At 75.0% G+C, this 56470-nt stretch carries 52 protein-coding genes and 1 riboswitch (1 of these 53 running past the window's edge); of the genes, 35 read left to right on the forward strand and 17 right to left on the reverse strand.

From position 1 onward, the window contains the following. The 9 genes from IEY96_RS15085 to thiC all read left to right on the forward strand — a co-directional run. On the forward strand, nucleotides 1–1619 hold a 1619-nt coding region (locus IEY96_RS15085; protein ID WP_189195433.1), incomplete at its 5' end, for an ABC-F family ATP-binding cassette domain-containing protein. 21 nt (nucleotides 1620–1640) lie between these two features. After that, complete coding sequence (locus IEY96_RS15090) at nucleotides 1641–2603, forward strand: aldo/keto reductase (protein ID WP_189195434.1); 963 nt, start codon at nucleotides 1641–1643, stop codon at nucleotides 2601–2603. A gap of 186 nt (nucleotides 2604–2789) precedes the next feature. Next, a riboswitch (TPP riboswitch) is annotated at nucleotides 2790–2900 on the forward strand. Beyond that, complete coding sequence (locus tag IEY96_RS15095) at nucleotides 2895–3521, forward strand: thiamine phosphate synthase (RefSeq protein WP_189195435.1); 627 nt, start codon at nucleotides 2895–2897, stop codon at nucleotides 3519–3521. (Overlaps the previous riboswitch by 6 nt.) Further along, nucleotides 3515–4603, forward strand: a complete 1089-nt coding sequence (gene thiO / locus IEY96_RS15100; protein WP_189195436.1) for a glycine oxidase ThiO — start codon at nucleotides 3515–3517, stop codon at nucleotides 4601–4603. Before IEY96_RS15095 ends, thiO begins: the two co-directional genes overlap by 7 nt. Further along, complete coding sequence (thiS, locus tag IEY96_RS15105) at nucleotides 4594–4794, forward strand: sulfur carrier protein ThiS (protein WP_189195437.1); 201 nt, start codon at nucleotides 4594–4596, stop codon at nucleotides 4792–4794. The genes thiO and thiS overlap by 10 nt, the downstream gene beginning before the upstream one ends. Next, nucleotides 4791–5570 (forward strand): thiazole synthase, encoded by a 780-nt coding sequence (locus IEY96_RS15110; protein WP_189195438.1) that lies wholly within the window; start codon nucleotides 4791–4793, stop codon nucleotides 5568–5570. The genes thiS and IEY96_RS15110 overlap by 4 nt, the downstream gene beginning before the upstream one ends. Nucleotides 5571–5677: 107 nt before the next feature. Next, nucleotides 5678–6334, forward strand: a complete 657-nt coding sequence (locus IEY96_RS15115; protein ID WP_373293573.1) for a thiamine phosphate synthase — start codon at nucleotides 5678–5680, stop codon at nucleotides 6332–6334. Further along, on the forward strand, nucleotides 6331–7119 hold the full coding sequence (gene thiD / locus IEY96_RS15120; RefSeq protein ID WP_189195439.1) for a bifunctional hydroxymethylpyrimidine kinase/phosphomethylpyrimidine kinase: 789 nt from the start codon (nucleotides 6331–6333) through the stop codon (nucleotides 7117–7119). Before IEY96_RS15115 ends, thiD begins: the two co-directional genes overlap by 4 nt. Before the next feature lie 17 nt (nucleotides 7120–7136). Further along, complete coding sequence (gene thiC, locus IEY96_RS15125) at nucleotides 7137–8729, forward strand: phosphomethylpyrimidine synthase ThiC (protein WP_189195440.1); 1593 nt, start codon at nucleotides 7137–7139, stop codon at nucleotides 8727–8729. A gap of 45 nt (nucleotides 8730–8774) precedes the next feature. Here the strand turns inward: thiC and IEY96_RS15130 are convergent, their stop codons facing one another. From IEY96_RS15130 to IEY96_RS15145, 4 genes are all read right to left on the reverse strand, one after another. Continuing rightward, on the reverse strand, nucleotides 8775–12149 hold the full coding sequence (locus IEY96_RS15130) for a hypothetical protein (RefSeq protein ID WP_189195441.1): 3375 nt from the start codon (nucleotides 12147–12149) through the stop codon (nucleotides 8775–8777). A gap of 75 nt (nucleotides 12150–12224) precedes the next feature. Continuing rightward, a complete protein-coding gene (locus IEY96_RS15135) occupies nucleotides 12225–12533 on the reverse strand; it encodes a cupin domain-containing protein (protein WP_189195442.1) in 309 nt (102 codons plus the stop codon). Beyond that, on the reverse strand, nucleotides 12530–13480 hold the full coding sequence (locus IEY96_RS15140; protein WP_189195443.1) for an LLM class F420-dependent oxidoreductase: 951 nt from the start codon (nucleotides 13478–13480) through the stop codon (nucleotides 12530–12532). The genes IEY96_RS15135 and IEY96_RS15140 overlap by 4 nt, the downstream gene beginning before the upstream one ends. A 2-nt stretch (nucleotides 13481–13482) precedes the next feature. Then, nucleotides 13483–14268, reverse strand: a complete 786-nt coding sequence (locus IEY96_RS15145) for an ABC transporter ATP-binding protein (RefSeq protein ID WP_189195444.1) — start codon at nucleotides 14266–14268, stop codon at nucleotides 13483–13485. A 287-nt stretch (nucleotides 14269–14555) separates the two neighbouring features. On the opposite strand from IEY96_RS15145, the gene IEY96_RS15150 reads away from it, so the two are divergent. Both IEY96_RS15150 and IEY96_RS15155 read left to right on the forward strand, forming a co-directional pair. Then, the gene (locus IEY96_RS15150) at nucleotides 14556–15587 is read left to right on the forward strand and encodes an ABC transporter substrate-binding protein (protein WP_189195445.1); all 1032 of its coding nucleotides are present in this window, start codon (nucleotides 14556–14558) and stop codon (nucleotides 15585–15587) included. A 100-nt stretch (nucleotides 15588–15687) separates the two neighbouring features. After that, nucleotides 15688–16536: an ABC transporter permease gene (locus tag IEY96_RS15155; RefSeq protein ID WP_373293575.1), complete on the forward strand. Its 849-nt coding sequence runs from the start codon at nucleotides 15688–15690 to the stop codon at nucleotides 16534–16536. A 52-nt stretch (nucleotides 16537–16588) separates the two neighbouring features. Here the strand turns inward: IEY96_RS15155 and IEY96_RS15160 are convergent, their stop codons facing one another. Then, nucleotides 16589–17770 (reverse strand): ABC transporter substrate-binding protein, encoded by a 1182-nt coding sequence (locus IEY96_RS15160; protein ID WP_189195447.1) that lies wholly within the window; start codon nucleotides 17768–17770, stop codon nucleotides 16589–16591. A gap of 447 nt (nucleotides 17771–18217) precedes the next feature. Between IEY96_RS15160 and IEY96_RS15165 the strand changes: the two genes are divergently transcribed. The 4 genes from IEY96_RS15165 to IEY96_RS15180 all read left to right on the forward strand — a co-directional run bounded on the left by IEY96_RS15165 (nucleotide 18218) and on the right by IEY96_RS15180 (nucleotide 22681). Next, nucleotides 18218–21253 (forward strand): sensor histidine kinase, encoded by a 3036-nt coding sequence (locus IEY96_RS15165; RefSeq protein ID WP_189195448.1) that lies wholly within the window; start codon nucleotides 18218–18220, stop codon nucleotides 21251–21253. After that, nucleotides 21250–21657, forward strand: coding sequence for a roadblock/LC7 domain-containing protein (locus IEY96_RS15170; protein WP_091262735.1), 408 nt, complete (start codon nucleotides 21250–21252; stop codon nucleotides 21655–21657). The genes IEY96_RS15165 and IEY96_RS15170 overlap by 4 nt, the downstream gene beginning before the upstream one ends. A gap of 63 nt (nucleotides 21658–21720) precedes the next feature. Continuing rightward, a complete protein-coding gene (locus tag IEY96_RS15175; RefSeq protein ID WP_091262733.1) occupies nucleotides 21721–22083 on the forward strand; it encodes a DUF742 domain-containing protein in 363 nt (120 codons plus the stop codon). Then, the gene (locus IEY96_RS15180) at nucleotides 22064–22681 is read left to right on the forward strand and encodes a GTP-binding protein (protein ID WP_189195449.1); all 618 of its coding nucleotides are present in this window, start codon (nucleotides 22064–22066) and stop codon (nucleotides 22679–22681) included. Before IEY96_RS15175 ends, IEY96_RS15180 begins: the two co-directional genes overlap by 20 nt. Nucleotides 22682–22703: 22 nt before the next feature. Here IEY96_RS15180 and IEY96_RS15185 read toward each other — a convergent pair whose 3' ends face one another. The 5 genes from IEY96_RS15185 to IEY96_RS15205 are packed head-to-tail and all read right to left on the reverse strand — an operon-like array spanning nucleotide 22704 to nucleotide 30253. Further along, nucleotides 22704–23792, reverse strand: a complete 1089-nt coding sequence (locus tag IEY96_RS15185; protein ID WP_189195450.1) for a uroporphyrinogen-III synthase — start codon at nucleotides 23790–23792, stop codon at nucleotides 22704–22706. Then, nucleotides 23792–24139 carry a nitrite reductase small subunit NirD gene (gene nirD / locus IEY96_RS15190; RefSeq protein ID WP_189195451.1) on the reverse strand — a complete coding sequence of 116 codons (348 nt, stop codon included), beginning with the start codon at nucleotides 24137–24139 and terminating at the stop codon, nucleotides 23792–23794. Before nirD ends, IEY96_RS15185 begins: the two co-directional genes overlap by 1 nt. Continuing rightward, entirely contained in the window at nucleotides 24136–26658 is a 2523-nt protein-coding gene (gene nirB, locus IEY96_RS15195) for a nitrite reductase large subunit NirB (protein WP_189195452.1), read from the reverse strand. Before nirB ends, nirD begins: the two co-directional genes overlap by 4 nt. Beyond that, the gene (locus IEY96_RS15200; RefSeq protein WP_189195453.1) at nucleotides 26655–28145 is read right to left on the reverse strand and encodes an FAD-dependent oxidoreductase; all 1491 of its coding nucleotides are present in this window, start codon (nucleotides 28143–28145) and stop codon (nucleotides 26655–26657) included. Before IEY96_RS15200 ends, nirB begins: the two co-directional genes overlap by 4 nt. Then, nucleotides 28142–30253 carry a molybdopterin oxidoreductase family protein gene (locus tag IEY96_RS15205; RefSeq protein ID WP_189195454.1) on the reverse strand — a complete coding sequence of 704 codons (2112 nt, stop codon included), beginning with the start codon at nucleotides 30251–30253 and terminating at the stop codon, nucleotides 28142–28144. The genes IEY96_RS15200 and IEY96_RS15205 overlap by 4 nt, the downstream gene beginning before the upstream one ends. A 146-nt stretch (nucleotides 30254–30399) precedes the next feature. Between IEY96_RS15205 and IEY96_RS15210 the strand changes: the two genes are divergently transcribed. The 7 genes from IEY96_RS15210 (at nucleotide 30400) to glmM (ending at nucleotide 35811) form a co-directional block, all read left to right on the forward strand. Then, nucleotides 30400–31095 carry a class I SAM-dependent methyltransferase gene (locus tag IEY96_RS15210; RefSeq protein ID WP_189195455.1) on the forward strand — a complete coding sequence of 232 codons (696 nt, stop codon included), beginning with the start codon at nucleotides 30400–30402 and terminating at the stop codon, nucleotides 31093–31095. Between the two features lie 78 nt (nucleotides 31096–31173). Then, a complete protein-coding gene (locus IEY96_RS15215) occupies nucleotides 31174–31434 on the forward strand; it encodes a DUF6364 family protein (protein WP_189195456.1) in 261 nt (86 codons plus the stop codon). After that, a complete protein-coding gene (locus tag IEY96_RS15220; protein WP_189195457.1) occupies nucleotides 31424–31717 on the forward strand; it encodes a type II toxin-antitoxin system PemK/MazF family toxin in 294 nt (97 codons plus the stop codon). Before IEY96_RS15215 ends, IEY96_RS15220 begins: the two co-directional genes overlap by 11 nt. Nucleotides 31718–31840: 123 nt before the next feature. Then, entirely contained in the window at nucleotides 31841–33214 is a 1374-nt protein-coding gene (locus tag IEY96_RS15225) for an MFS transporter (RefSeq protein ID WP_189195458.1), read from the forward strand. A 192-nt stretch (nucleotides 33215–33406) separates the two neighbouring features. Next, on the forward strand, nucleotides 33407–33850 hold the full coding sequence (rplM, locus tag IEY96_RS15230; protein ID WP_091262713.1) for a 50S ribosomal protein L13: 444 nt from the start codon (nucleotides 33407–33409) through the stop codon (nucleotides 33848–33850). Nucleotides 33851–33870: 20 nt separating this feature from the next. Continuing rightward, nucleotides 33871–34335 (forward strand): 30S ribosomal protein S9, encoded by a 465-nt coding sequence (gene rpsI, locus IEY96_RS15235; protein WP_030501567.1) that lies wholly within the window; start codon nucleotides 33871–33873, stop codon nucleotides 34333–34335. A gap of 120 nt (nucleotides 34336–34455) precedes the next feature. Next, nucleotides 34456–35811 carry a phosphoglucosamine mutase gene (gene glmM, locus IEY96_RS15240; protein WP_189195459.1) on the forward strand — a complete coding sequence of 452 codons (1356 nt, stop codon included), beginning with the start codon at nucleotides 34456–34458 and terminating at the stop codon, nucleotides 35809–35811. Between the two features lie 193 nt (nucleotides 35812–36004). Here glmM and IEY96_RS15245 read toward each other — a convergent pair whose 3' ends face one another. The 3 genes from IEY96_RS15245 to IEY96_RS33145 form a co-directional block, all read right to left on the reverse strand. Continuing rightward, nucleotides 36005–37114, reverse strand: a complete 1110-nt coding sequence (locus IEY96_RS15245; RefSeq protein WP_189195460.1) for a threonine aldolase family protein — start codon at nucleotides 37112–37114, stop codon at nucleotides 36005–36007. Further along, nucleotides 37111–38298, reverse strand: a complete 1188-nt coding sequence (locus IEY96_RS15250) for a pyridoxal phosphate-dependent aminotransferase (protein ID WP_189195461.1) — start codon at nucleotides 38296–38298, stop codon at nucleotides 37111–37113. The genes IEY96_RS15245 and IEY96_RS15250 overlap by 4 nt, the downstream gene beginning before the upstream one ends. Before the next feature lie 61 nt (nucleotides 38299–38359). Continuing rightward, entirely contained in the window at nucleotides 38360–39313 is a 954-nt protein-coding gene (locus IEY96_RS33145) for an MmpS family transport accessory protein (RefSeq protein WP_189195462.1), read from the reverse strand. Nucleotides 39314–39618: 305 nt separating this feature from the next. Between IEY96_RS33145 and glmS the strand changes: the two genes are divergently transcribed. Then, nucleotides 39619–41532: a glutamine--fructose-6-phosphate transaminase (isomerizing) gene (gene glmS / locus IEY96_RS15260; protein ID WP_189195463.1), complete on the forward strand. Its 1914-nt coding sequence runs from the start codon at nucleotides 39619–39621 to the stop codon at nucleotides 41530–41532. A 65-nt stretch (nucleotides 41533–41597) separates the two neighbouring features. Here glmS and IEY96_RS15265 read toward each other — a convergent pair whose 3' ends face one another. Continuing rightward, the gene (locus IEY96_RS15265) at nucleotides 41598–43202 is read right to left on the reverse strand and encodes an alpha/beta hydrolase (RefSeq protein ID WP_189195464.1); all 1605 of its coding nucleotides are present in this window, start codon (nucleotides 43200–43202) and stop codon (nucleotides 41598–41600) included. After that, on the reverse strand, nucleotides 43199–43495 hold the full coding sequence (locus IEY96_RS15270) for a type VII secretion target (protein WP_189195465.1): 297 nt from the start codon (nucleotides 43493–43495) through the stop codon (nucleotides 43199–43201). The genes IEY96_RS15265 and IEY96_RS15270 overlap by 4 nt, the downstream gene beginning before the upstream one ends. A 159-nt stretch (nucleotides 43496–43654) precedes the next feature. On the opposite strand from IEY96_RS15270, the gene IEY96_RS15275 reads away from it, so the two are divergent. From IEY96_RS15275 to IEY96_RS15330, 12 genes are all read left to right on the forward strand, one after another. Continuing rightward, complete coding sequence (locus IEY96_RS15275) at nucleotides 43655–44023, forward strand: holo-ACP synthase (RefSeq protein WP_189195466.1); 369 nt, start codon at nucleotides 43655–43657, stop codon at nucleotides 44021–44023. Nucleotides 44024–44088: 65 nt separating this feature from the next. Next, nucleotides 44089–45558 carry an NAD(P)H-hydrate dehydratase gene (locus IEY96_RS15280; protein ID WP_189195467.1) on the forward strand — a complete coding sequence of 490 codons (1470 nt, stop codon included), beginning with the start codon at nucleotides 44089–44091 and terminating at the stop codon, nucleotides 45556–45558. A 106-nt stretch (nucleotides 45559–45664) separates the two neighbouring features. Beyond that, on the forward strand, nucleotides 45665–46783 hold the full coding sequence (alr, locus tag IEY96_RS15285) for an alanine racemase (RefSeq protein WP_189195468.1): 1119 nt from the start codon (nucleotides 45665–45667) through the stop codon (nucleotides 46781–46783). Beyond that, a complete protein-coding gene (locus IEY96_RS15290) occupies nucleotides 46780–47871 on the forward strand; it encodes an alpha/beta fold hydrolase (protein ID WP_189195469.1) in 1092 nt (363 codons plus the stop codon). Before alr ends, IEY96_RS15290 begins: the two co-directional genes overlap by 4 nt. A gap of 114 nt (nucleotides 47872–47985) precedes the next feature. Next, nucleotides 47986–48468: a tRNA (adenosine(37)-N6)-threonylcarbamoyltransferase complex ATPase subunit type 1 TsaE gene (gene tsaE, locus IEY96_RS15295; protein ID WP_189195470.1), complete on the forward strand. Its 483-nt coding sequence runs from the start codon at nucleotides 47986–47988 to the stop codon at nucleotides 48466–48468. Between the two features lie 61 nt (nucleotides 48469–48529). Continuing rightward, entirely contained in the window at nucleotides 48530–49231 is a 702-nt protein-coding gene (gene ung, locus IEY96_RS15300) for a uracil-DNA glycosylase (RefSeq protein ID WP_189195471.1), read from the forward strand. 107 nt (nucleotides 49232–49338) lie between these two features. Then, nucleotides 49339–50016, forward strand: a complete 678-nt coding sequence (gene tsaB / locus IEY96_RS15305) for a tRNA (adenosine(37)-N6)-threonylcarbamoyltransferase complex dimerization subunit type 1 TsaB (RefSeq protein ID WP_189195472.1) — start codon at nucleotides 49339–49341, stop codon at nucleotides 50014–50016. Continuing rightward, on the forward strand, nucleotides 50013–50465 hold the full coding sequence (gene rimI, locus IEY96_RS15310) for a ribosomal protein S18-alanine N-acetyltransferase (RefSeq protein ID WP_189195473.1): 453 nt from the start codon (nucleotides 50013–50015) through the stop codon (nucleotides 50463–50465). Before tsaB ends, rimI begins: the two co-directional genes overlap by 4 nt. A gap of 5 nt (nucleotides 50466–50470) precedes the next feature. Further along, on the forward strand, nucleotides 50471–51517 hold the full coding sequence (gene tsaD, locus IEY96_RS15315; protein ID WP_091318122.1) for a tRNA (adenosine(37)-N6)-threonylcarbamoyltransferase complex transferase subunit TsaD: 1047 nt from the start codon (nucleotides 50471–50473) through the stop codon (nucleotides 51515–51517). Between the two features lie 17 nt (nucleotides 51518–51534). Continuing rightward, a complete protein-coding gene (locus IEY96_RS15320) occupies nucleotides 51535–51789 on the forward strand; it encodes a hypothetical protein (protein ID WP_091262671.1) in 255 nt (84 codons plus the stop codon). A gap of 72 nt (nucleotides 51790–51861) precedes the next feature. After that, nucleotides 51862–53568: an ABC transporter ATP-binding protein gene (locus IEY96_RS15325; RefSeq protein WP_189195474.1), complete on the forward strand. Its 1707-nt coding sequence runs from the start codon at nucleotides 51862–51864 to the stop codon at nucleotides 53566–53568. Then, a complete protein-coding gene (locus IEY96_RS15330; protein ID WP_189195475.1) occupies nucleotides 53565–55310 on the forward strand; it encodes an ABC transporter ATP-binding protein in 1746 nt (581 codons plus the stop codon). Before IEY96_RS15325 ends, IEY96_RS15330 begins: the two co-directional genes overlap by 4 nt. A gap of 50 nt (nucleotides 55311–55360) precedes the next feature. Here IEY96_RS15330 and IEY96_RS15335 read toward each other — a convergent pair whose 3' ends face one another. Together IEY96_RS15335 and IEY96_RS15340 are read right to left on the reverse strand one after the other, a co-directional pair. After that, on the reverse strand, nucleotides 55361–56098 hold the full coding sequence (locus tag IEY96_RS15335) for a DUF4142 domain-containing protein (protein ID WP_189195476.1): 738 nt from the start codon (nucleotides 56096–56098) through the stop codon (nucleotides 55361–55363). Nucleotides 56099–56222: 124 nt separating this feature from the next. After that, on the reverse strand, nucleotides 56223–56470 hold the end of the coding sequence (locus IEY96_RS15340; protein WP_189195735.1) for an ROK family protein. It continues 934 nt past the right edge of the window; 248 of the gene's 1182 nt are visible here — the last part of the coding sequence; its start codon lies off the right edge, out of view; it ends in the stop codon at nucleotides 56223–56225.

Raw genomic sequence — 56470 nt, forward strand, 5'->3', positions numbered from 1 at the left:
CCGAGGTCTCGTTCCGGGTCGGTGAGGGCGCCAAGGTGGCGCTCGTCGGCCCCAACGGCGCCGGCAAGACCACGCTGCTGCGCATGGTCGCCGGAGACCTGCCGGTGAAGACCGGCGTGGTCGCCCGCTCCGGCGGGCTCGGCGTCATGCGCCAGTTCATCGGAATGATCGGGGACGAGTCGACGCTCGCCGACCTGGCGCTGTCGCTCGCCCCGCCGGCGCTGCGCGACGCCGGCCACCGCCTGGCCGAGACCGAGGCGGCCATGCGGGCGGCCGAGGTCCGCGGCAAGTACAGCAGCGCCGCCGGCAAGGCCCAGCTCGCGTACGCCGATGCGCTGGCCGCCTGGGGCGAGGTCGGCGGGTACGACGCCGAGGTGCTCTTCGACACGGTCGCCACCATCGTCCTCGACCTGCCCTGGGACGCCGCCCGGGAACGCCCCGTGCGGACGCTGTCCGGCGGCCAGCAGAAGCGGTTCGCGCTGGAACTGCTGCTCCGCGGCCCGGACGAGGTGCTCCTCCTCGACGAGCCGGACAACTTCCTCGACGTGCCCGGCAAGCGCTGGCTGGAGGCCCGGCTGCGCGAGTCCGGCAAGTCCGTGCTCTACGTCTCGCACGACCGGGAGCTGCTGGCCCAGACCGCCGACCGGGTGGTCGCCGTGGAGGGCGGCAGCGCCTGGGTGCACCCGGGCGGCTTCGCCAGCTGGCACGAGGCCCGGGTGGCCCGGCACGCCCGCCTCGACGAGCTGCGCCGCCGCTGGGACGAGGAACACCAGAAGCTGCGCGAGCTGGTGCTCATGTACAAGCAGAAGGCCGCGTACAACGACGGGATGGCCTCCCGCTACCAGGCCGCGCAGACCCGGTTGCGCAAGTTCGAGGAGGCCGGGCCGCCGCCCGTACCCCCGAAGGACCAGGACATCCGGATGCGCCTGACCGGCGGACGGACCGGCAAGCGCGCGGTGATCGCCGAGCAGCTCGAACTGGACGGCCTGACCTACCCGTTCGACCTGGAACTCTGGTACGGCGACCGGGTGGCGGTGCTCGGCGCGAACGGCACGGGGAAGTCGCACTTCCTGCGCCTGCTCGCCCGCGGCGGCACCGACCCCGACCCGGCCAACACCCCCGTCGACGGCGCGGCGGCGCTCGCTCCCGTCACGCACGACGGCCACGTACGCCTCGGCGCCCGGGTGCGACCCGGCCACTTCTCGCAGACCCACGACCGGCCCGAGCTGATGGCCAAGACGCTGGTCGAGATCCTGTGGCGGGGCGACGAGCACCGGGCCGGCATGGACCGGCACGCGGCCATGGCGGCGCTGTCCCGCTACGAACTGGCCGGGCAGGGCGACCAGCGTTTCGGCACCCTCTCCGGCGGCCAGCAGGCGCGCTTCCTCGTGCTGCTGCTGGAGCTGTCCGGGGCCACCCTGCTGCTGCTCGACGAGCCGACCGACAACCTCGACCTGGCCTCCGCCGAGGCCCTCGAAGCGGGGCTGGCCGCGTTCGCGGGGACGGTCGTCGCGGTCACCCACGACCGGTGGTTCACCCGCTCCTTCGACCGGTTCGTGCTGTTCCGCGGCGACGGCGAGGTGGTGGAGACCCCGGAGCCGGTCTGGGACGTGCGATGAGCGCCTGGCCGGCGGCATAGAGTGGATCTCGTGACTGAGATGACCTACCGCCGGCTGGGCGACTCCGGGCTCGTGGTGTCCGTGGTCGGCATCGGCTGCAACAACTTCGGCCGCAAGCTCGACCTCGACGGCACCCGTGCGGTGGTGGACGCCGCGCTCGACGCCGGCATCAACTTCTTCGACACCGCCGACATCTACGGCGAGCCGCAGGGCGGCTCCGAGGAACTGCTCGGGCAGGCGCTCAAGGGCCGCCGGGACGACGTGGTGGTCGCCACCAAGTTCGGCATGGACATGCACGGCCTCAACGGGCCGGACCACGGCGCCCGGGGCGCCCGCCGCTACATCGCCCGGGCCGTCGAGGCGTCGCTGCGCCGGCTCGACACCGACCACATCGACCTCTACCAGATGCACGAGCCCGACCCGGGCACCCCGATCGACGAGACCCTCGCCGCGCTGGACGACCTGGTGACCGCCGGCAAGGTCCGCTACCTCGGCAACTCGAACTTCGCCGGCTGGCAGATCGCCGACGCCGACTGGACCGCCTCCTCCCAGGGCCGCACCCGCTTCATCTCCGCGCAGAACCACTACTCGCTGCTGGAGCGGAGCGTGGAGGCCGAGGTGATCCCGGCCTGCGAGCGGTTCGGCCTGGGCATGCTGCCGTTCTTCCCCCTCGCCAACGGCCTGCTCACCGGCAAGTACAAGCGGAACGAGGCCCCGCCCGCCGGCAGCCGGCTCTCCGGCGGCGGCCGGTACGCCGAGCGCCTCGCCGCCGCGGACTGGGACACCATCGAGGCGATCGAGGCGTACGCGGCCGAGCGCGGGGTCAGCATGCTCCAGGTGGCCATCGGCGGGCTCGCCGCCCGGCCAGCGGTGACCTCGGTGATCGCCGGCGCCACCACGCCCGAGCAGGTACGCGCCAACGCCGAGGCGGGCACCTGGCAGCCCACCGACGAGGACCTCGACGCCCTCGACGCCCTCCTCTGACCCACCTTCCGCTGCCCCGGCGCCTCCCTCCGGCGCCGGGGCAGCGCGCTGTCCGTCCCATGTGTCCGCGGGACGAGGCGTGTTCAGAAGATCACCGGCTGTCTTCATCCTCCATCCGGGACGGTCGGTGGGAAATTCCCCACCCGCCCCTTGGCGGATCCGCGCGCACGTCGTACGGTAGGCCCGCAAGTGACCCACGGGAGCCCGGTGCCACCGGGCTGAGAGGGGGGCTGGAAGCCCCCGACCGTCGAACCTGATCCGGGTAATGCCGGCGCAGGGAGGAGAGTTGCCGTGCCGTCCCTGGGACGACTGCATCTGATCACCGACACCCGGCCGGGGCGGGACCCCCTCGCCGTGCTGCGCGCCGCCCTGCCGGTGGCCCGCGCCGAACTCGTCGTCCAGGTCCGGGTGGAGGACGACGCCACCGACCGGGAGGCGTACGAGCTGGCCCGCCAGGTGGTCGGGCTGTGCCGGCCGTACGGGGCGACGTGCCTGGTCAACGATCGGCTGCACGTGGCGCTGGCGGTGGAGGCCGCCGGCGGCCACGTCGGCGCGGAGGACCTGCCCGTGGCGGCGGCCCGCCGGGTGCTCGGTGCCGGCGCCGTGCTCGGCGCGACCGCCCGGGAGCCGGGCGGCGCCGTCGCGGCGGTCGCCGCCGGGGCCAGTTACCTGGGCGTGGGCCCCTGCCACGTCACCACCACCAAGGCCGGCCTGCCCGACCCGATCGGCCCCGCGGGGGTACGCGTCGTGGCCGGCGCGGTGGACGTGCCGGTGATCGCCATCGGCGGGGTGACCGCCGCGTCGGTGCCGGCGCTGCGGGCCGCGGGGGCGTACGGGGTGGCGGTGGTGGGGGCGCTGTCCGGCAGCCCCGATCCCGCCCGTGCGACGGCCGAGCTGATCGAGGCCCTGACGTGCTGACCCGACCGGACGTCGCCATCGTGGGGGCGGGACCGGTCGGGCTGGCGATTGCGTGGCGGTGCGCGTCCCGTGGGCTGCGCGTGACCGTGCACGACCCGGCACCCGGCTCCGGGGCCTCGCACGTCGCCGCCGGCATGCTCTCCCCGGTGGCCGAGGCGTACTTCGGTGAGCACGAGCTGACCGGGCTGCTCGCCGAGTCCGCCGCCCGCTGGCCCCGCTTCGCCGCCGACCTGGCCGAGGCGGCCGGCGTCGACGTCGGGTACCGCGCCGACGGCACCCTGGTGGTCGGGCTCACCGCCGACGACCTGGCCGAGGCGCGGCGGCTCTGGTCGTACCAGCAGGGGTTGGGACTGCCGATCACGCCGCTGCGCCCCTCGGAGCTGCGCGACCGCGAGCCGGCGCTGGCCCCGCGGGTGCGCGGCGGCGCGGTCGCCCCCGGCGACCACCAGGTCGACCCGCGCCGGCTGGTGGCCGCGCTGCGGGTGGCGGCCGAGCGGGCCGGCGCGGTGCTGCGCCCGGCCCGGGTGGGCGCGCTGTCCGAGGTGGACGCCCGGGTCACCGTGGTCGCGGCCGGCTGCGGCGCCGCCGCGCTGACCGGGCTGCCGGTCCGTCCGGTCAAGGGCCAGGTGCTGCGGCTCCGGGCGCCCGGCCGCGGCGCGCCGGACTTCCGGCACGTGATCCGGGGGTACGCCGACGGCGAGTCGATCTACCTGGTGCCCCGGGACAGCGGGGAGGTGGTGGTCGGGGCGACCGTCGAGGAGCGCGCCGACACCGAGGTGACCGCCGGCGCGGTGCTGCGGCTGCTCCGCGCCGCCGTCGACCTGGTGCCGGAGCTGGCCGAGTACGAGCTGGTCGAGGCGACCGCCGGGCTGCGCCCCGGCACGCCGGACAACGCGCCGGTCATCGGGCCGCTGCCCGGTCGGCCCGGCGTGCTCGTGGCCACCGGGCACCACCGGCACGGCATCGTGCTCACCCCGGTCACCGCCGACCTGGTCACCGAGCTGATCGTCACCGGCGAGCCGGACCCGCTGCTCGCCCCCTTCACCCCGGACCGGTTCGGGAAGGAGCCCAGGTGGAACTGATCGTCAACGGCGCGGGACGGGACCTGCCGAGCGGCTCGACCGTCGCGGACGTGGTCCGCGCGGTCACCGCCCAGGAGCGCGGCCTGGCGGTCGCCGTGAACGGCGAGGTGGTGCCGCGGGGCGGCTGGTCGGCGGCCGTGCTGCGCGACGGCGACCGGGTCGAGGTGCTCAGCGCCGCCCAGGGCGGGTGAGCCGGGTGTCCTTCGAGATCGGTGGGGTGGGCTTCGGCTCCCGGCTCATCCTCGGCACCGGCGGCGCGGCCAACCTGCACGTGCTGGAGCAGGCGATCCGCGCCTCCGGCACCGAGCTGGTGACCCTCGCGCTGCGCCGGGTGGACACCGCGCCCGGCGCGGCCGGCGGCCTGCTCGACCTGCTGGACCGGTGCGGCGTACGGCTGCTGCCGAACACGGCCGGCTGCTACACGGCGTCCGAGGCCGTGAAGGTGGCGCGGCTGGCCCGGGAGGCGTTCGACACCGACTGGGTGAAGCTGGAGGTGATCGGCGACGAGCGCACGCTGCTGCCCGACGGGGTGGAACTGCTGCGCGCCGCCGAGGAACTGGTGGCCGACGGGTTCACGGTGCTGCCGTACACCTCGGACGATCCCGTCCTGGCCCGCCGGCTCGCCGACGTGGGCTGCGCGGCCGTGATGCCGGCGGGCGCGCCCATCGGCTCCGGGTTGGGGGTGAGCAACCCGCACCACATCCGGCTGATCCGGCAGGGCGTGGACGTGCCGGTGATCCTCGACGCCGGGATCGGCACCGCGTCCGACGCGGCGCTCGCCATGGAGCTGGGCTGCGACGCCGTGCTGCTGGCCAGCGCGGTGACCCGGGCCGCCGACCCGGTGGCGATGGCCACCGCCATGCGGCACGCCGTCGAGGCAGGGCGGCTGGCGTACGGGGCGGGCCGGATCGCCCGCCGCTTCCACGCCCTCGCCTCCACCCCGGACGAGGGAAGGCCGGACCTGTGAGGGCCGGCTCCCCGGTCGACCTCAGCGCCGGGATCGCGGTCCGGTCCGCAGATCTTGGCGGGGAGCGGCCCCTTGAGGGGCCGGAATCTTCCAGGATCTCGGGCGATGTGGTGCCGTCGGGCGTGGTGCTGCTCACCGACCGCTGGCAGGCGCGGTGGCCCCTGGTCGAGGTCGTCGAGGCGGCCGTGGTTGGGGGAGTGCGCTGGGTGGTGCTGCGGGAGAAGGACCTGTCCCGGGCCGAGCGGGCCGCCCTGGCCGCCGAGCTGCGCGCCATCCTCACCGCCGCCGCCGGCGGCAGGCTGATCGTGGCCGGCCCGGACCCGCTCGACGGCGACGCCGTCCACCTGCCCGCCGCCGGCCCGTACCCGCCGCCGGCCGCCGGACTGGTGGGCCGCTCCTGCCACGACGCCACCGAGCTGGGCCGGCTCACCACCGAGGACTACGTGACGCTGTCGCCGGTCTTCCCCACGAGGACCAAACCCGGCTACGGCCCACCCCTGCACCCCGCCGGGCTCCGCGAGCTGATCGCGGCCAGCCCGGTCCCGGTGCTCGCACTCGGCGGCATCGAGACCCCGGACCAGGTGCGGGAGTGCATGGTGGCCGGTGCCGCCGGGGTGGCCGTGCTCGGCGCGCTCATGCGTGCCGACGACCCCACCGAGGTCGCCGCCGCGCTCACCGGAGCGGCTGGTCGGGCCGGTCACGGGGCGGCCCGACCAGCCCGATCCCGGCCGCAGCCCCCACCGCAACCAAGGGAAGCAACATGACCCCGAGGACGACACTCACGATCGCCGGATCAGACTCCGGCGGCGGCGCCGGCATCCAGGCCGACCTCAAGGTCTTCGCCGCCCTCGGGGCGTACGGCACCAGCGTGATCACCGCCGTCACCGCGCAGAACACCCGCGGCGTGGACGCCGTCCTGCCGCTGCCCCCGCAGACCGTGCGCGACCAGCTCGACTGCGTGCTCGGCGACTTCGACGTGCGCGCCGTGAAGACCGGCATGCTCGGCACCCCGGCGGTCGCCGACGCGGTGGCCGAGGCGGCGCGCGCCGGCCGCCTGCCCCACCTGGTCGTCGACCCGGTGCTGGTCGCCACCAGCGGGCACCGGCTCGGCGTGGTGACGGCGGTCGAGCGGCTGCTCCCGTACGCCGAGGTAGCGACGCCGAACTGCGCGGAGGCCGCGGCCCTCACCGGGCACCCGGTGACCACGGTCGAGGAGATGGTCGCGGCGGCCGAGGCGCTGGCGGCCGGCGGCCCCGCGCACGTGGTGGTGACCGGCGGCGACGTGGACGCGGCCGGCGAGTCGGTGGACGTGCTGGCCGGCGGCGGCGCGACCACGCTGCTGCGCGCGCCCCGCGTGCCGACCCGGCACAACCACGGCACCGGCTGCTCGTTCTCGGCGGCGATCACCGTCCGGCTGGCGGCCGGCGACCCGGTGCCGGTCGCGGTGGCCTCCGCCAAGGAGTACGTGACCCGCGCGCTGACCGGCGCCCGGGACTGGGAGCTGGGCGCGGGACGCGGCCCGCTGGACCACTTCGGCTGGTCCGCTTGAGCGACAGGGAGGCTGTCATGCACGCACGTCGCAAGGTCTACGTCGAGGGGTCACGCCCGGACATCCGGGTGCCGTTCGCCGAGGTGGAGTTGACCGGGGACAACCCGCCGGTCCGGCTCTACGACACCGCCGGCCCCGGCTCGGACCCGGAGGTGGGGCTGCCGCCGCTGCGCGGTCCGTGGATCGCCGAGCGCGGGGACGTCGCTCCGGTGCGGGGCGCCGGCACGCCGCTGGCCGGCACCGAGGGCAGGCGGCCGACGCAGCTCGCGTACGCCCGGGCCGGGATCGTCACGCCGGAGATGGAGTTCGTGGCGATCCGGGAGGGAGTCGCGCCGGAGTTCGTCCGGGACGAGATCGCGGCCGGGCGGGCGGTGCTGCCGCTCAACGTCAACCACCCGGAGTGCGAGCCGGCGATCATCGGCAAGGCCTTCCTCGTCAAGGTGAACGCCAACATCGGCACCTCGGCGGTGACCTCCTCGGTCGCCGAGGAGGTGGAGAAGCTGACCTGGGCCACCCGGTGGGGTGCGGACACCGTCATGGACCTGTCCACCGGCAAGCGGATCCACGAGACCCGCGAGGCGATCGTGCGGAACTCGCCGGTGCCGATCGGCACCGTGCCGATCTACCAGGCGCTGGAGAAGGTCGGCGGCGACCCGGTGAAGCTCACCTGGGAGGTGTTCCGCGAGACGGTGGTCGAGCAGGCCGAGCAGGGCGTCGACTACATGACGGTGCACGCCGGGGTGCTGCTGCCGTACGTGCCGCTGGCCGTGGACCGGGTCACCGGGATCGTCTCCCGCGGTGGCTCGATCATGGCGGCCTGGTGCCTGGCGCACCACGAGGAGAACTTCCTCTACACCCATTTCGAGGAGCTGTGCGCGCTGCTCGCGAGGTACGACGTGACGTTCTCGCTCGGCGACGGGCTGCGGCCGGGGTCGATCGCCGACGCCAACGACGCGGCGCAGTTCGCCGAGCTGCGCACCCTGGGTGAGCTCACGAAGGTCGCCTGGGCGCACGACGTGCAGGTGATGATCGAGGGCCCCGGGCATGTGCCGATGCACAAGATCAAGGAGAACGTGGACCTCCAGCAGGAGGTGTGCCACGAGGCCCCGTTCTACACGCTCGGGCCGCTGACCACCGACATCGCGCCCGCGTACGACCACATCACCTCGGCCATCGGCGCCGCGATGATCGGCATGTTCGGCACCGCGATGCTCTGCTACGTCACCCCGAAGGAGCACCTCGGGCTGCCCGACCGGGACGACGTGAAGGCGGGCGTGATCGCCTACAAGATCGCGGCGCACGCTGCCGACCTGGCCAAGGGGCACCCGGGGGCGCAGGCGTGGGACGACGCGCTCTCCAAGGCGCGGTTCGAGTTCCGCTGGGAGGACCAGTTCAACCTGGCGCTGGACCCGGAGACCGCCCGGGCGTACCACGACGCGACGCTGCCGGCCGAGCCCGCGAAGACCGCCCACTTCTGCTCGATGTGCGGCCCGAAGTTCTGCTCCATGAAGATCACCCAGGAGCTGAAGGAGTACGCGGCGCGCGGCATGCAGGACAAGTCGGCGGAGTTCGTGGCCGGGGGCTCCCGGGTGTACCTGCCGCTGGCCTGAGCGCCGCCGGGGGCCGGGCCGCTGGTCGACCCGGCCCCCGCACGCTCAGTCGCGGTGGTGCCGGCCGGTACGCAGGGACCGGGTGTCGTCCGCGTTGTCGTCCGAGGCGAGGCCGGCGACCCAGTCGACGTACTCCTCGTCCTGCCGCGCGAGCGGCTCGGACTCGCGGTCGGCCTCGCCCGGCTCGCCGCCCTTGCCGCGGTTACGCCGGAACAGGCCGCGCCGGGCCTTGGACTTCCCGCCGGCGGCCTCGGGGGCCGCGCCGGCCCCGGACACGTCGGCGTGCCGGCCGCCGGAGGCGGTCTCGGCGGCCGGACCGTCCCAGGCGGGGAGGACCGGGCCGGTCGTCTCCGGGACGGTACCGGTGTGGCCGGCGGCCTGCGGGCCGGTGGTCTCCGAAGCGGGACTGGCGTGGCCGGTGGCCTGCGGGCCGGTGGTCTCCGGGGCCCGGTCGGTGGGCGGCGGGGTGGCCGGGCCGGCGGGGCGGGCGTTGGCGAGGGCGTCCCAGCCGGTGCTCCGGCCCAGGTCGGGCAGGGCCCGGTGCCGGGGGCACGGCGCCGGCTCGGGCCGGGTGGCGTGGGAGGTCCCGGTGCCGTCGGTTCCGGTGCCGGCGGGGTCAGCGTCCCGGCCGGCGCCCGGGCTGCCGGGTTCGGCCGACCCGGTGCCGCCGCGCGGGGTGACCGGCCAGTTCGTGGCGGGGGCGACCGGCCAGGCCGGCCGGACGTTGCCGGGGGTTTCGTCCTCGAAGATCGGGACCCGCGGCCGGGGCGACGCCGGGGGCTCGGGCAGTTCGGCCGGTGCCGGCTCCGGGGTGAAGAAGAAGTTCCGCCGCTCGCCGGCGGTCGGGGTGCTGCCGCCGGCCGGATCGCCCGCCGGTGCCGGGGTGCCCTGGTCCGGCGCTTCGGGTCGGTCCGTGGCCCGGGTGTCGCCTCGGTCCGTGGCCCGGGTATCGCCCGTCGGCTCGGCGGTCGACGGGGTGTGGGTGGTGGCGGCCGGCGTGCTTCCGGTCAGCTCGAAGGTGCTGGCCGGCTCAGCGGTGCTGCCCGCTGTGGTGGTCGTGGTCGGCTCGGCGGCGTTGTCCGGTGTGGTGGCCGGCGCGGCGGCGTTGCCCGGTGTGGTGGTGGCGGTGGTGGTCGGCTCGGCGGGGGCTTGGTTCGTGGCGGTCCGGCTGGTGCGCGGCTTTCGGGTGCGCTTGGCGCGGCCGACCGGAGCCGGTTCGGCCGGCGCGGACCCGGCGGCCTCGGCCGCGCCCTCCGCCGGGGTCGTGCCGTCCGCCGGTCGGACCGCCGAAGGCGCCGCCTGCCTCGCTGCCCGGGCGTCCGCCGGGGTCGTGCCCTCCGCCGGTCGGGCCGTCGAGAGCGTGTCATCGAGCGCCCGAGCCGTCGGGGGCGCGTCGTTCCTCACTGCCGGGGCGTCCGCCGGGGTCGTGCCGTCCGCCGGTCGGGCCGTCGAGGGTGCGTCGTCGAGCGCCCGGGCCGTCGAGGACACGTCGTTCCTCGCCGCCGGGGTGCCCGCCGCGGTCGTGCCGTCCGCCCGTCGGGCCGTCGAGGACAGGCCGTCCGCCGCACGCGCTGTCGGGGGCGCCTCGTCCGCCGGCCGGGGTGCGGGCGTGGGGGCGCCGGCCCGGCTCCGCCGCGATCGCGTCGCCCGCGCCGGGGCCACCTCGGTTGCCGGCTCGGCGGGGACCGGCCCCGGCACGTCGCGTGCGGCCGCCGGGTCCGGCGCGTCCGTCCGGTCCCGGGCGACGGACGCGGCTTCGGTCCGGTTGGCCGCCCTCGTGCTCCCGCCGGACGAGACCGCCGGGCGCGCCGGCTTCTCCGACGGTGCGGGTGATGTGGCCGGGTCCGGCTTCGCCGACGGTGCGGGCGGCGTGACCGGGTCCGGGTCGGCCGGCGGGGCCGGGCGGCCGGCGGCGAGCACGTCGATCGCGGAGGTCCGCCGTCCCGGCGGGGGTGATCCGGGCATCTGCAGGTTGCGAACGAGGTCCGCGTCGTCCCGCCCGGTGGCCGGCTCCTCCGGCACGGTGTCACCGAACACCATCGCGGGCTGCGGGCCCGGCGTTGGCCGGTCGGCGCCGGTGTCGTCGGCCGCCCGGGCCGGTCGCGTCGGGTCCGGTTCCGGCTGAGCGGCGGTGGTGTCGTGGGTCGGCCGGTCCGGCCGCGCGACGACCGGACCCTGTTCCGACGGGGTCAGCGGGTCGAACCAGTGGCGCTCCGCGGTCGCCTCGCCGGTCACACCCGGCGCGGCCTCGGCCGGGGCGGACGGGACGTCGCGGTGGGTCGCGGTGACCTCGTCCACCGTGCCGGGACCGGGCTCGGGCACCGGGGTCGGCTCCGTCCGGTCCACCGGAAGCTCGGCGGCGGGGCGGCCGATGGGCCGGCGGGTGAGCCCGGCCGGGGTGAGCCCGCCGGCCTCCGGCCAGTCCCAGTGCGCGGGGCTCGGTGCCCCGGCGGCGCGTACGGTCGCGGGGGCGGCGGAAGCCGGGTCGGCCGGGCCGGTGGTGGCCGGCGACGCCGGCAGGGGCTGGAGGATGTCGGTCGGCTCGATGGCGTCCGGCCCGTCGGCCGTGGTCAGCGGCCGGGGCAGCACCGTGGTGGCGGTCGAGCCGAGGGCGCCGGCGGCGACCGCGATCAGCGCGCCGTAGTAGGGCGCGAGCTGGTAGCGGTCGGCCGCGGTGCCGGGGCCGGCGGTCAGGTAGGCGAAGGCCAGCAGGACCGGGCCGGCCGCCCCGGCCGCGCCGCCCACCAGGGGCAGGTGCCCGGCCCGGCGGGCCAGCGCGCCGACCGCCGCGCCGGCGAGCAGGGCCAGCGTGGGCAGCAGCAGAATGGCCAGGCGCTGGGCCGCGGCGGGGTCGAGCCAGGACGGTTCGAGGACGCCGAGGCGTACGGTGGGCAGCGCGCCGGTGGACGCGACCGACGGTGCGGCGGAAACCAGGGCGAGCAGCCAGACGGCCGCGGCGGTGAGCGCGATGCTCCAGCCGAACGGCGGCTTGAGCAGCACGGCGATCGCGGCACCCGCCCCGACCACCGCGCCGAGGATCGCGCAGATGCCGACCGCCCACACCGGGTCGACGGTGCCGCCCAGCTCGGCGGCGCGGGCCGGCTGCATGCAGAGCGGGGCGACCACGGTCGCGCCCAGCGCGCTGACGCCGGCGATGGAGAGCAGTTCGGTGGTGCCGGCCGGGGAGGCGTCCCGGCGGGCGAGGCGTTCGGTGAGGACGGCTCCGGCGACCGTGGCGACCGCGGCGAACCAGCCGACCCAGGCGAGCTGGGCGGGCCACCGGTTGACCGAGCCGTCGACGAACGCGCCGTCGAGGCGTACGACGCTGAAGCCGTACGCGATGCCGAGCTGGCCGGCCCCGGCCAGCACGCTCACCCCGAGCGCCGTGAGCAGCAGCCTGCCCCACGTCCGAAAGGCCATGTCGGGCACGTTACGGCCCGGTGCACCCGATCGCCACCTTGGCGCCCGTGGCGCGGCGAGTCGGCGCCGGCGTGGCTACTTCAGCTCGACCAGCCGGGCCAGATACGTGGTGTCGCCGACGTTGGTCAGCATGTGCACGGCCCCCGGGTCGCGGTAGACCACCCCGCCGGTCGGCTCGTCCGCGTCGATGGTCGTGCCGTCGATCGTCTGCACCACGTTCTTCGCGCCCTCGATCGCCACCACGAGGTACGGGTGGTCGTGCCGGTGCAGCGGCTGCCGCTCGCCCGGCTCCAGCCGGATGTGCCAGACGCGTACCCGGTCGTTCTCGAAGACGATCTCCTGGCCCACCGGGCCGAGTTCGAGGTCGGCGGAGAGGTCGGTCATCGTGGTCCGTCCAGTTGGGGGAGCACCTCGCCGGCGATGAGCTCCACGTGGTCGAGGTCGTCGAAGTCGATCAGGCGCAGGTGCACCCGGGTGGCCCCGATCGCGGCGAACTCGCCGAGCCGGTCGACGAGCTGGGCGGGGGAGCCGACCACCGGGTCCTCCGGCGGGAGCGCGCTCTTGACGTGCAGCGGCGCGGCCCGGCGCTGTGCCTCCGCGTCGGTACGCCCGATCGCCACCACGATCCCGGCGGAGAGCACGAGCGGCGCCCGCCCCGATCCGGTGCGGCCGGTACGGTCGCACGCATCGCGGACCCGCTCGTACGCGGCGGCCGTCTCGGCGACGGTCTTGAACGGCATGTTGAACTCGTCGGCGTACCGGGCGGCCAGTTCGGGGGTGCGCTTCGGGCCCCGGCCGCCGACGATCACCGGTGGGCCGGGCTGCTGCACCGGCTTGGGCAGCGCGGGCGCGTCGACCAGCCGGTAGTGGTCGCCGGTGAAGCTGTACGTCCCGCCGGGCGGGGTGCGCCACAGCCCGGTGACGATCTCCAGCTGCTCGGCCAGCCGGTCGAACCGCTCGGTGACCGCCGGGAACGGGATGCCGTAGGCGGTGTGCTCGCGTTCGTACCAGCCGGCGCCGATGCCCAGCTCGACCCGGCCGCCGCTCATCTGGTCGACCTGGGCGACCATCACGGCCAGGGGCCCGGGCAGCCGGAAGGTGGCCGAGGTGACCAGCGTGCCGAGCCGGATCCGGGAGGTCTCCCGGGCCAGCGCGGCGAGCGTCAGCCAGGCGTCGGTGGGGCCGGGCAGGCCGGGCTCGTCGCCCATCGACCGGTAGTGGTCGGCCCGGAAGAAGCCCTCGAAGCCGGTCTCCTCGACCAGCCGGGCGAACCGGAGCTGGTCGTCGTAGCTCGCCCCGCGGTGCGGCTCGGTGAAGACGGACACCCGCATGGTCAGAGTCCTCCCGCGACGACGCCACCGGTGGTGTCGCGCTCCATCAGCAGTTCGTGCAGTTCGGCGCTGATCCGGGCGACCTCGGCCAGGTGCGCGTGGCGGCCCAGGGTGCGGGGCCGGGGCACGGCCACCTCGACCACCTCACGGATCCGGCCGGGGCGCGGGCTGAGCACGACGACCCGGTCGGCGAGCAGCACCGCCTCGTCGATCGAGTGGGTGACGAAGACGATGGTCGCCTTCGTCTCCATGTGCACCCGCTGGAGCTCGCCGGAGAGTTCCTCCCGGGTGAGCGCGTCGAGCGCGGAGAAGGGCTCGTCCATGAGCATCACCCGCGGCTCGCCGATCAGCGACCGGCAGAGCGAGACCCGCTGCTGCATGCCACCGGAAAGCTCGTGCGGGAGGCGCTTCTCGAAGCCGCCCAGCCCGGTCATCTCCAGCAGCCCGCGGGCCCGCTCGCGGTGCTTGGCCCGGCTCCAGCCGAAGATCTCCACCGGCAGCAGGACGTTGTCCAGCACCGTGCGCCAGGGCAGCAGCGCGGGCCGCTGGAACAGCATGGCGATGTCCCGGCGGGGCTTCGTGATCGGCGTGCCGGCCACGGTGATCGCGCCCTCGGTGACCGGGAGCAGACCGGCGATCATGCGGAGCAGGGTGGACTTGCCGCAGCCGGAGCGGCCGAGGACGGCGACGAACTCGCCCTCCGCGACGTCGAGGTCGATGCCGCGCAGCGCCTCGACTCGGCCCGAGCGGCCGTCGAAGGTGCGGGACACCCCGGACAGTCGGATCATCTCCCGCCGGCTCCCTTCCAACATTGCGAACGCGAGCCGGGCTAGCGTAGCGGGAGCCGATCCTTATAGCACCGTCCGGGGTGGACGTCAGTCTTCTTTCCGTCAGGCAACTTCGTTTCCGTTCCGCAACCCGGACGCCCGCCTGGCTTCATCGGCCTTCTCGTACGCTGTTGCGCGCGAAGAGTCCCCTCACGACGGTCCCGTCGGCTGTCCCCTCCTGCCGACACCGTCGGACCCACGACCCGACCGGGCGAACATGCCCTGGTCGGAAAGGACATGGTGCACTGATGAGAAGGCTGACCCGTACGGTCGCCGCCGCGGCGCTGGCCACCGCCCTCGCCCTGGTCGGCGGTTGCAGCAGCGACTCGGACAAGTCGGAGAGCGGCAAGAGCGGCAACGGTGCGGCGCTGGAGAAGGTGACCTACCTCACCTCGTTCGGCAACTTCGGCCGTGACTCCTACGCCTGGGTGGCGAAGGAGAAGGGCTTCTTCAAGGAGGCCGGCTTCGACGTCGACATCAAGCCCGGGCAGGGCACCGGCTCGGTCATCCAGACCATCACCGGTGGCCAGGCCGACTTCGGTCCGATCGACCTGACCGGCGGCATCCTTCAGCTCGGCAACGGCCAGGCCAAGGACTTCGTCGCGGTGGCGGCGATCCAGCAGCGCACCATGGCCGCCATCGTCTCGGTCGAGGGCAAGAACATCGCCACCCCGAAGGACCTCGAGGGCAAGAAGCTCGCCGACACCCCCACCTCCGTCGTGCGCAACCTCTTCCCGACGTACGCCCGTCTGGCCGGCATCGACGCCACGAAGGTGACCTGGGTCAACGGTGAGGCGCAGGGCCTGATCGGCATGCTGGGCTCCGGCGCGGTCGACGGCATCGGCCAGTTCGTGGTCGGCCAGCCGACCGTCGAGGCGGTGGCCAAGAAGAAGCCGGTCGTGCTGCCCTACAGCAACGTGATGCAGGACCTCTACGGCAACGTGCTGATCACCTCCAGCAAGATCGCCAAGGAGAAGCCGGAGATGGTCAAGCGCTTCACGACGGCCCTGCTCAAGGGCCTGGAGTACGCGCTGGCCCACCCGGACGAGGCGGGCGAGATCCTGAAGAAGAACGTGCCGGCCGCCAACCCGGCCGCGTCCGCCGCGGAGCTGCAGCTCATGGCCGCGTACGTCCGTTCCAGCAACTCGGGCACCGCGGTCGGCACGCTGGACAGCGGCCGGGTCGCCAAGAGCATCGCGCTGCTCCAGGGCGCGGGTGCGCTCAAGCAGAACCTCACCCCCGACCAGATCATCGACTTCAACCTCGCGCCGAAGGCCTGACCGGTCGGCTCGGGCAACGGGGGTGCGACCCGCCGGGACACCCGGTGGGGCGCACCCCCTTCGCGTGCCGGTCGTCGACCGGCCGAGAGAGGAGGACACGTTGACGCAGTTGACCGGGACCCGGGCCGGGGCACCGGCGCCGGAGGAGCCGGCGGGGCCCGTCGCCGCCCCGCGCCGGCTGGTCGTGCGCCCCGCGGCGGTGGGGCTGCCGGCGCTCGGCCTGGTCATCGCGGTGGCCGCCTGGTGGCTGGTCACCTCGGGGCTGCACCTGGTGCACCCGGCCGCGCTGCCGCCGCCGCGGGCGGTGTGGCGCTCGCTGGTCGGCACCACCGACGTGCTGCTTCCGGCGCTGGGCATCACCACCTGGATGACCCTGCTCGGCTTCCTGCTCTCGTCGCTCGCCGGGGTGCTGATCGGGATGGCGCTGGCCGCCTCCAGCCGGGTGGAGCGGATGTTCGCCCCGCTGCTGGTGGCGGTCAACGCGGTGCCGAAGATCGCTTTCGGTCCGCTGCTGGTGGTCGCGGTGGGCTGGGGGCAGAAGCCCATCCTGACCATGGTGTTCCTGCTCTGCTTCTTCCCGATCGTGCTCTCCACGGCGACCGGGCTGACGACCACTCCCGCGGACCTGGCCGAGCTGGGCCGCTCGCTGAACGCGTCCTGGTGGCAGGCGTTCCGGAAGGTGCGCTTCCCGGCCGCGCTGCCGCAGATCTTCGTCGGGCTGAAGGTGGCCATGCCGCTGGCCGCGATCGGCGCGGTGATCGGGGAGTTCTACTCGGACCGGCCCGGGCTGGGCTACCAGATCCTCCAGTACAACGGCGTCGGTGACACCCCGACGGCGTGGGCGGCGATCGTGCTGGTGGCGGTGATGAGCATCGTGCTCTACTCGGCCCTCAGCCTGGTCGAGCGCCTCGCCCTGCCCTGGGTCCGCGCCACCACCTCGGCGCGCTGAGCGGCCGCTCCCGGCAGGAGACGTCTCCGCTTCCTGCCGGGAGCCGGCCCGACTAGCCGGCCAGCCGCCAGCGGCCGCCGCGGGCGACGAGGGTCGTCAACGCCTGCGGCATGAGGCCGGAGTGGTTGTCCGGGGTCATCCGGATCGGCCCGGAGAGGCCGTCGAGCTGTGCGGTCTCCAGGACGTCGCGCAGGGCGTTCCGGTCCACCTTGCCCGGCTCGCCACCGGCCCGCAGTTCGGCGTCGGCGATGAGCTGGACGGCGTCCGCCGCGAACGAGGAGTAGCCGTTGTAGCCGCCGAACCGGGCGGTGTACTCCTGGAACCACTGCCGGCGGGCGGCCTTGGCCGGGGTGGTGGCGATGACGTCGTCGATCACCATGGTCTGGGTGAAGATCAGCGTGGCCCGCTCGGTGGATCGGGCCGAGGCGCCCAGGAAGAGGTCGCCGGCCGCCGAGGCGTCGAAGAAGAGCGCCCCGTTGTAGCGGCTCTGCCGGGCGGTGGTGGCCGCCAGCGACGCCTGCTCCGGCGGGGTCCAGACGATCAGCGCCTCGGGCTTCTTGTCGACCAGGCTGTCGATCTGGGTGCTGACCTCCGTGTCGGTGGTCCGCACCGACTCGGCGCGAGCCATGCGGATGCCGGCCTTGGTGAACTCGCTGTTCAACGCGGCCAGCCCCTCCTGGCCGTACTTGTCGGCGCTGTGCAGTACGGCCACCTTGCGGATGTTGCGGCGGGTCAGTTCGGTGGTGAGGGCGGCGGCGCTGTCGGCCGTATTCGGCGCCAGCTTGAAGACATAGCGGCGCTCGGCGACCGGTTCCGTGACCTCGCCGGAGGAGGCGAGTGCGACGGTGGGAATACGCTTCTCACCGATGGTGCGGACGGCACCGACCGCACATTCGTTGCAGCCACCCATGATGATGGCGGTTACCCGTGAGTCACTGCTGAAATCGTTGATGTTCCGCAAGGATTCGGCGGCGTCGGAGCGGTTGTCCTTCACCTTGAGTTCGATCTTCCGGCCACCCAGCGCGCCGGAGGAGTTCAACTGCTCGACCTTCAGTTCCAGCGCCCGTTGGTAGACCATGCCGATCGGCGCGGAGGCGCCGGACAGTTCGAGGTCCGCGGCGATCACGATCGGGCTGGTGTCCTGCGGCTCCCCGCCGATCTCGCAGCCGGTGAGGGTGGTGGCCAGCACGGCCGATGCGAGCACCGCGATGCTCGCGGAGCGGATGGGGCTCAACTCAGTCCTCCAGGTGCGGCGTGGGCCAGCGCCCGATCACCGCCGCTCGTCCGTCCTCAGTGGAGGAACGGGATTGGTGTGCCGTACGGTGTGCGCGAAGCCTGCAAAACCTTGCCAATGCCGGGCCCTGTGGTCAAGCGCGGATGTCGGGAGCGGTTTCGGGACGCTCGTCCCACATGTTGGGGACACGGAACGTTAACCGACAATTACTGCGCAGATACGACTGACCACTCTGGAGTTACATGCCCTGTTCAGGGGGCTGGAGAAAAGAAGGTATTAGGTGATCGGATCACGGGTTGAGTCCGCCCCGACCGTTTCCTGCCTCACTGCCGCTTCCCAAACAGGATCTCGTCTGATGAAATCGCGGCCGTGCCGCGCGTGGCGCTGGCCGCTGCACCAGGCACGGGTCGGCGGGTCAAGCGTGGAAGAAACGACGGAGGCGATGTCGTGAGCACCGGATCTACGACCCTGCCCGAGAGCACTGACGTCGATCAGCGGAATCGGCGACGGCGGCTGCCTCGGCTGCGTGACGCGCGGATCCGCTCCAAGCTCGCCCTGATCCTCGTCGTTCCGGTGGCGGCTGTCATGGCACTGGCAACTATCCGACTCGTCTCGGTCGGCGAGGGCGCGTACGAGGCCAACCGGATCCGGTCGCTGACCGCGCTGTCGATCGACGTCTCGGCGCTCACCCAGGACCTGCACAAGGAGCGGATGGCCGCGGCCGCCTTCCTGTACACGTCGAACCAGAAGTCGGACGCCTACAACCTGCGGGTACGCCGCACCGACGAGCGGATCGCGGCCTACCAGGACGAGCGCGGGAAGCTCGGCGACGTGCCGAAATCGGTGCGCGACCGGCTCAAGGTGATCGACGACCACCTGAAAACGCTGAACGGCACCCGCCAGAAGGTGCTGGACCGGCAGCAGATGCCGGTCGCCGAGGCGAGCCTGCGCTACGGCATCATCCTCGACGACCTGGTCGCGTACGGCGACACGCTGGCCCAGCAGCCCGGCGCGGAGAGCCTGGCCGACGCCCGTCGCGCGGTGGCCGCCTTCGCCCACGCCAAGGCTGAGGTCGCCGAGGAGGAGGCGGTCGCCTACACCGCGCTCGCCACGGGCCGGATCGACGACGAGCAGTTCTCCTCGTTCGTGGCCACCCTGACCGGCCAGCAGGAGGCCCTGCTCTCGTTCTCCCGGGCCGCCGAGCCGGACCAGCGGGCCCTGGTGGACCGCACCGTCTCCGGTGACGCCGTGCAGCTCGGCGACCGGGTCGCCACCGACGTCTCCCGCTCCGTCGGGCAGGCCCCGCTGGTCACCGCCGACGAGGCCGCCGCGGCCATCGCCGCGGTCGGCGACCTGATGCGGTGGGCCGAGATCCAGCTCCAGGACGAGCTGCTCGCCGACGCCGACGCGGTGCGTACCGACGTCATCCGGCAGGCCTTCATGGAGAGCCTGCTGGTGCTGCTCACCCTGGCCATCGCCGTGACGCTGGCCGTGGTGCTGGCCCGCTCGCTCAACGACTCGCTGCGCCGGCTGCGCGAGGGCGCCCTGGCGGTGGCGAACCACGACCTGCCCGACGCCGTGAGCCGGCTGCAGAACGTCAACGCCATCGGCGACGGCGGCGTCGACGAGATCGTCCAGCAGGTCCGGGACCCGATCAAGCTGACCAACCGCGACGAGGTCGGCCAGGTGGCCGCGGCCTTCAACGTGGTCCACCGGGAGGCGGTCCGGGTGGCGGCCGAGCAGGCCGCGCTGCGGACCAGCGTCTCGGCGATGTTCCTGAACCTGGCCCGCCGCTCGCAGAGCCTGGTCGACCGGATGATCGGCGAGCTGGACGCGATCGAGCGCGGCGAGGAGGACCCGAAGCGGCTGGCCCAGCTCTTCGAGCTGGACCACCTGGCCACCCGGATGCGCCGCAACGACGAGAACCTGCTGGTGCTGGCCGGGGCCGACTCGGCCGTGCCGCGCCGCGACGACGCGCTCCTGGTCGACGTGCTGCGCGCCGCCCAGTCCGAGGTGGAGCTCTACAACCGGATCGAGTTCGGCACGGTCGACACCGACATCTCGGTCGCCGCCCACGCGGTCAACGACGTGGTCCGCCTGGTCGCCGAGCTGCTCGACAACGCCACCCGGTTCTCGCCGCCGAACACCATCGTGGTGGCCGACGGCCGGCGGATCCGCGACTACGTGCTCATCCAGGTCGAGGACCGTGGCCTCGGCCTCAGCGACGAGCAGCTCGACTCCCTCAACCGCAGGCTGGCGGCCCCGCCCACGGTCGACGTCGCCGCGTTCCGGCTGATGGGTCTGGCCGTGGTGAGCCGGCTCGCCTCCCGCTACGGGATCCGGGTCGAGCTGCGCCGCAACGTGGAGGGCGGCACCGTCGCCCAGGTCACCCTGCCGAACGCCACCGTGGTGCTGCCGGCGAACCGGGGCCAGGCCCCGCTGACCCGCCCGCGCCAGCCGCTCGCCGTCGAGCAGTCCCCGCTCAGCCAGGTCGGTGCCGGCGACGCGCTGGCCGGCGCGGGCCGGGCCGGCACGGCCACCCTGGCCGACCAGTGGCGCAGCACGGCCACCCCGCCGCCCGCCCGCTGGCAGGCGCCCGCCGAGGCGCGGGACACCGCCCCGGCCGTGCAGTTCGGCGGCGTGACCGGCGCACTGCCCAGCGCGCCGCCGGCCGTCCCCGTCGCCTCCGCGCCGCCCGCCCCCGCCCCCGCCCCGGCCGCCCCCGCCCCGGTTCCCGGTGCCGGCTGGTCGGCGGGTGGGCCGACCACCGCGTACCCGGCGCTCGATCCGCTGCCCCAGCGGGCAGCGGCCACGGGGGCGGCGGCCCCCGCGCCGGCCGCCCCGCCGCCGGCGCCGCCGGCCTACCAGCCGGCCGCCGCGGCCCCGGCGGTCCCGGTGGTGGCCCGGCCGGACCGGCCGGCCGAGGCGCCGATCTTCCGGGAGATGGAGGCGGTCTGGTTCCGCTCGCACGGCGAGGACGAGACCACCATCTTCACCCGCCCCCGGTTCGACGAGGAGCCGGCGCAGGCCGCCGCCTCCGCGCAGCCGGCCGGCGCGTCCCCGCCGCCGCCGCTGCCGACCCGCACCCCGGGCGCCCAGGCGGCGGGGCTGACCACACCACCGCCGTACACCCCGCCGGCCGTCCCGACCCCGCCGCCCGCCGCGGCCGTGCCCCCGCCGGCGCCGAAGCCGCCGGCGATCGACCCGGAGGCGTGGCGGACGGCCGCCGACGAGGGCTGGTCGCGGGCCAGCAAGGCCGCGGAGCCCGCCAACGCCGGCACGACCCGTTCCGGCCTGCCCAAGCGGGTGCCGCAGGCCCAGCTCGTGCCCGGTGGCATCGAGCCGAAGGGCAGCCGGGCCAGCACCCGGCGCACCCCGGACGAAGTACGCGGCCTGCTGTCGGCCTACCACCGCGGTGTGCAGCGGGGTCGGACGGCCGGCGCGGACCTGAACAGCACCTCGACCAAGGAGACGAACCGATGAACAGGCCAGCGGCCATGCAGGACATGGGTTGGCTGCTCACCAACTTCGCCGACAGCGTGGCGGGCATCGCCCACGTGGTGGCGGTGTCCGCGGACGGGCTGCTGCTCGCCTCCTCCCGCGACCTGCCGGGGGATCGGGCCGACCAGCTCGCCGCGATCACCTCCGGCGTGGTGAGCCTGACCGAGGGTGCCGCCCGGATGTTCAGCGCCGGCGGAGTGCTCCAGACCGTCATCGAGATGGACAGTGGATATCTCTTCCTCATGTCCATCAGCGACGGCTCGTCGATGGCCGTGCTGGCCGCGCGGAGCTGCGACGTCGGCCAGGTGGGCTACGAGATGGCACTGCTGGTGGAACGGGTCGGCCAGGCGCTGGTTCCGCTGCCCAGGGACGCCGTCCGGCCCTGACCGGCCGTCCGGTGACGTGGCCCGGAGCCCGTCCGGCTCCGAATGAGGGGAGGTGATCGCGAGATGGAACCACGACGAGACCCGCGTGGCGCGCTGGTGCGACCGTACGCGGTCACCCGTGGCCGCACCGAGCCGTTGCAGAACATCGCGCTCGAGGCGGTGCTGTCGTGCACGCCCACCCAGTCGGCCGAGGCGCGATTCGCCGGGCACGACAAGTACCGCATCGCCTCGGTCTGCGAAGGCCGGGCACAGTCGCTGGCGGAGATCGCCGCTTACACCCGGATGCCGCTGGGCGTCACCCGGGTGCTGGTCGCCGACATGGTGGCCGAGGGCCTGCTGACGCTACACACTGCCGCTCCCGCGACGGGGTTCGCGGCGCGGATGAACCTGCTTGGAAGGGTGCTAAGTGGACTTCGCGAACTATGACCCCGCCGGGGCGAGCCGCAGCCGGGAGATCATCTCCGCGAAGATCGTCATCGCGGGCGGCTTCGGGGTGGGCAAGACCACCCTGGTGGGCGCGATCTCCGAGATCCAACCGCTGACCACCGAGGCGCTGATGACCGCGGCGGGCGTCGGCATCGACGACCCGTCGAAGGTGCCCGGCAAGGAGACCACCACGGTCGCCATGGACTTCGGCCGGATCACCATGGCCGAGGACCTGATCCTCTATCTCTTCGGCACGCCGGGCCAGACCCGCTTCTGGTTCATGTGGGACGAGATCATCCGGGGCGCGGTGGGCGCGGCCGTGCTGGTGGACACCCGCCGGATCACCGACGCCTTCGCGCCGCTGGACTACTTCGAGAACCGCAACCTGCCGTACGTGGTGGCGCTGAACCGGTTCGACGACGCGCCGCACTACGAGCTGGAGGAGGTCCGCGAGGCGCTGGCGATCTCGCCGGACGTGCCGCTGGTGATGTGCGACGCGCGGCGGCGCGAGTCGGTCAAGCAGGTGCTGGTGACCGTGGTCGAGCACGCCATGCTCCGGCTCCAGGCCGAGCACGGCTTCGCGGCGCCGGTCGGCTGACTCCTCCGCCGGCGGCGGCGGGTCAGTCGACCCGCAGCCGGTAGCCGCGCTTGACCACGGTCTGCACCACGCGGGGGGCGTCGAGCCCGACCCGCAGGCGGGCGACCGCCATCTCCACCGCGTGCTCGTCCGCGCCCCGGGGCAGGGTACGCAGCAGGGCGGTGCGGGACAGCACCTTCCCGGGCGCTACCGCGAGCGCCCGCAGCACCGCCATCGGGGCCGGCGCGAGCGGGCGCAGCTCGCCGTCCACCACCGCGGCGTGGCCGCGCAGGGTCAGCAGGTGCCCGCCGGCCTTCACGGTCACCGTCCGGCGGGGCAGCTCGTCGACGATCGTCCGGACAAGGGCGCCGAGCCGGGCCCGGTTCGGGGCGCTCACCGGCACCCCCCGCCGCACCAGGGGCTCGGCGGTGACCGCACCGACGCAGCTGGCCAGCACGTCCCCGCGCAGGGCCGCCAGCACCGTCTCGGTCCGGTCCCCGGCCGCCCGCAGCAGCGCCTCGGCCGCCGGGGCGGAGGTGAACGTGACGGCGTCGACCATCCGCCCGGCGACCAGGTCGATCAGCCGGTGCAGCGGTGCCGGGTCGGTCGGCGGCGCCCAGCGGTAGACCGGCACCTCGATCACCGTGGCCCCGGCCGACTCCAGCGCCTCGGTGCACTCCGGCTGCCGCTCGCCGTGCAGTTGCAGCGCGATGACCTGGCCGGCCACGCCGCGCCGGACCAGGTGCTCGACCACCTCGTCGCAGCTCTCCGAGGCGGGGGACCAGTGCTCCCGCAGCCCGGCCGCCCGGATCGCCCCGGTCGCCTTGGGACCGCGGGCCACCACGTACGACCGGGCCAGCACGGCACGCAGCGGCTCGGCCAGCCCCCAACCCTCGGCTGCCTCCAGCCAGCCGCGCATCCCGATGCCGGTGTTCGCCATGAGCACGTCCGGCGGGCGCTCCAGGCAGGTCCGGGTGGCCTCGCGCAGGTCGGTGTCGTCGGCCAGCGGCACGATCCGCAGCGCCGGGGCGAGCACCACCCGCGCGCCGCGCCGCTGGAGCAGCGCGGCCAGCTCGTCGCGCCGCCGGTCGGCGGTGACCCCGATGGTGAAGCCGGCCAGTTCCTCCCGCATCACTCCTCCTGTCGCAACCGCACCTCGACCAGGCCGTCCCGGCAGCGCACCTCGTGCCGCCGCAGCGCCACGCCCGGGAGGTCCAGGCACCGCCCGGTGGTCAGGTCGTAGACCTGCTTGTGCAGCGGGGAGGCGAGCGTCGGCAGGCCGCCGCGGCTGCCCACGATGCCCCGGGACATCACCTGCGCGCCGCCGACCGGGTCGAGGTTGTCGACCGCGTACAGCTCGCCGCCGGTGCGGAAGAGCGCCACCTGCACCCCGTCGACCAGGGCGGCCACGCCCCGGTCCGGGTCCAGCCGGTCCAGCGGGCAGACCGCCGTCCAGGCCAGCATCGTCGGGGCGCTCATCGCCGTACCTCCGGAAGGCCCAGCGCCACCGGCTGACGGCGACCGTCGGCGCCCGGCGGGGCGCCGCGGGCGGGCACCGGCTGGCCGCGCTCCACCGCGAAGCTGATGGACGGGTCGGGCACGTCGGGGGCGTTGACGAAGGAGGTGAAGCGGCGCAGCCGCTCCGGGTCCTCCAGCACGTCCCGCCACTCGTCGGAGTACCCGGCGACGTGCCGGGCCATGGCCGCGTCGAGTTCGGCGCAGAGCCCGAGCGAGTCGTCCACGAGCACCGACCGGAGATGGTCGAGGCCGCCGTCCATCGCCTCGATCCAGGCGGCGGTGCGCTGCAACCGGTCGGCGGTGCGGATGTAGTAGATCAGGAACCGGTCGATCAGCTGGATCAGCGCTTCCGTGGACAGGTCGGTGGCGAACAGGTCGGCGTGCCGGGGCCGGAACCCGCCGTTGCCGCCGACGTAGAGGTTCCAGCCGGTCTCGGTGGCGATGATGCCGAAGTCCTTGCTGCGGGCCTCGGCGCACTCCCGCGCGCAGCCGGAGACCGCCGACTTGAGCTTGTGCGGGGCGCGCAGCCCCCGGTAGCGCAGTTCCAGCGCGACGGCCAGCCCGACCGAGTCCTGCACCCCGTACCGGCACCAGGTCTCGCCGACGCAGGACTTCACGGTCCGCAGCGCCTTGCCGTACGCGTGGCCGGACTCGAAGCCGGCGTCCACCAGCCGGCGCCAGATCTGCGGGAGCTGCTCGACCCGGGCGCCGAACAGGTCGATCCGCTGCCCACCGGTGATCTTGGTGTAGAGCCGGAAGTCCCGGGCCACCTCGCCGATCACGATCAGCTTCTCCGGGGTGATCTCGCCGCCGGGGATCCGCGGCACCACCGAGTAGCTGCCGTCGCGTTGCAGGTTGGCCAGGAAGTGGTCGTTGGTGTCCTGGAGGGACGCCTGCTCGCCGTCGAGCACGTGCCCGGTGCCGAGCGAGGCGAGGATCGAGGCCACCACCGGCTTGCAGATGTCGCAGCCGCGCCCGCGCCCGTGCTCGGCGATGAGCTGGGAGAAGGTGCGGATGCCGCGGACCCGGACGATGTCGAACAGCTCCTGCCGGCCGGCGTCGAAGTGCTCGCACAGCGCGGTGGACTGCCGCACCCCGGCCGCGTCGAGGAGTTGCTTGAGCATCGGCACGCAGGAGCCGCAGCTCGTCCCGGCCCGGGTGCACGCCTTCAACGCCGGCACGTCGGCCGCCCCGCCGGCGATGGCCGCGTCCAGGTCGGCCCGGGTCACCGCGTTGCAGGAGCAGACCTGCGCGGCGGCCGGCAGCGCGCCGGCCCCGGCGCCCGCGCCGCCCGCCGGGGCCAGCAGCGCCAGCGGGGGAGCGGGCAGCGGCCCGCCGACACTCGCCCGCAGCGTCGGGTACGCGCTCGCGTCGCCCACCAGCACGCCGCCGAGCAGCGTCCTCGCGTCGTCGGAGAGGACCAGCTTCGCGTACGCCCGGGTGGCCGGGTCGGTGAAGGTGACGTCGAGGCAGCCCGGGGTGGCGCCGTGCGCGTCGCCGAACGAGGCCACGTCCACGCCGAGCAGCTTGAGCTTGGTGGCGGTGTCCGCGCCGGGGAAGGTGGCCGCCCCGCCGAGCAGCCGGTCGGCGACCACCTCGGCGGTCGCGTACCCGGGGGCCACCAGGCCGTGGCAGGTGCCCTCCACGGCGGCGCACTCGCCGACCGCCCAGATCCGCTCGTCCGCCGTCCGGCAGCCCGCGTCGACCAGCACCCCGCCGCGCGGGCCGAGCGGCAGCCCCGCGGCCCGGGCCAGCTCGTCCCGGGGCCGGATGCCGGCGGCCACCACGACCAGGTCCGCCTCGACCGTGCGCCCGTCGGAGAGTTCCAGCGCGCCGACCGTGCCGTCCGGGCCGGGGCGCAGCGCGCTGGTGGCCACCCCGAGGTACGTGGTGACGCCCAGTTCCTCGACGTAGCGGCGCAGCATGGCACCGCCCGCCTCGTCCACCTGCACCGGCATGAGCCGGGGCGCGAACTCGACCACGCTGGTGTCCAGGCCCAGCAGGCGCAGCGCGTTCGCCGCCTCCAGGCCGAGCAGCCCGCCGCCGATCACCGCCCCGGTGCGCCGGCCCTCGGCGTGCGCGCGGATCGCCGCCAGGTCGTCCAGCGTCCGGTAGACGAAGACACCCGGCAGGTCGGCGCCGCCGATCGGGGGTACGAACGCCGACGAGCCGGTGGCCAGCACCAGCGCGTCGTACGGGTGCTCGCCGGACGCGGTCACCACCACCCGCCGCGCCCGGTCCACGGCCAGCGCCGGCTCGCCGAGCCGCAGCTCCACCCCGTCGTCGGGGGTGTGCAGGTTCAGCTCCTCGGCGCTCACCCCGTCGAAGAAGGCCGAGAGCCGCACCCGGTCGTACGCCGGCCGCCGCTCCTCGCCGAGCACCGTGACCTGCCAGCGCCGCTCCTGGTCCCGGGCCCGCAACGCCTCGACGAAGCGCTGCCCGACCATGCCGTTGCCGACGACCACCAGCCTGCCGCTCATCGCGCCACCTCCACCGCGTCGCGGTCCATCTCTGCACCTGGTTCCTGGCGTCCCGTCACCGGATCCACCTCGGCGAGCCATCCGGCGATGCCGGCCACCGCGTCCCGGCAGCCACCGCAACCGGTGGCCGCCCGGGTCGCCGCGGACAGCTCCGCGGCGGTCCGCGCGCCGGCGCGCCAGCACGCCACCAGGGCGCCCTTGCTCACGTCGTTGCACTGGCACACCGTGGCCGCGTCCGGCATCAGCGCCGGGGACGCGGCGGGCGTGGCCGGGGCGGCGCCGAACGCCCGCCCGAGCAGCAGCGACCGCCGGTCCGCCGGCACCGGCGCGCCCCGGTCGAAGAGCTGCACCACGGTGCCGACCGCCGGGTTGTCGCCGAGCAGGATGGCCCCGGTCAGCCGCTCGTCGCGGATCCGCAGCCGGGCGTACGTGCCCCGGGCCGGGTCGGCGAAGGTCAGCTCCTCGACCGGCCCGCCCCCGTCCGGCGCGTCGACCGCGTCGCCCATCGCGGCCAGGTCGATGCCGGCCGCCTTGAGCCGGGTCACCACCGGCCGCGGCCGGTAGCGGACCAGCGGGTCGTCGCCGGTCAGCACCTCGGCCACCACCCGGGCCTGCGCCCACGCCGGGGCGACCAGCCCGGTCAGCGTCCCGTCGTGCTGGGCGCAGTCCCCGATGGCCGAGATCCGCCGGTCGCTGGTGCGCATCCGGTCGTCCACCACCACGCCCCGGTCCACGGCCAGCCCGGCGGCGGCGGCCAGCGCGGTGTCCGGGCGTACGCCGCAGGAGAGGACCAGCAGGTCGGCCGCGAGCGAGCCGCCGTCGCCGAGGTCGAGGCGGACGCCGTCGGCGTCGGCGGCCACCCCGGTCGCCGTGACGCCCAGCCGGGTGCGCACCCCGAGCCCGGCGAGAGTGCCGGCGAGGACCGCGCCGGCCGGCTGGTCGAGCTGCCGTTCCATCAGGTGCCCCACCGGGTGGACCACCGTCACGTCCAGCCCCCGGGCGGCGAGCCCGCGGGCCGCCTCCAGCCCGAGCAGCCCGCCGCCGAGCACCAGGGCGCTGCGGGCGCCCCGGGCGGCGGCGAGGATCCGCCGGCAGTCGTCCAGGGTGCGGAACGGGACCACCCGGTCGGGGAGCGGGTCGAGCCCGGGCAGCGGCGGCACCAGGGCCCGGCTGCCGGTGGCCAGGACCAGGTGGTCGTAGCCGTGCCGGTCGCCGTCGGCGGTGCGTACCTGGCGGGCGGCCCGGTCGATGGCGGTGACCGCGGTGCCGGTGCGCACGTCCGCGCCCTGCCCGGCGACCTCGGCCAGCTCGACGTCCGGCTCGTCGATCTTCCCGGCGAGCAGGGTGGAGAGCATGATCCGGTTGTACGCCCGGTGCGGCTCCGCCCCGAGCACGGTGACCTTCCGGTCCCCGCCCCTCGCGTGCAGTTCGGCGGCGAGGCGGGCGCCCGCCATGCCGTATCCCACGATGACGATTCGCTCGGTCATGCCTTCTCCACCCGGACGGCGCAGATCTTGAACTCGGGCATCCCGGAGACCGGGTCGACGGCGTCGTTGGTCACCGAGTTGGCGCGGGCCGCCCCCGGCCAGTGGAACGGCGCGAAGACGGTGTCCGGCCGGATCGCCGGGCTGAGCCGGGCCGGCGCGCGCAGTTCGCCCCGGCGGGAGACCACCCGCACCTCCTCGCCGTCGGCCACGCCGAGCCGGCCGGCCAGGTCGGGGTGCAGCTCGACGAAGCCGCCGGGGGCGGCCCGGCGCAGCGCGGCGATCCGCCGGGTCTGCGCGCCGGACTGGTACTGGGCGAGCACCCGGCCGGTGGTGAAGTGGAGCGGGTAGTCGGCGCACACGGGCTCGGCGGCCGGCCGGTGGGTCACCGCCCGGAACCGGGCCCGGCCGTCCGGCGTGGGGAACCGGTCGGCGAAGAGCCGGGGGCTGTCCGGCCCGTCCTCGTCGGGGCAGGGCCAGAAGACGCCGGTGTCGGCGTCGATCCGGTCCCAGCTCACCCCGGCGTAGTCGGCCGGCCCGCCGGCCGAGGCGCGGCGCAGCTCGGCGAAGACCGCCGCCGGGTCGGTGGGGAACGCGCCGGGCGCGCCGAGGCGGGCCGCCAGGCCGGCCAGGACGGCCAGGTCGGTGCGGACGCCGGGCGGGGGCTCGCGCAGGGCGCGGCGGCGCAGCACGCGACCCTCCAGATTGGTCATGGTGCCGTCCTCCTCGGCCCACTGGGCGACGGGCAGCACCACGTCGGCCAGCTCGGCCGTCTCCGAGCGCAGGAAGTCGGCCACCACCAGCAGGTCCAGGTCGCGCAGCCGGGACTCGACCCGGGCCGCGCGGGGCGCGGACACCACGGGGTTGGAGCCGAAGACCAGCAGCGCCCGGGGGCCGTGCGCGGTGCCGAGCGAGTCGAGGAGCTGGTAGGCCGGTACGCCGGGCCCGGGCAGCGCCGCGGGGTCGATGCCCCAGACCGCGGCCACGTGCTCCCGGGCCGCCGGGTCGTCGATCCGCCGGTAGCCGGGGAGCTGGTCGGCCTTCTGCCCGTGCTCCCGGCCGCCCTGCCCGTTGCCCTGCCCGGTGAGGCAGCCGTAGCCGGAGCCGGGGCGGCCGGGCAGCCCCAGGGCGAGCGCCAGGTTGATGAAGGCGGTGACCGTGTCCACGCCCTTGGCGTGCTGCTCCGCGCCCCGGGCCGTCAGGATGATCGCGCGGTCCACGGTGGCCAGGGCCCGGGCGGTCGCCTCCAGGTCGGCCACCGGCACCCCGGAGAGGCGCTCCGCCTCGGCCGGCCAGCAGCCGGCCACGGTCCGCCGCACCTCGTCGAAGCCGGTGGTCCGGTCGGCCACGTACGCCCGGTCGAGCCAGCCCTCGGTGAGCGCGATGTGCAGCAGCGCGTTGGCCACCGCCAGGTCGGTGCCGGGCAGCGGTTGCAGGTGCAGGTCCGCCTGGCGGGCGGTGGCGGTGAGCCGGGGGTCGACCACGATCAGCCGGCCGCCCCGTTCGCGCTGGTCGGCGAGGTGGCGCATCAGCGGCGGCATGGTCTCCGCCGGGTTCGCGCCGACCAGCAGCAGGGTGTCCGCCCGGCCCAGGTCGGCGAGGGGGAAGGGGAGCCCCCGGTCGAGGCCGAACGCGCGCATGCCGGCCGCCGCGGCCGAGGACATGCACCAGCGTCCGTTGTAGTCGATGTGCCGGGTGCCCAGCGCCACCCGGGCGAACTTGCCGAGCGCGTACGCCTTCTCGTTGGTCAGCCCGCCGCCGCCGAAGACCGCGACGGCGTCCGGCCCGTGCCGCTCCCGGACCGCCCGCAGCCCGGCGGCCACCCGGTCGAGCGCCTCGTCCCAGCCGGCCGGTCGCAGCTCACCCCCGGGCCGGTCCCGCAGCAGCGGGGTGGTCAGCCGGTCCGGGTGGTCGAGCAGGTCGGCGGCGGTCCAGCCCTTCTGGCAGAGGCCGCCCCGGTTGGTGGGGAAGTCTCGGGGCGCGACCTCGATCCGCTCCCCGGTCTGCCGCAGCACCATGCCGCACTGGAGCGCGCAGTACGGGCAGTGCGTGGCCGCCTCGCGGGGTGGCCGTACCCCCGGTCGCGTCGCCACGCGTGCACCGTCCGTCATGTCGGCAAAGCGTGCCGTCAGGCGGTTTCCGGTCCGGGTCCCTTCTGTTTCGGTCCTGTCAAGAGCACCTCACACCGCACGGGAGTGACGGGCCGGTCGGCAAGGCTTAGAATGTGGGACAAGAATCTCGTATTGTGGGAGGCGCGATGAGTGTGGCGGACGCGTTCGACGCGGTGGCGGGGAGCTACGACGCGGCCCGGCGCCGCCTCGTGCCCTGCTTCGACGCCTTCTACGGCACGGCGGTCGAGGTGGCCGCGCCGCCGCTGCGGGCGGCGCTCGCCGCGGGGCGTACCCCCGAGGTGCTGGACCTGGGCGCGGGCACCGGCCTGCTCTCCCTGCTGCTGGCCGCGGCGGTCCCCGGGGTCCGGCTGACCCTGGTCGACGCGGCGCCCGGCATGCTCGCGGTGGCGACCGGCCACCTGGCCGCCCGCGGGGTGCCGCACCGCACGGTGCTCGCCGACCTGGCCGACCCGCTGCCCGCCGGCCGCTACGACGCGGTGGTCTCCGCGCTGGCCATCCATCACCTGGACGACGACGGCAAGCGGGCGCTCTACCGGCGGGCCGCCGAGGCGCTGGCGCCGGGCGGCGTCTTCGTCAACGCGGAGCAGGTGGCCGGCCCGACCCCCGACCTGGACCGGCGCTACGACGAGGTCTGGACGGCCCGGATCACCGAGCTGGGCTCGGACGCCGCGGAGATCGCCGGAGCCCGCGAGCGGATGCGGCACGACCGGCCCGCGCCGGTGGCCGACCAGTGCCGCTGGCTCACCGAGGCCGGCCTGGTCGACGTGGACTGTTTCTTCAAGGAGTGGCGGTTCGCGGTGTTCGGGGGCCGGCGTCCCTGAGCGTGACCGGGTGTCCGGTTCGGCGACCGGTGCGAGCGGGGATGACTGACGGTCATACCGGTGGGTAATCTGACCGGCATGACCGCCAAGGTGACACTGTCCTTCTCCGACGAGACGATCGAGGAGGCGCGCCGGTTCGCCAAGCGGGAAGGGCTCTCCCTCTCCGCCTGGATGGACCAGGCCGCCCGGGAGAAGGCGCTGCGCGAGGTCTTCACCGCGCACGCCGAGGCGGTCGCCCGCGCCGGCCTGGACCTGGAGTCCGCCGCCCTGGCCGACGCCCAGGAGGCCGCGCTGGTCGACGACGCGCTGTTCGGCGGCGGGCGCCCGCGTGCTGCGTAGGGGAGAGATCTGGCGCATCTCCGGCGCCCGGGAACGGCTCGGCCTGGTCATCAGCTCAGACGTCTACAACTCCACCGCCGTGCCGATCGTGATCGTGGTCGAGGTGGTCGAGGAGTCGCTGCTGCGCGACTCGCCCCTGGCCGTGTCGATGGGCGGCTACGTGGTGATGCCCGACCGGCTCTCCTCGCCCATGAAGAAGTGGTTCACCGAGTGCGTGGACGTGGCCGACACCGAGACCATGCAGCGGGTCGCCCGCGCGCTGCGCATCCTCCAGGAGATCTGAGGCGCTTCACCGCCGCCCGACGGCGGACGTGCGATCTCCGTTTCCGGACCGACGCGCGGCGGGCACGGCCGGGAAACCGCCCGTTCCTAGCGTTCCCCTCGTCACCGACGAGGAGGAGTCGCCGTGAGCACGCTCGCTTCCCCCACCACCCTGGCCCCGGCCGCCGCCGGCCGCCCGGGACGGATCACCGAATGGCGCCCGGAGGATCCGGACTTCTGGGCCACGACCGGCGCGCCGGTCGCCCGCCGCAACCTGTACGTCTCGATCTTCGCCGAGCACGTCGGCTTCTCCGTGTGGAGCCTCTGGTCGGTGATGGTGCTCTTCCTCGGCCCCGAGTACGGCATCGACCCGGCCGGGAAGTTCCTGCTCACCGCCGTGCCGGCCGCGCTGGGGGCGGTGCTGCGGCTGCCGTACACCCTGGCGGTGGCCCGGTTCGGCGGGCGGAACTGGACCATCGTGAGCGCGCTGCTGCTGCTGGTGCCGGCAGTGCCCATGGCGGTGCTGATCGAGCCCGGCGTGTCGTACGCCACGCTCATGGTGCTGGCCTGCCTGACCGGTGTGGGCGGCGGCAACTTCGCCTCGTCCATGGCGAACATCAACCTGTTCTTCCCGGAGCGGCTCAAGGGCCGGGCGCTCGGGCTCAACGCCGGCGGCGGCAACCTCGGCGTGCCGGCCGTGCAGCTCGTCGGGCTGGCGGTGCTGGCCACCGCGGGCGCCGCGTACCCCCGGCTGGTGCCGGCGGTCTACCTGCCGCTGATCGTGCTCGCGGCGCTGGCCGCGGCGCGCTGGCTGGACAACGTCCCGGGGGCGCGCAACGAGCCCGGCGCGCTGCGCGCCGCGGCCCGCGACCCGCACACCTGGGTGATGTCCCTGCTCTACATCGGCACCTTCGGCTCGTTCATCGGCTTCGGCTTCGCCTTCGGCCAGGTGCTCCAGCTCCAGTTCCACGACCGGTTCCCGACCCCGGTCGACGCCGCCTGGCTGACCTTCCTGGGGCCGCTGACCGGCTCGCTGATCCGGCCCTTCGGCGGCCACCTCGCCGACCGGCTCGGCGGGGCCCGGGTCACCTTCTGGAACTTCGTGGCGATGGCCGCGGGCGCCGGGCTGGTGCTGTACGCCGCCCGGGACCGGTCCTTCCTGCTCTACCTGGCCGGGTTCCTGGCGCTCTTCGTCTTCTCCGGGATCGGCAACGGGTCGACGTACAAGATGATCCCGGCGATCTTCCGGGCGCGGGCCGCCACCGAGGCGGAGCTGACCGGGGACCGGGAGGCGGCCGAGCGGCGGGCCCGGCGGCTCTCCGGGGCGCTGATCGGCATCGCGGGGGCTGTGGGCGCCTCGGGCGGGGTCCTGGTGAACGTGGCGTTCCGGCAGTCCTTCCTGACCTCCGGCACCGCCGACGCCGCCTACCTGGCCTTCATCGCCTGGTACGCGCTCTGCTTCCTGGTGACCTGGGTGGTGTACCTGCGTCCGGGGGCGCGTAAGCTGGCCGGCGTGTGACCTCCGCCATGGGAGAAGGCGCAGGCCGCGCGGGGTGACACCCCGTTTTGACCTGCCGCCCGGCGGCCGGGTATCGTTGCCTGCTGTTGTACGACATTCTTAGGCGTGCCGCATCAGGTACGCTTGGTCGTTCGTGCGCGCCTGGTCACCTCGGCGCGCGACCCCAGACCGACGACGAGACAAGGTAGACCTGTGCGTACGTACAGCCCGAAGCCGGGTGAGATCGAGCGTCAGTGGCACGTCATCGACGCCTCTGATGTCGTGCTGGGCCGCCTCGCGACCCACGCCGCCACGCTGCTGCGTGGTAAGCACAAGCCGACTTTCGCGCCGCACGTCGACACGGGCGACTTCGTCGTCATCGTGAACGCGGGCAAGGTCGCGCTGACCGGCAACAAGCGCCAGACCAAGATCGCTTACCGCCACTCCGGCTACCCGGGTGGTCTGAAGCAGGTCGGCTACGACGAGCTGCTGACCAAGCGGCCCGAGCGGGCCATCGAGCTGGCCGTGAAGGGCATGCTCCCGCACAACAAGCTGGGCCGCCAGATTCTCAAGAAGCTGAAGGTCTACGCCGGTGCCGAGCACCCGCACGGCGCGCAGCAGCCGGTGCCGTTCGAGATCAAGCAGATCGCGCAGTGAGCGCGGGCGAAGGAAGCAGCATGACCGACATCACCGCCACCGAGGTCGCCCCCGAGGCCACCGAGGCGCCGGCGCCCGTCGCGCGCGCGCCTCGTGGCGACCGCCCGATCCAGACCGTGGGTCGGCGCAAGGAGGCCATCGTCCGGGTCCGCATCGTCCCGGGCAGCGGCAAGATCACCTGCAACGGCCGCGACCTCGAGGCCTACTTCCCGAGCAAGGTGCACCAGCAGCTCATCAAGGACCCGCTGGTCACCGCCGAGAAGGCCGAGGCCTTCGACGTGATCGCCAACCTGCGGGGCGGCGGCACCACCGGCCAGGCCGGCGCGCTGCGGCTCGCCATCGCCCGGGCGCTGATCGTCAGCGAGCCCGACGACCGTCCGGCCCTGAAGAAGGCCGGCTTCCTGACCCGTGACGCCCGGGTCAAGGAGAGCAAGAAGTACGGCCTCAAGAAGGCCCGTAAGGCTCCCCAGTACTCGAAGCGCTGATCACCACCAGCGCCGTGTACTTCTGACGGACGGCCGGGTCCGCCTCTCCCTCGCCGGGGGAGGTGGCCCGGCCGTTCCGCTTTTCTCCTTTCAACGGCAGTCCATCGGAGGTTGGCGGGTATGGGCCGGTTGTTCGGCACGGACGGCGTACGCGGGCGGGCGAACGCGGATCTCACCCCGGAGTTGGCGCTCGCGGTGGCGGTGGCCGCCGCCCACACGCTGGCCGAGACCGACAAGAGCCATCCGCCGCTCGCCGTGGTCGGCCGGGACACCCGGGCCAGCGGCGAGATGCTGGAGGCCGCCGTGGTCGCCGGGCTGACGAGCGCCGGCGCCAACGTGGTCCGGGTCGGCGTGCTGCCCACCCCCGCGGTCGCGTTCCTCACCGCCGAGGCCAAGGCCGACCTGGGCGTCATGCTCTCCGCTTCGCACAACCCGATGCCGGACAACGGCATCAAGCTCTTCGCCGCAGGCGGGCACAAGCTGCCCGACGAGATCGAGATGCGGATCGAGGCCGCCGTCGAGGCCAACGCCACCACCGCCTGGGAGCGCCCGATCGGCGCCGGGGTCGGCCGGGTGCACGACCTGCTCGACGGCGCCGACCACTACGTCCAGCACCTGGTCGGCACCGTGCCGCACCGGCTGGACGGGATCAAGGTCGTGGTCGACTGCGCCAACGGCGCGGCCGCCGACGTCGCCCCGGTGGCGTACCGGGAGGCCGGCGCCGAGGTGATCGCCATCTACGCCGAGCCGGACGGCCTGAACATCAACGACGAGTGCGGCTCCAACCACATCGACGCCCTGCGCGCCGCCGTGGTCGAGCACGGCGCGCACCTCGGCATCGCCCACGACGGCGACGCCGACCGCTGCGTCGCGGTCACCGCCGACGGCGAGGAGGTCGACGGCGACCAGGTCATGGCGATCCTCGCCCTGGCCATGCGGGAGTCCGGCGAGCTGACCCAGGACACCCTGGTCGCCACGGTGATGAGCAACCTCGGCCTGCGGCTGGCCATGTCCGCGCAGGGCATCCGGCTCGTCGAGACCAAGGTCGGCGACCGGTACGTGCTGGAGGAGCTGCGCGCCTCCGGCCTGGCGCTCGGCGGCGAGCAGAGCGGGCACATCGTGATGCCCGCGTACGCCACCACGGGCGACGGTGTGCTCACCGGGCTGCACCTGATGTCCCGGATGGCGCAGACCGGGAAGTCGTTGGCCGAGCTGGCGTCCGTGGTGACCAAGCTGCCCCAGGTGCTGATCAACGTGCCGGTGGGCGACCGCACCGTCGGCGCCGCCGCGCCGGCCGTCCGCGCCGAGGTGGAGCGGGCCGAGGCCGAGCTGGGCGAGACCGGCCGGGTGCTGCTCCGCCCGTCGGGCACCGAGCCGCTGGTCCGCGTCATGGTCGAGGCCGCCACCGAGGCGACCGCCCGATCAGTCGCCGAGCGCATCGCGGATCAGGTCCGCAGCGCCAGCCCGGCGGCCTGACGACACACTTCTTCCTCATCGGGCGCGGCGGACCTGTCCGTCGCGCCCGACGCCTTTCCTGACGCCCACCCGGCCGCCACTCGCTGCCGGGTGCTCCCGATCTTGGACAGTTTCCGTTCGTAACGCACGGCAACTGTCCAAGATCCGGGCTGCGGGTCAATCCGGCGGGTCGGGGTCGCGCCGGCCCCGCGGGTCAGGGCCGGGGGAGGCGGCGGAGGAAGCGGTCGGCCAGGTCGAGGATCTGGTCGGCGTCCAGTTCCAGTGCGGGGCCGGCCACCGTGACCTCGGTCAGCGCCAGGCCGGGCACCTCGGTGTCCCGCCAGCCGCCGGCGAACCACGCCTTCTCCTCCTCGGCGAGGGCGAGGTTGGCCGTGTTCAGGTCCTCCGCGGAGTACGGCAGCCAGAGCCGGAACTGGTGGGTGTGCGGCGGCGCCGGGTGGACCCGTGCGCCGGGCACGCCGGCCAGCGCCTCGGCCACCCGCTTCGCGTGCGCCACGTAGCCGGCCAGCCGGGGCAGCTCCCGCTCCAGGCCGGCGAGCGCGGCGAGGGCCGCCGGCCACTGCTGGAACAGGGTGCCGCCGTAACGGTGCCGCCAGGCGCGGGCGTACCGGACCAGCTCGGCGTCGCCGGCCATTGCCGCCCCGGAGTGGCCGCCGAGGGACTTGTAGAACGAGACGTACGTGCTGTCGGCCAGGGCCGCGATCTCGGCCGCCGGGTGCCCCAGGTGGACGGTGGACTCCCAGAGCCGGGCCCCGTCCAGGTGCACCCGGGCGCCCCGCTCACGGGCCGCGCCGACCACCGCGACCAGCTCGTCCCAGGTCGGCAGGACGAATCCGGCGTCGCGCAGAGGCAGCTCCAGGAAGAGCGTGCCGATCGGCTCGTCGAGCGCGGCTACCTCCTCGGCCGTCGGGTTGCGCGGCGCCTCCGTGGTCCGCACCGCCCGCAGGCCGCCGAGCACCGCGTACGCGTCGCGCTCGTGCAGCAGCGGGTGGCTGAGCGGGTGCAGGCCGACCGCGTCCCGGCCGGTCAGCTCGGCGCCGTGACGCATCGCCACCTGCTGGGCCATCGTGCCGGTGGGGAAGAAGGCGACCGCCTCCGTGCCGAGCAGCTCGGCGACCCGGCGCTCCAGCTGCTCCACCGCCCCGCCCTCGCCGTAGAAGTCGGGCAGCAGGTCCTCCGGCACGGCCGCGCCGAGCGCCGTGAGCTGCTCCCGCACCGAGGCCGGCCGGATGCCGGAGAGCACCGTGTCGCAGTCGCGCTGGGCGGCGACCCGGCGCATCCGGTCGGCGTACGCGTCGGTCATCCGTCCTCCCTGAGCCGGCGCAGCCGGGTGACCGCCTCGGTGAGCACCTCGGGCCGCTTGCAGAACGCGAACCGGACCAGCCGCCGGCCCGCCTCCGCGTCGTCGTAGAAGACCTGGGTCGGCACCGCCACCACACCGCAGCGCTCCGGCAGCGACCGGCAGAACTCCACCCCGTCCCGCCCGCCGAGCGGGGTGACGTCGGCGGTGACGAAGTACGTCCCCTCCGGCGCGAGCACGCCGAACCCGGCGTCGGTGAGGCCGGCGACGAGCTGGTCCCGCCGCTGCTGAAGGCCGTCCCGGAACTCGGCGAAGTAGGCGTCCGGCAGGCCGAGCGCCACGGCCACGGCCGGTTGCAGCGGGCCGGCGTTGACGAAGGTGAGGAACTGCTTCACCCGGAGCACCGCGGCGACCAGCGGCGCCGGGCCGCTCACCCAGCCGACCTTCCAGCCGGTGCAGGAGAACGTCTTGCCGGCCGAGGAGATGCGCAGGGTGCGCTCGCGCATGCCGGGGAGCGTCGCCAGCGGCAGGTGCGGGGCGGCGGCGTCGGTGAAGACCAGGTGCTCGTAGACCTCGTCGGTGACCGCGTACGCGCCGTGCTCCTGGCACAGCTCGGCCACCAGGGTCAGCTCGTCGGCGGTGAAGACCTTGCCGGTCGGGTTGTGCGGGGTGTTCAGCAGCACCAGCCGGGTACGCGGCCCGAACGCCGCGCGCAGCTCCGCCGGGTCGAAGGCGTAGCGGCCGTCGGCGCCGGGACGCAGCGTCACCGGGCGGCGGACCGCGCCGGCCAGGGCGATCGAGGCCGCGTACGAGTCGTAGTAGGGCTCGAAGCACACCACCTCGTCGCCCGGCTCGCAGAGGGCGAGGATGCTCGCCGCGATCGCCTCGGTGGCGCCCGCGGTCACCACGATCTCGCCGTCGGGGTCGTACTCCAGGCCCCAGAACCGGCGCTGGTGGGCCGCGACGGCCGCGCGCAGCGCCGGGATGCCCGGACCCGGCGGGTACTGGTTGTGGCCGGACCGCAGCGCCTCGGCGGCCGCGGCGAGCATCTCCGGCGGCCCGTCGGTGTCGGGGAAGCCCTGCCCGAGGTTGACCGCGCCGGTGCGCACGGCCAGCGCCGACATCTCGGCGAAGATGGTGGTGCCGAACGGCCGCATCCGGGCCACCAGCGGATCGGTCGTCGTCACGCCGGCCAGCCTACGGCCCGGCACCGGCCCCGCACGACCGCCGCGTCCCCCACCGCCGCCGTCACCAGCCGAAGCAGGTCGCCCCCCACTCGCCCGAGTCCTGTGAGACGACCTTCCCGTTGATGGTGATCCGGCAGCTCGCCTCACCCGAGCCGGTGGGCGTCGCGATGATCTGCACCCGCTCCCGGTCGTTGGCGGTGAACGCCAGCCGCCACGGCGGCGGCACTCCGTCGAACTGGAGGAAGTCGGCGTTGGCGTCGTAGAACTGGACGTCGACGGCGCCGGTGCCGCTCACCTCGTACAGGACCTTGAACTGGCCCGGCCCGCCGGACGGGGTGGTGGCGGGGACCGGCGGCGCGGCGTCCGTGGGATCACCGGCGCGGCCCCCGTCGGGCTCGTCGAACTCCGGGTCGTACGGCTGGCCGGAGCTGGTCGAGTCGTCGACGATGCTGCCGAGCACGCCCAGGCCGACGCAGCCGCAGAAGGCGAGCACCAGGGCGATGACGACGGTCACCACGACGGGCACGACCCACCCGCTGCTCGACGGGCGCGGCGCTGCGGTGGGGTACGCGTAGGGCGGCGGGTAGCCGACCGGGGGCCATCCCGGCGCGGGGGCGCCGCCGGGCCAGGGCGGGGTGCCCGGGGCGCCGGCCGGGCCTGGCAGCGGGGCGCCCGGGGCGCCGGCCGGGTCTGGTGGTGGGGCGGCCGGGCGCGGCATGCCACCCGGGGCCTCTGGTGCCGCCGGGCCCGGCGGGTTCCACGGGGTCGGAGCGCCACCGGATCCGGATGGGCCCCACGGGCCCGCAGTGCCGCCGGGCGCGGCGGAGCCGGGCGGGCCGCCGGGGCTCGGGGTCCAGGGGGCCGGCGCCCAGGGGGCGGGTGGTGCCCAGGGCTGCGGGGCGGCGAGCGGGTCCGGTGGCGTCCAGGTCGTGGGTTCCGGGGCGGCCGGCGGGGCGGTCGGGTCGCTCGGGCCGGTGCTGTGCCCCGGCTCCGGGGTGGGGGTCGTCTCGGACATCGGCTCAGCTCGCAGGGGACGGCGCGGACGACCGCGGGAGGGGCGGGGCCCGGGGGGCGCCCGGGCCAGGGGCCCCTCAATGTACGGCCCGACGACCAGTCCGCACGTACCCGCGCGCGGGGTGCCCGCCCGGGTCCCGGCGGACGCGTCGGCCGCCGGTCCCGTGCCGCGCTTCCGGGTCCGCCGGTCCGCCCGGGTGGTTTGTCCGATCCTCATCATCCGCTCACCGGTTCGCTCAAATTCAGTGATCGTTTACCCGGCTTCCGAGCACGCACGATGAGCGAAACTGGGTTAGGCTGCGGACCATGTGTGGAATCGTGGGATACGCCGGTGCGCGCCCGGCGCTCGGCATCGTGCTGGACGGACTGCGGCGGCTGGAGTACCGCGGCTACGACTCGGCGGGCGTCGCGGTCGTCTGCGACGACGAGCTGCTGATCGAGAAGAAGGCCGGCAAGCTGGCCAACCTGGAGAAGGTCCTGGCCGAGCGGGCCGCCACCGATCCGGAGTCCTGCGCCGCGAGCCCGATCGGCATCGGCGACGGCACCACCAGCATCGGCCACACCCGGTGGGCCACCCACGGCGGCCCGACCGACCGCAACGCCCACCCGCACCTCTCCCCGGACGGCCGGGTCGCCGTGATCCACAACGGCATCATCGAGAACTTCGCGAAGCTCCGCGCCGAGCTGGAGGCCGACGGCGTCGAGTTCGCCAGCGACACCGACACCGAGTGCGCCGCGCACCTGCTCGCCCGTTCCCTGGCCGACCTGCGCTCGGCCGGTGAGGTCGACAGCCCGCAGCTGCTCGCCTCCGCCATGCGGCTGGTCTGCCAGCGGCTGGAGGGCGCCTTCACGCTGCTCGCCGTCGACGCCGGCATCCCCGGCGCGGTGGTCGGCGCGCGCCGCAACTCGCCCCTCGTGGTCGGCCGCGGTGACGGCGAGAACTACCTGGCCAGCGACGTGGCCGCGTTCATCGAGCACACCCGCGACGCGGTTGAGCTGGGCCAGGACCAGATCGTCCTGATCACGCCGGAGACCATCGACATCACCGACTTCGCCGGCCAGCCCGCGACCGGCAAGGACTTCCACATCGACTGGGACTCGTCCGCCGCCGAGAAGGGTGGCTACGACTGGTTCATGCTCAAGGAGATCGAGGAGCAGCCGCAGGCCATCGCCGACACGCTGCTCGGCCGGCTCACCGAGAGCGGCGAGATCGCCCTCGACGAGGTCCGCCTCAGCGAGCAGGACCTGCGCGACGTCGACAAGATCTTCATCGTGGCCTGCGGCACCTCGTACCACGCCGGCCTGGTCGCGAAGTACGCCATCGAGCACTGGACCCGCATCCCCTGTGAGGTGGAGCTGGCCAGCGAGTTCCGCTACCGCGACCCGGTGCTGGACCGGTCCACCCTGATCGTGGTGATCTCGCAGTCCGGCGAGACCATGGACACCCTCATGGCGCTGCGCCACGCCAAGGACCAGAAGGCCCGTGTGCTGGCCATCTGCAACACCAACGGCTCGACCATCCCGCGCGAGTCCGACGCGGTGCTCTACACCCACGGCGGCCCGGAGATCGCGGTCGCCTCCACGAAGGCGTTCCTCACCCAGGTCGTCGCCTGCTACCTGATCGGCCTGCACCTGGCCCAGGTGCGCGGGATCAAGTTCGCCGACGAGGTGGGCGCCGTGGTGGCCCAGCTCCAGGAGATGCCGGGCAAGCTGCGCGAGCTGCTCGACCGGATCGAGCCGGTCCGCGAGCTGGGCCGTGAGCTGAAGTCCGAGCCGACCGTGCTGTTCATCGGCCGGCACGTGGGCTACCCGGTGGCCCTCGAAGGCGCGCTGAAGCTCAAGGAGCTGGCGTACATGCACGCCGAGGGCTTCGCCGCCGGTGAGCTGAAGCACGGCCCGATCTCGCTGATCGACAAGGGCACGCCGGTCATCTGCATCGTGCCGTCGCCGGTCGGCCGGGGCATGCTGCACGACAAGGTCGTCTCCAACATCCAGGAGGTGCGTGCCCGGGGCGCCCGCACCATCGTGATCGCGGAGGAGGGCGACGAGGCGGTGGTCCGCTACGCCGACCACCTGATCTACGTGCCGCGCACGCCGACGCTGCTGGCGCCGCTGGTGACCACGGTGCCGCTCCAGGTGCTCGCCGCCGAGATCGCCGCCGCCCGTGGGCACGACGTCGACCAGCCCCGGAACCTGGCCAAGTCGGTCACCGTCGAGTAGTCGACCCGGTCGCGGCCCCTCCGTCCCACGGCGGAGGGGCCGCGCCGTGTCCGGCCACCGGGCGGTCATCCGCCCAGCACGATCCGGGCCATCCCGTCCAGCGCCGGGTTGCCGGGGTCCCAGTAGCCGGCGTGCCCGTGGCGCCCGCTGGGGAAGCGCCGGCCGCCGAAGCCGGGTGTGCTCGGGTCGGTGCCGAACCAGAGCCGGTCGTCGTGCGGGTCGAGCAGCGCCGCGGCCCGGCCAAGGGGCGTGCCGGCCAGCACGGCCCGGCGGGCCAGCTCCTCGGGTGGCCGGGCCAGCCGGATCACGTCGTCCGGCGCGGTGGCGGCCCAGACCTGGCCGGGCGGCATCCGCAGCTCGGCCGCGTGGTCGACGCCCACGCCGGGGGAGCCGACGAAGACCAGCGCGTCGGCGCCCAGCCCGTGGTCGCGGGCCGCGGTGCCGACCACCAGCGAGCCGTAGCTGTGCCCGAGCACGGTCTGCCGGGCGGGTGGCCCCTCGTGCGAGGCGCGCAGCCCCTCCTGGAACCGGTGCAGGGCCGGACCGGCGTCCTCGGCCTGCCGGTCGCGCGCCGCCTCGGGCAGGAGGTCCGGCGCGTCGTAGTCCAGCCAGAGCACGGCCGCCGCCTCGGTGCCCGGCCCGAGCGCCGCGCACCGGTCCAGCACGCGGGCGGCCCGGCCCAGCTCGGCCGGGGCGTCGGCGAGGTCGGCGGTCATCCCCGGCACGTACGTCAGCACGGCGCCGGCCCGGTCCGGGTTGCCGAGCGCCACCACCGCCCGCCCGTCACCGGCCGGGTCCAGCCCCAGCAGGTACGCCCGCGGCGCCCCCGGGGCGGCCAGCCGCTCGCCGAGCCCGTCGAGGCCGCGCAGCGCCGCCTCCACCCCGGCGAGCCGGGCCAGCCGGGCCAGTTCGAGCGGCCCGGCCGGCAGTGGGCGCAGCAGCCCGGCGCGCCGCTCCAGCAGCTCGGCCCGGCGCCGGGCCAGCAGCAGCCGGTTGGCCTGGTCGCGGGCCGCCACCGGCACCCCGTCGAGGTGACCGACCCGGTCCGGCTCGTGGCCGACCAGCCAGCGGCGCTCGGCCGGGGTGAGGCCGGCCCACCAGCGGCTCACCTCGGCCGGTCCGGCCCCGGGCGCGGGTCGCCGGGCCGGCGGGACGCTCACCCAGCCGGTCGTCGCCGCCGTCGCCAGCTCCGCCAGCCGGCCGGCCGCCTCCCGGTCCGCCGCGCCGGCCAGCGCCAGCGCGCCGTGGATCTCGGTGCCCGCCTGCGCCACGGCCGGGCCGACCAGGGCGGCCGGTCGCGGGTGGGCCGGATCGGGCCGGACCACCCCGGCCCGGTCCACCAGCAGGCCGCCCGCGTCGGCCCGTGCCACGGCGGCGCCGAGCCGGGCCTTGGCCGCGCCCACCCGGGCGGCGAACTCGGCGAGCACCTGGTCGACCTCGATCAGCGCCGGCAGCAGGTCGGTCAGCGCGGTGCGTAGCTCGCCGATCCGCCCCCGCGCGGTGGCGGAGGCCGTGCCGGACCAGCCGGGACGCAGTGCGCCGATCCGGGCGGTCAGCCCGTCGGCCCGGCGCCGGACCGGGCCGCTCAGCCCCCGCCAGGCCGCGCCCGCGGCGGCCCAGGCCCCGGGGTCGGCCCGCCAGAGCTGCGCGTAGCCGATCGGCGTGCTCATCGGGGGATTCCGGCGAGCCGGCGGGCGGCCCGCTCGTCGACCGCCTCGTAGCCGTCGGCGGCGGACCGGACCGCCTCCGCGGTGGCTGCCACCCGGGCGGCCAACGACCCGCACCAGCGCTGCACCGCCGCCTCCAGCTCGGCCAGCGCCACCCCGGCCCGCCAGCCGTCGGCCGGCACCACCAGCCCCGGCTCGGCGGCCGCCCCGCGGGCCAGCCGGTACGCGTCGTCGGCCAGCTCCCGGGCCACCCCACGCAACAGCTCGGGCTCGACGCTGAACGGTTCCTGGCCCATGGCGACCTCCCTGCACCCCGACGGACATCCGGGACGCTAGGGCTCGACGTACCGCCCGCACCGGCCCTGTGGACAACCGGCGGTGCGACGGATCCCGGGTTTTCCACAGGCGTTCTCCACCGCCGATCCACGGCTCCGAGCGCCGGTAGGGTGAGGTCCGTGATCGTGGCTGTCGGCATCGACGTGGTGCTGGTGGACCGGTTCGCCCGGTCCCTGGCGCGCACGCCGCTGCTCGCCGACCGCCTCTTCACCGAGGCCGAGCGCTACACCCGCACCGGCAGCCCGCGCTCGCCGGAGTCGATGGCCGCCCGGTTCGCGGCCAAGGAGGCGGTGGCCAAGGCGCTGGGCGCGCCGGCCGGGCTGAACTGGCACGACTGCGAGGTCGTGCCCGATCCGGAGGGCCGGCCCTGGCTGGCCGTCTCCGGGACGGTGGCCGCCGCGGCGGCCGAGCGCGGGATCAACCGCTGGCACCTGTCGTTGTCGCACGACGGTGGGATCGCGTCGGCCATGGTGGTCGCGGAACGGTGAGCTGACCCGGCGGGCCGGTCGGCCGGTCCGGGACGAACGGGACGAACGGACGGGACGGGAGTGGCATGAGACCGGTGTGGCGGGTCGCGGACGTACGCGCGGCGGAGGCGGGCCTGATGGCCACCCTGCCGCCCGGGGCGCTGATGCAGCGGGCCGCCGCCGGGCTGGCCCGCCGCTGCGCGCTGCTGCTCGGCGAGCGGGGCGGTGTCTACGGCGCCCGGGTGCTGCTGCTGATCGGCTCGGGCGACAACGGCGGTGACACGTTCTACGCGGGCGCGCACCTGGCCCGCCGGGGCGCGGCGGTCGACGCCCTGCTGCTCACCCCGGGCCGGGCGCACGCCGAGGGGCTGGCCGCGCTGCGGGCGGCCGGCGGGCGGGTGGTCGACCGGCCGCCGGCCGTGGTGGACCTGGTGCTCGACGGCATCGTCGGGATCGGGGGCACCGGCGGGCTCCGGGAGACCGCCGACCAGCTCGCGGCCAGCCTGGCCGAGCGCAGCGGGCGGGACGGCACCCGGGCCACGGTGGTCGCGGTGGACGTGCCGAGCGGCGTCGCGGTGGACACCGGGCACGTGCCGCTCACCGCCTCCGGCCGGCCCTGCGCGGTCCGCGCCGACGTGACGGTCGCCTTCGGCGCGCTGAAGCCGGCCCTGGTGGTCGGCCCGGCCGCGCCGCTCGCCGGGCACGTCGAGCTGGTCGACATCGGGCTGGCGCCGTGGCTGCGCGGCACCCCGGCGCTGCGCGTCACCGAGTGGTCCGACGTGGTCGACTGGTGGCCCCGGCTCGGCCCGTCCTCGGAGAAGTACAGCCGGGGCGTGGTCGGCGTGGCGACCGGTTCGGCCACCTACCCGGGCGCGGCGGTGCTCTCGGTGAGCGGCGCGCTGGCCGGCCCCACCGGCATGGTCCGCTACGCGGGCGGCGCCCGCGCGGAGGTGCTGCACCAGCACCCGTCGGTGATCGCCACCGACCGGGTCGCCGACGCCGGCCGGGTGCAGGCCTGGATCTGCGGCTCGGGGCTGGGCACCGGCGAGGAGTCCGCCGCCGCGCTGCGCGCGGTGCTCGCCGCGCCGGTGCCGGTGGTGCTCGACGCCGACGCGCTCACCCTGCTGGTGGACGGCAAGCTGGCGGACCGGCTGCGCGGGCGGGACGCCCCGATCGTGGTGACCCCGCATGACCGCGAGTACGCCCGGCTCTGCGGCGAGTCCCCGGGGGCGGACCGGGTCGGGGCGGCGCTGCGGCTGGCCGCCTGGATGAACGCGGTGGTGCTGCTCAAGGGCGACCGCACGATCATCGGCACGCCGGACGGCCGGGCCTACGTCAACCCGACCGGCACGCCGGTGCTGGCCACCGGGGGCACCGGCGACGTGCTGGCCGGGCTGCTCGGCTCGCTGCTCGCCGCCGGGCTCGCGCCCGAGCGGGCGGCCGCCGCGGCGGCGTACCTGCACGGGCTGGCCGGCCGCGAGGCGGAGCGCGGCGGTCCGGTGACGGCGCCCGACGTGGCGACCGCGCTCCGCCCGGTACTGGCCCGGCTGGGCTGAACGCGCCGGCGGCCGGGTCCACGCGCGGCGGCCGCCGCCGGCGCGGGAGCACACCGGCCGTGCGGCTCAGGGCCACGGTGATCACGGACGGAAGTAGGCTGAGGGCATGTGGCAGTCGGAGGTGCGCGTCGACCTGGACGCGATCCGGGAGAACGTGGCCCGGCTCAAGTCGGGCACCAGCGCCGAGCTGATGGCGGTGGTCAAGGCCGACGGCTACGGCCACGGCATGGTTCCGGCGGCCCACGCGGCGCTCGACGCGGGGGCGGACTGGCTCGGCGTCTGCACCCTCGACGAGGCGCTCCTGCTGCGCCAGGAGGGGGTCACCGCGCCCGTCCTGGCCTGGCTGCTCGCCCCGGGGCTGCCGCTGCACGACGGGGTCGCGGTCGGCGTCGACCTGGGCTGCGCCAGCCTCGCCCAGCTCGACGAGATGGTCGAGGCGAGCCGGCGGGCGGACCGCCCGGCCCGGCTGCACCTCAAGATCGACACCGGGCTGTCGCGCGGCGGGGCCACCGTCGCCGACTGGCCGGCGCTGCTGGAGGCCGCCGCGAAGGCCCAGGCCGACGGCCTGGTCGAGGTGGTCGGCGTGTGGAGCCACTTCGTGTACGCGGACTCGCCCGGCCACCCCACCACCGACCGGCAGTTGGCGGTGTTCCACGAGGGGCTGGAGATGGTGGAGCGGGCCGGGCTGCGACCGCGCTACCGGCACCTGGCCAACTCGGCGGCCACCCTGACCCGCCCGGACACCCACTTCGACCTGGTCCGCCCCGGCCTGGCGGTCTACGGCCTCTCCCCGATCGAGGGCGAGCAGTTCGGCCTGCGCCCGGCGATGACCGCCCGGGCCCGGGTGATGCTCACCAAGCGGGTCCCGGCCGGCACCGGCGTCTCGTACGGCCATGCCTACCTCACGAAGCAGGAGGCGAACCTGGCGGTCGTCCCGCTCGGCTACGCCGACGGGGTGCCGCGGCACGCCTCGAACACCGGCCCGGTGCAGCTCGCCGGCAAGCGGCGGACCATCTCCGGGCGGGTCTGCATGGACCAGTTCGTGGTCGACTGCGGCGAGGACGAGGTGGCCGCCGGGGACGTGGCCGTGCTCTTCGGCAGCGGCGCGGACGGCGAGCCCACGGCCGACGACTGGGCCGAGGCGGTCGGCACCATCAACTACGAGATCGTGACCCGGTTCGGCGGCGTCCGGGTGCCCCGCGTCTACGACGGCGAGCGCGGATGAGCCAGCGGTTCCGGGTTCCGCGGCCGCGGACGGCCGCCGGCCGGGTCGCGGGGCTGGTCGGCGCCGCGGTCGGTGTCGCCGCCGCCGGGCTCGCCGCGGGGGTGGTGAGCGAGCGGGTCCTGGTCCGCCGCCTCAAGGCCGACCCCACCGATCCGTACGCGGACGAGGTGTTCGGCGAGCAGCGGTACGACGAGGCGTACCTGCTGGAGATGCCGCGCGGCACCGACATCCACGTGGAGGTGGTCGAGCCGACCCGGCCGGTCGCCGGGCACCCGACCGTGGTGCTGGTGCACGGCTTCTGCCTGGACATGGGGACGTTCCACTTCCAGCGCAAGATGCTGGCCGCGCGCGGCGACTACCGCATCGTCGCCTACGACCAGCCCGGGCACGGCCGCTCCGGGAAGCTGGAGGGCGGCGACTACGACCTGGCCGCGCTGGGTCACACCCTGCGCCGGGTGATCGACGAGGTGGCGCCGGAGGGCCCGCTCGTGCTGATCGGCCACTCGATGGGCGGCATGACGATCATGGCGCTGGCCGAGCTCTACCCGGAGCTGTTCGGCGACCGGGTGGTCGGCACGGTGCTGATGGCCACCTCGGGCGGGCTGCTCGCGGAGACCAAGCTGGTGGCGCCCGCGCTGCTCGGCCGGGTCGGCGCCCCGATGATCTACATGATGAGCAACGCCACCCGGTACGGCGGCACGGTGATCGACAAGGCCCGCAAGTCGACCTCCAACGTGGCCTGGCTGCTCACCCGCAAGTACGGCTTCGGCACCCCGAAGCCCAGCCCGGCCCTGGTGTCGTACGTCGAGACCATGAACTCCCGCACCTCGGCCGACACGGTCACCCGCTACCTGCGTACCCTGGCCACCCACTCCCGGTTCCCGGCGCTGGCCGCGCTGGCCGGCACGCCGGTGCTGGTGATCGTGGGGGACAAGGACATGATCACGCCGGTGACCCACTCCGAGGAGATCGTCCGGCGGCTGCCGCACGCCGAGTTCGTGAAGATCCACGACAGCGGGCACGTGGTGATGCTGGAGCACGCCGACGAGGTGAACGCGGCGGTGGAGAGGTTCCTGGAGTCGCTGTGAGCGCGAGGAGTGAGCCGGGGTTGCGAGCCCCGCAGTCGCGAGCCGAGGTGGCACTGTGAGCGCGAGGAGTGAGCCGAGGTTGCGAGCCCCGCAGTCGCGAGCCGGGGTGGCACTGTGACCGTCGTGCTGGAGTTGAAGACGGTCGACGACACCCACGAGTTCGGCCGCCGACTGGCCGGGGTGCTGCGCGCCGGTGACCTGCTGCTGCTCAGCGGCCCGCTGGGCGCCGGCAAGACCGCGCTGACCCAGGGGATCGGCGCCGGTCTCGGGGTGCGCGGCGACATCACCTCGCCGACCTTCGTGATCGCCCGGGTGCACCGGCCGGATCCGGCCCGGGGCGGCCGGGTGACCCTGGTGCACGCTGACGCGTACCGGCTGGGGGAGTCGGCCGACCCGCGCGCCGAGATCGACGACCTGGACCTGGACGCCTCGGTGGACGAGGCGGTCACCGTGGTCGAGTGGGGCGAGGGGATGGTCGAGCAGCTGGTCGACGCACACCTGCGGGTCCGCATCGACCGGCGGGACGACGACACCCGGGTGGTCACCCTGGAACCGGTGGGCGGCGACTGGGCGCGGCGGCTGGCCACCCTGGACTGACCGCTGTCGTACCCGCTGCCTACAGTTCCGGGGACCGATCAGACGCGGTGAAAGGTTGCCGATGCCCGACGACGCCCCCATCCTCGACCTGCTGGCGCTCCTCCCCGACGCCTGGCGCGCGGCGCTCACCCCGCACCTCGACCCGGCCCGCACCGCGGCGCTGGCCGAGTTCGTCGCCGGGGAATACGCCACCCGGACGGTGTTCCCGCCGGTCGAGGACCTGTTCTCGGCCTACCGGCTGTGCGGGCCGGCGCAGACCCGGGTGCTGATCCTCGGGCAGGACCCGTACCACAAGGCGGGGCAGGCGCACGGGCTGAGCTTCAGCGTGCGCGAGGGGGTGGCGGTGCCGCCGTCGCTGCGCAACGTCTTCAAGGAGCTGGGCGAGGACCTGGGCGTGCCGAAGCCGGCCGGCGGCAACCTGAGCGGCTGGGCGGCCCAGGGCGTGCTGCTGCTCAACGCGGTGCTCACCGTCCGACAGGCCACCCCGGGCTCGCACGCCAACAAGGGCTGGGAGGAGTTCACCGACGCCACCATCCGGGCCCTCGACGCGCTCGACCAGCGGGTGGTCTTCCTGCTCTGGGGCGGCTACGCGCGCAAGAAGGCGGCCCTGGTCACCAACTCGAACCACGTGGTGCTGGAGGCCGGCCACCCGAGCCCCATGAACCCGCGCGGCTTCCTGGGCAGCCGACCGTTCAGCGCGGCCAACAAGGCGCTCGCCGACGCCGGCCTGCCGACCGTCGACTGGGAGCGCACCGCCGGCTGACCGTCGGCACCGCTCCCCGGCACCGCCGGTCCGCACCTCCGAGCCGAGCGATGACGGGGGAGGGGCGTCACCGGCGGTAACCGGGGCGGCGACTACGCTGGCATACCGTGCTCGTACTCGTGGTGGACTCCTCGACGCCCGCGGTGACCGCGGCGCTGGTCGAGGTCTCGGCGGACGGCGTCGCGGCCCGCGCGCAGCGGTGCACGGTCGACGCCCGGGCGCACGGCGAGCTGCTCGCCCCGCAGGTCGACGCGGTGCTGGCCGACGCCGACGCCCGCCCCGCCGACCTGGCCGCGATCGTCGCCGGGTTGGGTCCCGGGCCGTTCACGGGGCTGCGGGTCGGCCTGGTCACCGCCGCCACCATGGGTCAGGTGCTCGGCATCCCGACGTACGGGGTCTGCTCGCTGGACGGGATCGGCCACCCGGCGGCCGCCGGCGAGCCGGTGCTGGCGGCGAGCGACGCCCGCCGCCGCGAGGTCTACTGGGCCGTCTACGACGGCGCCGGCCAGCGCATCGCCGGGCCGAACGTGGACACCCCGGCGGTCGCCGCCGAGCGGGCCCGGGACCTGGCCGTCACGGTTGCGGTCGGTGACGGCGCCCACCGGTACGCGGACGTCCTCGGCCTGCCGGTCCGGGAGGAGCCCCGCTACCCGGACGCCCTGGCGCTGGCCCGCCTGGCCGCCGAGCGGATCCGCGCGGGCGCCCCGGGCGAGCCGCTCACCCCGCTCTACCTGCGTCGCCCCGACGCGGTGGCAGCCACCGGCCACAAGCCGGTCCTCCCATGAGTCAGGTCCGACTGGGCCGGTTCCGCTGGTGGCACGTCGAGCAGGTGCTGCCGCTGGAGGCGGACCTGTTCGGGGCCGAGCGGTGGTCCCCGGCGATGTTCTGGAACGAGTTGGCCAACGGCCACCACTACCTGGTCGCCACCGACGACGACGGCACGGTGCTCGGCTACGCCGGGCTCATGGTGGCGCCGCCGGACGAGGCGTGGGTGCAGAACATCGCGGTCCGCCGGGACGCGCAGCGCCGGGGGATCGGCCGGCTGCTGCTGGAGGCGCTGCTCGCCGAGGCGGCCCGGCAGGGGGTGCGCAGCACGCTGCTGGAGGTCGCCGCCGACAACGCTCCCGCGCAGCGGCTCTACGCGACGTACGGCTTCGAGCCGATCGGCGTGCGCCGTGGCTACTACCAACCGAGCAACACCGACGCGCTGGTCATGCAGCGCAACGAGGACTGACGAGCATGGCTGACGAACCACTGATCCTCGGCATCGAGACCTCCTGCGACGAGACCGGGGTGGGCATCGTCCGCGGGCACACCCTGCTCGCCGACGCGCTGGCGTCCAGCGTCGAGGAGCACGCCCGGTTCGGCGGCGTGGTGCCCGAGGTGGCCAGCCGCGCCCACCTGGAGGCCATCGTGCCTACCATGGACCGGGCGCTGCGCGAGGCCGGGGTGACGATCGCCGACATCGACGCGATCGCCGTCACCTCCGGGCCGGGCCTGGCCGGCGCGCTGCTCGTCGGGGTCGCCGCCGCCAAGGGGTACGCGGTGGCCGCCGAGAAGCCGGTGTACGGGGTGAACCACCTCGCCGCGCACGTGGCCGTGGACACCCTGGAGCACGGCCCGCTGCCCGAGCCGGCCATTGCCCTGCTGGTCTCCGGCGGGCACTCCTCGCTGCTGCGGGTCGACGACCTGGCCCGGGAGGTCACCCCGCTCGGCTCGACCATCGACGACGCGGCCGGCGAGGCGTTCGACAAGGTGGCCCGGCTGCTCGGGCTGCCCTTCCCGGGCGGCCCGTTCATCGACCGGGAGGCGCGGGCCGGCGACCCGGCGGCGATCGCCTTCCCGCGCGGGCTGACCGCCCCCAAGGACCTGGCCGGGCACCGCTTCGACTTCTCCTTCTCGGGGCTGAAGACGGCGGTGGCCCGCTGGGTGGAGGCGCGGCAGCGGGCCGGCGAGGCGGTGCCGGTGGCGGACGTGGCCGCGTCCTTCCAGGAGGCGGTCTGCGACGTGCTGGTCGGCAAGGCGCTGGACGCCTGCCGGAGCAGCGGCATCGACACCCTGGTGATCGGCGGTGGGGTGGCGGCCAACTCGCGGCTGCGGGCCATGGCGGAGCACCGGGCCGCGAAGCACGGCGTCCGGGTGCGTACGCCCCGGCCGAAGCTCTGCACGGACAACGGCGCCATGGTGGCCGCGCTCGGCTCGCACCTGGTCGCCGCGGGCGTCGCCCCGAGCCGGCTGGACCTGCCGGCCGACTCCGCCATGCCGCTGACCGTGGTCAGCGTCTGAGCCGGGAGGGGACCGACGTGATCGTCCGGATGTGGGAGGCGAAGGCCGAGCCGTACGGCTTCGCCGACCTGATCACCTGGGTCTGCGAGACCGCGCTGCCCGAGTTCGAGCACGAGCCGCTGCACCTGTCCAGCGAGGTGTTCTCCTCCACCGACCACCGCGTGGTGGTGATCTCGAAGTGGCGCAGCAACCCGCGGGAGCTGCCCGAGCCGCCCATGCGGCTGGTCGCCCGGCCGCCGCACAGCTGGGACTTCACGCAGGTCGATCGCTGACCCGGCGGGCCGCCTGACCGGCGGGAAACTGGTTGGCGTCCCCCCGGGCCCGGGACCTAGCGTCGGGTGGTCATGCGTTTCTCACCCGCCGGCGATCCCGGCACCCCCGACGCCCGGTCCGCCACCCGTTACCTGGTCTGGCTCGCCGGTCGGCACCCGCTGCTCTTCGGCGGCGCCATCGCCCTCGGTGTCACCTGGATGCTGGCCCAGGCGCTGATGCCGGCCGCCGTCGGCCGGGCCATCGACGCCGGCCTGACCCACCGCGACCCGGACGCCCTGCTCCGCTGGGGTCTCGTCCTGCTCGGGCTGGGCGTCGTCCAGGCGACGACCGGCATCCTGCGGCACCGCTGCGCGGTGCACAACTGGCTCGGCGCCGCCTACCGGACCGTGCAGGTCACCGTGGACGCCACCAACCGGCTCGGGGCCGCGCTGCCCCGCCGGGTCGCCGCCGGCGAGGTGGTGAGCATCGGCACGGCCGACATCGAGCACATCGGCAGCGCCGTGGACATCACGGCCCGGGGCACCGGCGCGGTGGTCGCCATCGCCGCGGTGTCGGCGATCCTGCTCACCGCCTCGGTGCCGCTCGGCCTCGTGGTGGTGCTCGGGGTGCCGCTGCTCATGGCGCTGGTGGCGCTGCTGATCCGGCCGCTGCACCGGCAGCAGGCGGCGTACCGGGACTCGACCGGCGAGCTGACCGCCCGGGCCGCGGACATCGTCTCCGGGCTGCGGGTGCTGCGCGGGGTGGGCGGCGAGCCGATGCTGGGCGCCCGCTACCGGGAGCAGTCCCAGGCGCTGCGGGCGGACGGCCTGCGGGTGGCCCGGGTGGAGTCGCTGATCCAGGCCGCGCAGATCCTGCTGCCCGGCGTCTTCGTGGTGCTGGTGACCTGGCTCGGGGCCCGGTTCGCGCTGCGCGGTGAGATCAGCGCCGGCCAGTTGGTCTCCTTCTACGGCTACACGGCGTTCCTGGTCAGCCCGTTGCGCAACCTCACCGAGGCGGCCGACAAGCTGACCCGGGGGCACGTGGCGGCCCGCCGGGTGGTGCGCCTGCTCCGTCTCGCTCCCGAGTTCACCGAACCGGCCCGCCCGGTGCCGGTGCCCGAGGGGCCGGGCGAGCTGGTGGACGTCCGCTCCGGGCTGGTGCTGCGGCCGGGCCGGCTCACCGCGCTGGCCGCCACCGCGCCCGAGGACGCCGCCGAGATCGCCGACCGGCTCGGCCGGTACGTCGACGGGGACGTGACGCTGCACGGCGTACCGCTGCGGGAGGTGGCGCTGGCGACGGTGCGCGAGCGGATCCTGGTGGCCGACAACGACGCGCAGCTGTTCAGCGGCGCCCTCCGCACGGAGCTGGACCCGCGCGACCGGGGGGATCACCACGCCGTCGAGGCGGCGCTGGTGGCGGCGAGCGCCACGGACATCGTCGAGGCGCTGCCCGGCGGCCTGGACAGCCCGGTCGCCGAGCGCGGCCGGGAGTTCTCCGGTGGGCAGCGGCAGCGGCTGCGGCTGGCCCGGGCGCTGGTCGCCGACCCGGAGACGCTCATCCTGGTCGAGCCGACCAGCGCGGTGGACGCGCACACCGAGGCGCGGATCGCCGACCGGCTCGCCGCCGCCCGGCGCGGCCGGACGACGCTGGTGTGCACCACCAGCCCGCTGGTGCTCGGCCGCGCCGAGCACGTGGTCTTCGTGGAGGACGGCAAGGTGGTCGCCGAGGGTCGCCACGACGAGCTGCTCGCCGCCGAGCCCCGGTACCGGGCCACGGTGAGCCGGGAGGAGGACCGGTGAGCAACGCCCTGCCCGTCGCCGACGCGCAGCAGGTCCGTCGGTACGCGCGGGAGCTGGCCCGCCGGCACCCGCGCGGCCTGGCCGCCGCGCTCGGCCTGCACGCGCTCGCCGCCGCGGCCGGCCTGGTCGCGCCCCGGCTCCTCGGCGACCTGGTCGAGGGGATCTCGCGCGGCGTCGGCGCGGTCACCGTCGACCGGGTCGCCCTGGCCATCGCCGGCTTCGTGGTCGCCCAGTCGGTGCTGGTCCGCTTCGCCCACCTGGCCTCGGCCCGGCTCGGCGAGCGGGTCCTCGCCGAGCTGCGCGAGGAGTTCGTCGACCGGGTGCTCGCCCTGCCGCTGTCCACCGTGGAGCGGGCCGGCACCGGCGACCTGCTCACCCGCACCTCGCGGGACGTCGCCGCGCTGTCCCGGACGGTCCGCTTCGCCGCCCCGGAGACGCTGATCGCGGCGGTCACCGTGCTGCTGATCCTCGGCGCGCTGCTGCTGACCGGCCCGCTGCTGGTGGTGCCCTGCCTGATCGCGGTGCCGATGCTGGTCGCCGGCACCCGCTGGTACCTGCGCCGGGCGCCGGCCGGCTACCTGCGGGAGAACGCCGCGTACTCCGACATCACCGACGGGATCAGCGAGACGGTCGAGGGGGCGCGGACCACCGAGGCGCTGCGCCAGCAGGCCCGCCGCCGGGCCCGCACCGACGCCGACATCCGCCGGTCGTACGCGGCCGAGTACTACACGCTCAGCCTCCGGACGGTCTTCTTCCCCGTCGCCGAGATCGGCTACCTGCTGCCGGTGGTCGGCACCCTGCTGCTCGGCGGCTGGTTCTACCTGGAGGGCTGGGCCAGCCTCGGGCAGGTCACCGCCGCCACCCTCTACGCCCAGCTGCTGGTGGACCCGGTCGACCGGCTGCTCTCCTGGCTCGACGAGTTCCAGGTCGGTGGCGCCTCGCTGGCCCGCCTGCTCGGTGTGGCCGCCGAGCCGGCCGACGCCGCCGCGCCGCCCGACCGGCGGCCGGTCAGCGACGACGGGCGGCTCGCCGCCCACGACGTCCGGTACGCGTACCGCGCCGGCCACGACGTGCTGCACGGGGTGACCCTGGTGCCCCGGCCGGGGGAGAAGCTGGCCATGGTCGGCCCGTCCGGCGCGGGGAAGTCCACCCTGGGCCGGCTGCTGGCCGGGGTGCACGCGCCGCGCGCCGGTGCGGTGACCGTGGACGGCCGGCCGCTGTCCGGGCTGCCCCTGGCCGAGCTGCGCACCCACGTCGCGCTGGTCAGCCAGGAGCACCACGTGTTCATCGGCACGCTCACCGACAACGTGGCGATGGTCCGCCCGGACGCCGGCCCCGCCGAGGTACGCGCGGCGCTGGCCGCGGTCGACGCCCTGGACTGGGCGGAGGCGCTGCCGGACGGCCTGGACACCCGGGTCGGCGCCGGCGGGCACCCGCTCTCGCCGGCCCAGGCGCAGCAGCTCGCGCTGGCCCGGCTGGTGCTCGCCGACCCGCACACCCTGGTGCTGGACGAGGCCACCTCGCTGATCGACCCGCGGGCGGCCCGGGCGTTGGAACGCTCGCTGGCCGCGGTGCTCCAGGGTCGGACGGTCATCGCCATCGCGCACCGGCTCTTCTCGGCGCACGACGCCGACCGGGTGGCGGTCGTGGAGGACGGCCGCATCACCGAGCTGGGGTCGCACGACGAGCTGGTCGCCGCCGGTGGCTCGTACGCCGCCCTCTGGCGGTCCTGGCACGGCTGAGCGAAAGGCCCCCACCGGACACCGGTGGGGGCCTCGTGCGTGTGGCGCGGTCAGGAGCGGCGCAGCAGCCGCCAGGTCGCGTACCCGCCGGTGGCCAGGGCGAGCAGGAAGACGGCCCACACCACGGTGGTGCTGACCTGGACGCCGCCGCTGCTGCCGACGTTGGCCCCGGCGGCGGCGATCAGCGAGTCGCTCTGCGCCGGGGGCATCGCGGGAGGCGGGAGCTGCTGCCAGCGGACCAGCCCGGTGCTCTCCAGCATCAGCATGTGGTTGGTGACGAAGGTGTTGGTCTGGTCGGCGAGCTTGCGCACGATCGGGTCCCGGGTGCTGGCCCGGACCGCGCCGATCACCGGGAAGATGTTGCCGTGCGCGACCCGCAGCCGGGTCACGAAGATCTGGTCGAACTGGGCGCCCGTGGCGTTCTGCATCTCGGTCAGCCAGCCCTGCTGCTGGGTGGTCGGTGTGGTCGGCAGGGTGGCGCCCAGCTTGTTCGCGGCCTCGACCACGAGCTGGTCCAGGACGCCGTGCTGCCGGGCGATCTCCGCGCCGATCTCTCGTACCCGCTTCGACTGGCCCTTCTCGGCGGCCATCTGCCCGGCCGGCATCTCCCAGAGCCCGGCCAGTCGTACCCCGTTGAGCAGCGTCATGTCGGCGGCGTTGAGCTGCACGCCGGGCGCGGGAGCGGCCAGCGCCGCGCCGGGCAGGACGCCGACGCCCGCGGCGAGCGCGACGAGCAGCAGGATCACCCGGTGCGCCAGCCGGCGGCCTGCGGATTCCAGCGGTGCCATGGTTGCGGTGCCTCCTCGGTCCGGACCGTACGCGGGATGGCGCGGACGGCCGCCCCCGCGGCCGTCCGTCCGCCCACTGGTACGGATCACGACCCGATTCAGTTCACCGGAATCCGGGAGCCGGTCAGCCGACGTCGAGCGGGTCGGCGAGGAGGCGTTCGAAGGCCAGTTCGGCGGCGCCGATCAGCGCCGCGTCGTCCCCGAGCTTCGGGGTGCGCAGCCGCACGTGCTCCAGGCAGGCCGGCAGCCCGTTGGAGTTGAGCCGGCTGCGTACCTGGGCGGCGGCGGCCAGGTAGAGGTCGCGCATGGTGCCGCCGAAGATGACCATCTCCGGGTTGAAGATGTTGACCAGGTTGGCGACGCCGAAACCGA

Source organism: Micromonospora fulviviridis (genome assembly GCF_014648395.1).
GTDB classification, from domain to species: domain Bacteria; phylum Actinomycetota; class Actinomycetes; order Mycobacteriales; family Micromonosporaceae; genus Micromonospora; species Micromonospora fulviviridis.

Bases quoted from the DNA above. Each gene is read 5' to 3' on its own strand.
- IEY96_RS15175 (WP_091262733.1), top strand. From the start codon at position 21,721: ATGGAACCACGACGAGACCCGCGTGGCGCGCTGGTGCGACCGTACGCG.
- thiD (WP_189195439.1), top strand. From the start codon at position 6,331: ATGACCCCGAGGACGACACTCACGATCGCCGGATCAGACTCCGGCGGC.
- nirD (WP_189195451.1), bottom strand. From the start codon at position 24,139: ATGAGCGCCCCGACGATGCTGGCCTGGACGGCGGTCTGCCCGCTGGAC.
- IEY96_RS15210 (WP_189195455.1), top strand. From the start codon at position 30,400: ATGAGTGTGGCGGACGCGTTCGACGCGGTGGCGGGGAGCTACGACGCG.
- IEY96_RS15335 (WP_189195476.1), bottom strand. From the start codon at position 56,098: ATGGCACCGCTGGAATCCGCAGGCCGCCGGCTGGCGCACCGGGTGATC.
- IEY96_RS15170 (WP_091262735.1), top strand. From the start codon at position 21,250: ATGAACAGGCCAGCGGCCATGCAGGACATGGGTTGGCTGCTCACCAAC.
- IEY96_RS15245 (WP_189195460.1), bottom strand. From the start codon at position 37,114: ATGACCGACGCGTACGCCGACCGGATGCGCCGGGTCGCCGCCCAGCGC.
- alr (WP_189195468.1), top strand. From the start codon at position 45,665: ATGTGGCAGTCGGAGGTGCGCGTCGACCTGGACGCGATCCGGGAGAAC.
- tsaD (WP_091318122.1), top strand. From the start codon at position 50,471: ATGGCTGACGAACCACTGATCCTCGGCATCGAGACCTCCTGCGACGAG.
- IEY96_RS15265 (WP_189195464.1), bottom strand. From the start codon at position 43,202: ATGAGCACGCCGATCGGCTACGCGCAGCTCTGGCGGGCCGACCCCGGG.
- IEY96_RS15200 (WP_189195453.1), bottom strand. From the start codon at position 28,145: ATGACCGAGCGAATCGTCATCGTGGGATACGGCATGGCGGGCGCCCGC.
- IEY96_RS15150 (WP_189195445.1), top strand. From the start codon at position 14,556: ATGAGAAGGCTGACCCGTACGGTCGCCGCCGCGGCGCTGGCCACCGCC.
- glmS (WP_189195463.1), top strand. From the start codon at position 39,619: ATGTGTGGAATCGTGGGATACGCCGGTGCGCGCCCGGCGCTCGGCATC.
- ung (WP_189195471.1), top strand. From the start codon at position 48,530: ATGCCCGACGACGCCCCCATCCTCGACCTGCTGGCGCTCCTCCCCGAC.
- IEY96_RS15270 (WP_189195465.1), bottom strand. From the start codon at position 43,495: ATGGGCCAGGAACCGTTCAGCGTCGAGCCCGAGCTGTTGCGTGGGGTG.
- IEY96_RS15290 (WP_189195469.1), top strand. From the start codon at position 46,780: ATGAGCCAGCGGTTCCGGGTTCCGCGGCCGCGGACGGCCGCCGGCCGG.
- rimI (WP_189195473.1), top strand. From the start codon at position 50,013: ATGAGTCAGGTCCGACTGGGCCGGTTCCGCTGGTGGCACGTCGAGCAG.
- IEY96_RS15135 (WP_189195442.1), bottom strand. From the start codon at position 12,533: ATGACCGACCTCTCCGCCGACCTCGAACTCGGCCCGGTGGGCCAGGAG.
- nirB (WP_189195452.1), bottom strand. From the start codon at position 26,658: ATGAGCGGCAGGCTGGTGGTCGTCGGCAACGGCATGGTCGGGCAGCGC.
- IEY96_RS15280 (WP_189195467.1), top strand. From the start codon at position 44,089: ATGAGACCGGTGTGGCGGGTCGCGGACGTACGCGCGGCGGAGGCGGGC.
- IEY96_RS15215 (WP_189195456.1), top strand. From the start codon at position 31,174: ATGACCGCCAAGGTGACACTGTCCTTCTCCGACGAGACGATCGAGGAG.
- IEY96_RS15140 (WP_189195443.1), bottom strand. From the start codon at position 13,480: ATGCGGGTGTCCGTCTTCACCGAGCCGCACCGCGGGGCGAGCTACGAC.
- IEY96_RS15145 (WP_189195444.1), bottom strand. From the start codon at position 14,268: ATGATCCGACTGTCCGGGGTGTCCCGCACCTTCGACGGCCGCTCGGGC.
- IEY96_RS15205 (WP_189195454.1), bottom strand. From the start codon at position 30,253: ATGACGGACGGTGCACGCGTGGCGACGCGACCGGGGGTACGGCCACCC.
- IEY96_RS15130 (WP_189195441.1), bottom strand. From the start codon at position 12,149: ATGGCCTTTCGGACGTGGGGCAGGCTGCTGCTCACGGCGCTCGGGGTG.
- IEY96_RS15325 (WP_189195474.1), top strand. From the start codon at position 51,862: ATGCGTTTCTCACCCGCCGGCGATCCCGGCACCCCCGACGCCCGGTCC.
- thiC (WP_189195440.1), top strand. From the start codon at position 7,137: ATGCACGCACGTCGCAAGGTCTACGTCGAGGGGTCACGCCCGGACATC.
- glmM (WP_189195459.1), top strand. From the start codon at position 34,456: ATGGGCCGGTTGTTCGGCACGGACGGCGTACGCGGGCGGGCGAACGCG.
- IEY96_RS33145 (WP_189195462.1), bottom strand. From the start codon at position 39,313: ATGTCCGAGACGACCCCCACCCCGGAGCCGGGGCACAGCACCGGCCCG.
- rpsI (WP_030501567.1), top strand. From the start codon at position 33,871: ATGACCGACATCACCGCCACCGAGGTCGCCCCCGAGGCCACCGAGGCG.
- IEY96_RS15185 (WP_189195450.1), bottom strand. From the start codon at position 23,792: ATGCGGGAGGAACTGGCCGGCTTCACCATCGGGGTCACCGCCGACCGG.